Below are 54,452 nucleotides of genomic sequence, written 5' to 3'. Positions count from 1 at the left end.
TTAGCCGCCCTTAAAAGAAATAACTTAGGAACTGGGTAAAAGATCTAAGCGCATGCCTGCGCTCCAGCCGCCATCAACAATAAATTCTGCTCCTGTTGAATAGCTGCTGTCGTCTGAGGCTAAAAACAGCGTGGTGTTGGCGACTTCTATCGGGAGGCCGACACGGGGGAGTGCGTGATTGGCATAAAAGGCATTGTCGTCGGCGGTGGGCGCAGTTTTTCCCTCGGCACCATGCATTGCGGTAAAGACCCCGCCGGGGTGTACAGTGTTGACGCGGATATTATAAGGGCCTAGCTCGAGGGCTGCGGATTTGCTCATGCCCCGCACCGCCCATTTACTCGATACATAAGCGGATAAACCATTCTTTGCTTGAAGGCCGTCGATAGACGAAATATTGATAATAGACCCGCCTCCGGCGCGCTTCATTGGTTCAATCGCCGCCTGAATACCGAGGTATGTACCTAGCTGATTAATTTGGATTACCCGCATATAATCGGCCGCGTTGGAGTCTTTAATTGCGGCGATATGGAGAATTCCAGCATTGTTAACGACAGTTGTTAGTGGGCCGATGGCTTCAGCCGCACGGCTTAGGCGTGCCCAGTCGTCTTCATTAGATACGTCTGCGTGAACATAATGCGCGTTATTGCCAAGCTCCTGAGCGAGTTGCGCACCCGCATCATCAAGAATGTCGGCGATAATGACGCTGGCGCCGTGCTCAATAAAAAGTTTAGCGGTCACTGCGCCCATACCGCGCGCTGCACCGGTAATAATGGCAACTTTGTCAGTGAGTCTTTTCATGATTTTGGTATCTAATTTCAAGTAAACAAGGCGCCCACTTTAGCGGTGGTTCTTTTAGCAAGCCATGCTCCAAGTGGACGATGCGGCGCTAGTGAGAGTAATTTTTTGGGGGTAATTAATGCGTTTGGTCGTAATCGTCGGTTTGTGTCATGTATTAACAGCCTGCCAGGCTCGGGAGCCTGTCCAGAGTGTCGTGCCGCTAGCGCGCAAGCAGATTGTTGAAGAAGGGGCAGTGTTAGCGAAAGAGTCACCGTCGCCACGTGGGAGTGCAGCTGTGCCTATTCCTGTTTTGGATCTGAGTTTGCCGAGAGCAGCTGGAACTGTTATTCAAGATAGTTGGGGCGACGGTGCGCGAAACCGCTATCGCGTTGGGGAGTGGTTTAATGCGGGCGCTAGGCGTGAAGAGGCTCGACTCAAGGTCAAATCTAAGCTGCTGATAAAAGAGGCTGCTGTGTCGGAGTATTCCTTCAGTAGTTTTGCGGACAGTGTTAACGGCGCCGAAGTCGGTTTTGAGTATAAAACCCGTTAAAAGCGTGTGCTACCGAATTTTAAGCAATAAAAAGGTCGCCTAGGCGACCTTTTTATTGCTTCTATTTCGCTTAACGCTTTTCTAGGCTGACAAAATCACGCTGGGCTGGGCCGGTATACAGCTGGCGTGGACGACCTATGCGGTAGCTACCGCTGATCATTTCATTCCAGTGTGCGATCCAGCCTGGGGTGCGGCCCAGTGCAAAGATTACAGTGAACATGCTAGTGGGGATGCCAATTGCCTTGAGAATAATGCCTGAGTAGAAATCGACGTTTGGATAGAGTTTTCTTTCAATGAAGTACTCATCTTCCAGGGCAATTTGCTCTAAGCGTTTAGCAATTTTCAGTAATGGGTTATTTTCTAGGCCAAGTTCAGCCAACACTTCGTCAGCGGCCACTTTCATTACCTTGGCGCGAGGGTCAAAGTTTTTGTAAACGCGGTGACCAAAGCCCATTAGGCGGAATGGGTCGTCTTTGTCTTTGGCTCTTGCCACGAACTCGTCAATGCGCGAGGCATCGCCAATTTCGTTGAGCATATCCAGTACGGCTTCGTTGGCGCCGCCGTGGGAGGGACCCCACAGTGCAGCGATACCTGCAGAAATACAGGCAAAAGGATTGGCACCAGTTGAGCCAGCGAGGCGCACTGTAGAGGTGGATGCGTTTTGCTCGTGGTCGGCATGCAAAAGGAATATTTTATCCATCGCCTTGGCGAGTATGGGGTTTACATTGCTTGGCTCGCAGGGATTGCCGAACATCATGTGCAGGAAGTTTTCTGAATAACTCAGGTGGTTCTGCGGGTACATGAAAGGCTGACCAATGGTGTATTTGTAAGTCATGGCCGCCAAGGTTGGCATTTTAGCAATCAAGCGAATGGCAGAAATTTCGCGGTGCTTCTCATCAGTGATGTCGAGTGAGTCGTGGTAGAACGCAGACAGTGCGCCAACGACGCCACACATGATCGCCATGGGGTGGGCATCGCGACGGAAGCCTTTGAAAAAGGTGCTCATCTGGTCGTTGACCATGGTGTGCATGCGGACTTTATTGAAAAACGCTTCTTTCTGAACGGCATTTGGTAACTCGCCGTACAGCAATAGAAAGCAGGTCTCTAGGTAGTCAGACTGTTCTGCCAGTTGCTCAATGGGGTAACCGCCGTGCAGAAGAATGCCTTTATCACCATCGATATAGGTGATTTTAGACTCGCAGGCTGCGGTAGAGACAAAACCGGGGTCGTAGGTAAAGTAACCATTGCCCGTCAGGGCGCTGACTTCGATGACGTCGGGGCCGATGGTGCCAGAGTGGACTTTAAGGTCCAGTGTTTTACCATCGATACTCAGACTTGCTTTCTTGTCGCTCATTGTGACGGGCTCCTGTAACTTTTAGCTAGCTTGTGGCGTTAGCTTCCTATGTCTAGCATTCTGCATGGTATTGCGTGAATGTAACATTGGAAGGTCCGCTTACGCGGGAGTGACAAATATAGAGAGATGAAATCTTTTGTCAACGGTGAGAACATTTTAACGTGCAATTGTTGTAGATGGAATTGTATTTGTGATTTGAATTGGTGATTTTCGCGACTGGATGCTTGCTTGCTCCTTTTTTTGTGCGCAATTACATCCCGGAAAGACCTCTTATGGCGCCATAATGGTGCGAAATGGTGTCTTAAGCCCTTGATATTGGAGTTTTTTGCTGGGCCTGGCGGGTGTTTGTGAGAGTTTGTAATTGCTCGGGCTTGGCCCTATAATGCGCGGCGTTTCTTGTGGGGTTTATAACTGCCTTGCACATACGGAAACTCAGCCGAATATGAGATTCGGAGATTTATTGATCCACTTCCTTTAAACCGCTTGAGAATTCGAGCCAGAAATTAAAAGTGTGGCAAACCGTGAACGATAAACGACCTGTAAATCTGGATGTCGGGACAATCGCACTGCCGATTACCGCATATACCTCTATCTTGCACCGCGTGAGTGGTGTTTTTCTTGTGGCTGGCGTTGCCCTGCTGTTTTGGTTGCTTGGCACCAGTCTTGACGGTCCTGAGGGCTTTGAACAAGCGAAAGCTTGTTTGGCTTCGTTCTGGGGTAAGTTGAGCCTTTGGATTGTGTTGGTTGGGTTGAGCTATCACTCGGCGGCGGGTGTTAAGCATTTAGTGATGGATGCCGGTATTGGTGAAACGATGGAAGGTGGCGAAACTGGTGCGAAATTAGTGCTGGCTGTCACCGCAGTGTTGGTTGTACTTGCGGGGTTGTGGATATGGTAAATTCAGTAACGAATTTGGGTCGCAACGGTTTAGCCGACTGGTTGGTGCAACGTGTTAGTGGTGTTGTATTGCTGGCTTATATGCTGGTGGTTGGTTTTTACCTGCTTTGCAGTGGCGCTGATTTAAGCTACGAGCAGTGGAGTGGCTATTTTGATAGCACTTTTATGCGTGTGTTTAGTACCGCAGCAGTTTTGTCCATTGTGTCTCATGCATGGATTGGTTTGTGGTCGGTATCGACCGACTATTTAACAGAGCGACTAATGGGTGGGCGAGCGACGGTTTTACGCTTGGCATTTCAGGCAGTGTCGGCTGTTGTGTTGTTCACCTACCTCGTTTGGGGCATCCAGATTCTTTGGAGTTAAGCAATGGCTAATATTCGTACAATTTCTTTTGATGGTGTGATTGTTGGCGGTGGCGGTGCAGGTATGCGCGCGGCACTGCAGTTGGCGCAGTCAGGCTATAAAACAGCAGTAATCTCTAAAGTATTTCCTACGCGTTCACATACTGTGTCTGCTCAGGGTGGCATAACCTGTGCAATTGCCAGCTCTGACCCCCAGGATCAGTGGCAGTGGCATATGTATGACACCGTTAAAGGCTCTGATTACATCGGTGATCAGGAAGCCATTGAATACATGTGTCAGGTTGGTCCAGAAGCAGTTTACGAACTGGATCACATGGGTATGCCGTTCTCGCGTACCGAAGAAGGTCGTATTTATCAGCGTCCATTTGGTGGTCAGTCTAAGAATTTTGGTGAGGGCGGTCAGGCCGCTCGCACCTGTGCTGCTGCCGACCGCACTGGTCACGCGCTGTTGCACACCCTTTATCAGGGTAATCTGAAAAACAATACCGTGTTTTTCAATGAGTGGTACGCCACTGATTTGGTGAAAAACGAAGACGGCGAAGTCGTTGGTGTAATCGCCATTTGTATTGAAACTGGCGAAGTCGTGTACGTTAAGTCGAAAGCGACTGTATTTGCCACGGGTGGTGCTGGTCGTATTTATGCTTCTACTACCAATGCGCACATCAACACCGGCGACGGCGTTGGCATGGCGCTGCGCGCTGGCTTCCCAGTGCAAGATATTGAAATGTGGCAGTTCCACCCCACCGGTATTGCCGGCGCAGGTGTACTTGTTACTGAAGGCTGTCGTGGTGAGGGCGGTTACCTTGTCAATAAAGACGGCGAGCGTTTCATGGAACGCTACGCGCCAAACGCCAAAGATTTAGCCGGCCGCGACGTTGTTGCCCGCTCAATGACCTTGGAAATTCTTGAAGGTCGCGGCTGTGGCCCCAATGGCGATCACGTTTATCTGAAACTGGATCACCTTGGTGAAGAGGTTCTTGAGAGCCGTTTGCCCGGTATTTGCGAATTGTCACGTACATTCGCTCACGCCGATCCAGTAAAAGAGCCGGTTCCAGTTGTGCCGACTTGCCATTACATGATGGGTGGTATTCCCACCAATGTTAACGGTCAGGCATTGACAGTTGATGCAGAAGGCAACGACACCGTCATCCCCGGTTTGTTTGCCTGTGGTGAAGTAGCCTGTGTATCGGTACACGGCGCTAACCGTTTGGGCGGTAATTCACTGCTGGATCTCGTGGTGTTTGGGCGCTCTGCTGGCTTGTTTATCGAGAAGAGTCTGCGTGAAGGCGTTGAAATGCGTGATGCTTCCGAGGCTGATATTGAGCGCGCGATGAGCCGCTTGAATAAGATCAATAATACCACTGGTGGCGAAAGCATTTCCGCACTGCGCACTGAGCTGCAGACCATCATGCAGAATCATTTCGGCGTATTCCGTCGTGGTGACTTTATGCAAGAAGGCATCAAAAAGCTGGCCGAGCTGCGGGTTCGTATCGATAACGCGCACTTGGAAGACAAGAGCAATGCCTACAATACAGCGCGTATTGAGGCACTTGAGCTGCATAACTTGTTTGAAGTGGCTGAAGCAACGGCGATTGCTGCCGAAGCGCGTACTGAAAGCCGTGGTGCTCATGCTCGTGAAGACTTCACTGAGCGCGACGACGAAAACTGGCTGTGCCACTCAGTTTACTTCCCCAGCGAGAAGCGGGTAGGTAAGCGTGCGGTTAACTTCACGCCGAAGACCCGCGAAGCGTTTGCACCAAAAATTCGTACGTACTGATTCAGGGGAAACGAACATGTTGAAAGTCAGTCTCTATCGTTACAATCCTGAAGCCGATCAGGAACCGTACATGCAAGAAGTCGAACTGGATACCGGCGGCAAAGACCTCATGGTATTGGATGTTCTTGAACTGCTAAAAGGCAGCGACCCGTCGCTGGCTTACCGCCGCTCATGCCGTGAAGGCGTGTGTGGTTCAGACGGTATGAATATCAACGGCAAAAACGGTTTGGCCTGCGTTACGCCAATTTCCGAAGCCCTGAAAAATGGCAAAGGCGGCAATAAGCTGGTTTTGCGCCCGCTGCCAGGTCTGCCTGTTATTCGCGACCTGGTTATCGATATGAGTCTTTTCTATAAGCAATATGAAAAGATTAAGCCCTTCTTACTGAATGACACGCCAGCGCCCGCTATTGAGCGTCTGCAGTCACCAGAGGAGCGCGCCAAGCTTGACGGTTTATATGAGTGCATTCTGTGCGCCTGCTGCTCAACCGCTTGCCCGTCATTTTGGTGGAACCCAGATCGTTTTATCGGGCCCAGCGGTTTGCTGCAGGCCTACCGCTTTTTAGCGGACAGCCGTGACACCGCAACAGAAGAGCGCCTGAGTGATCTGGATGATCCATTCAGTGTGTTCCGCTGTCATGGTATTCAGAACTGTGTGAACGTTTGTCCTAAGGGTTTGAATCCAACAAAGGCAATTGGTCACATTCGGAATATGTTGCTAAGCAGAGCATCTTAAGTATTCCCCCCCGGCCTCGGCCGGGTATAAAACTCTGCGAAATGTAAGTCCTCAAGCGCTGTTCACGAACGGCGCTAGAACAATACAACTCGGTGCTTACCGGCACTTTACGAGCTAAAAAGCGTATTAAGAGGGAAGGGACGTTCCCTGTGGTGCGAGTCGGTTCTACGGCGTACACTTAACGCTGTAGGACTTCACAGGATGACAAGGGCCTTATCGGGCAATGATCATTCGGACTGCCACTTCCCTTGCTACTAGGTGGACAGGAATGCAGAAAAATTCGATGGAGCTACTCTGGAAAAGCTCCCATATATCCGGCGGAAATGCGACTTACGTAGAAGAGTTGTATGAAGCCTTCCTCACTGATCCAAACGCTGTTTCTGATGAATGGCGTAGCTATTTTCAACAATTACCCCGTGTTAGTGAAAACACAACTCACGATATCCCTCATTCGCCAGTTCGCGATCATTTTGCGCAATTAGCAAAGACCCCTGTTCGCTACAATGGCGCAGTCAATAACGAAGTTAGTGACCACGAACGCAAGCAGGTTAGGGTTATTCAGTTGGTCAGCGCCTATCGTCAGCGCGGTCATCAGGAAGCCCAATTAGATCCTCTGGGACTCTGGCAGCGGCCCCGAGTCCCAGATCTTGAATTGCAGTATCACCAGTTGAGTGAAGCCGATTTTGATACCGTGTTTCAAACCGGTAGTCTTTACATTGGTAAAGATCAGGCCACGCTGCGAGAAATTTACGACTCCTTGCGGGCAACTTATTGCCGCTCGGTGGGCACGGAATTCATGCATATTGTGGATACCCGTGAACGTACGTGGATCCAGCAGCGTATGGAGAGTGTTCGCTCGCAGCCGCAATACGGGCTCGAGACCCTCACCCATTTGTTGGAGCGGCTGACCGCTGCAGAGGGCTTGGAAAAGTCCTTGGGTTCTAAGTATCCTGGTACTAAACGTTTCGGTTTGGAGGGTGGTGAAAGCTTAATTCCAATGATGGATGCGATGATCCAGCGCGCAGGTGCTTATGGCGCCAAAGAGATCGTCATTGGTATGGCGCACCGTGGCCGCCTTAATCTTTTGGTAAATATTCTCGGTAAGAGCCCGGCGGAATTGTTCGACGAGTTTGAAGGCAAAGTTAAGTACCAAGGCTCCGCGGACGTGAAATATCATCAGGGTTTTTCATCTAATGTGATGACACCGGGTGGCGAAGTGCATTTGGCGCTGGCATTTAACCCCTCCCATCTGGAAATTGTTTCACCGGTAGTAGAGGGCTCTGTACGCGCCCGTCAAGATCGCCGCAACGACCCCATTGGTGACAAAGTGGTGCCGATTGTATTGCACGGTGATGCGGCGTTTGCCGGTCAGGGTGTGGTCATGGAAACCTTCCAAATGTCCCAGACCCGCGCGTATAAAACTGGCGGTACCGTGCATATTGTTATCAACAACCAGGTTGGGTTTACCACCAGCCTACAGGAAGATGCCCGCTCTACAGAATACTGTACCGATGTGGCAAAAATGGTACAGGCGCCAATCTTCCACGTTAATGGGGATGATCCCGAAGCGGTGTTGTTCGTTAGTCAAATGGCTGCCGATTACCGCCAGGAATTTAAAAAAGATGTGGTTGTGGACTTGATTTGCTACCGTCGTCGCGGTCATAACGAAGCGGATGAACCATCCGGTACGCAGCCGCTGATGTACAGTAAAATTAGCAAGCAGAAAACAACTCGTGAGCTGTATGTAAATAAGCTGCTAGACGAAGGCATTATAGATAAGGCCCTCGCGGAAAAAATGGCGGACGATTACCGTCAGGCGCTAGACAATGGCGAACATGTTGCAAAGAGTCTGGTGATGCAGCCCAACTCAGAAATGTTTGTCGATTGGACTCCTTATCTTGGTCACGCCTGGGATGTGGCGGGCGATACATCGATTGATGCAAAAGTGCTGAAAGAAGTTTCTGATGCGGTGAACGCGGTCCCAGAGGGTATTGTGGTACAGCGTCAGGTGGCCAAGATATACGAAGACCGTCGCAAAATGGCCGTTGGTGCAATGGATATTAACTGGGGCTTTGCTGAAGTTCTAGCCTATGGCACCCTGCTTAAGCAGGGGCATAAGGTACGTTTGACAGGCCAAGACGTAGGGCGTGGTACTTTCTCGCATCGCCATGCAGTGCTGCATAGCCAAAATGACGGTGGTCGCTATGTGCCACTGCAGAACATGAGCACCGAGCAACCGAACTTCTCGATTTTTGATTCGCTGCTGTCCGAAGAAGCAGTGCTTGCTTTTGAATATGGTTATTCAACTACTCAGCCAGACTCACTGGTTATTTGGGAGGCGCAGTTTGGTGACTTTGCCAACGGTGCTCAAGTTGTCGTTGACCAATTTATTAGTAGTGGTGAGCTCAAGTGGGGCCGTTTGTGTGGCTTAACCATGTTGCTGCCCCATGGCTACGAAGGTCAGGGTCCTGAACATTCTTCAGCGCGGTTGGAGCGCTTCCTCCAGTTGTGTGCAGAACACAATATTCAGGTTTGCGTGCCGTCTACACCGGCGCAGGTTTTTCATATGTTGCGGCGCCAGGCAATTCGCCCATTGCGACGCCCTTTGGTGGTTATGTCGCCTAAGAGTTTATTGCGGCACAAAGAAGCTGTGTCGACACTGGAAGAATTAACGACTGGTCAATTCCAAAACGTGATTGATGAGACCGATGACATTGATAAGTCTAAGGTCACGCGCATGTTATTGTGCAGCGGTAAGGTGTATTACGATTTGCGTGCCGCGCGCCGGGAGCATGGCAAGGACTCTATTGCGATTGTGCGCTTGGAGCAGGTGTATCCGTTCCCTTACGACGACTTGCGTAATGCGATTGCGCAGTACCCGAACTTGAAAAAGGTCGTTTGGTGCCAAGAAGAGCCCCGTAACCAAGGCGCCTGGTATAACAGCCGCCATCGTATGACACGGGTTATTCGCAGCTTTAAGCCTGAGAAAAACCTCTTGTTGGGCTATGTTGGCCGTGAGCCTTCGGCGTCGCCAGCGGCGGGTTATATGGCTTTGCATTTGGCGCAACAAGAAAAATTCATCACTCAGGCACTTAAACTTTAAACGTGTCTGCACACTTATAGAGACTGTCTCGTACAGCAATATTAATTGACAGGAAAGATAATGAGCATTGAAATTAAAGCGCCAACATTTCCAGAATCCGTTGCCGATGGCTCTATTGCGACATGGCATAAGCAGGTAGGCGAAGCAGTGCTGCGTGATGAGCCTCTGGTCGATATCGAAACCGATAAAGTGGTCTTAGAAGTTGTTGCACCGGCTGACGGTGTGCTGAAAGAAATACTGAAGTCAGAAGGCGAAACCGTGCTGAGCGACGAAATGGTCGCCACCTTTGAAGAGGGTGGGGCCGCGTCTGCGGCGAGCACCCCTGCTGAGGCCGAAGCGGCGCCAGCGGTCAGCGCGCGAAATTTAAAAATCAGTCCGGCTGCACGTAAAATGCTTGAGGAGAAGGGGGTTGATGCCGCAGCTGTAACTGGCACAGGTAAAGGTGGTGTGATTACCAAAGAAGATGTGGTGAACCATAAGCCCGCGGCGTCAGCGCCAAGTGCAGCTGCCGCTGAGCCTTCGGCCCCCGTTGCCGTAGATGTGCCTGCCGGTGAGCGCGTAGAAAAGCGGGTGCCAATGACTCGTTTGCGCAAGCGGATTGCCGAGCGCCTTCTGGAAGCGACCCATACCACCGCGATGTTGACGACCTTTAATGAAGTCAATATGAAGCCGGTTATGGATTTGCGTAGCCAGTACAAAGATTTGTTTGAAAAGTCGCACAATGGCACGCGTTTAGGTTTTATGGGCTTTTTTGTTAAGGCTGCCTGCGAAGCATTGAAACGCTTCCCCGTTGTGAACGCGTCAATCGACGGTGATGATGTTGTCTACCACGGTTTTCAAGACATTGGTGTGGCGGTGTCTACGGAGAAAGGCTTGGTTGTTCCCGTATTGCGCGATGCTGAAAACATGAGTATGGCCAAGATCGAAGAAAAAATTCGTGAATACGGTCTGCGTGCTAAGGACGGCAAACTTAGCATGGAAGACATGACTGGCGGTACGTTCACGATTACTAACGGCGGCGTGTTTGGTTCCTTGCTGTCTACGCCAATTTTGAATCCGCCACAAACCGCAATTTTGGGCATGCATAAAATCCAAGACCGCCCTATGGCGGTGAACGGCGCAGTGGTTATTCTGCCGATGATGCACTTGGCTTTGTCTTATGATCACCGCTTGGTTGATGGTAAAGACGCCGTACAGTTTTTGGTGGCGATCAAAGACCTAATTGAAGATCCGGCTCGGATTTTGCTCGAAGTCTAAAGCCCGCTGCACCGTGGTTGAATCAGTTTAATTGCCGGGAGCGTCGCTATGCGGCCTTTCCGCACAAAAAGGAAATAGGACAACACAATGTCAAAATTTGATGTGGTAGTAATCGGTTCCGGTCCGGCGGGCTATGTGGCCGCGATTCGCGCAGCTCAACTGGGCTTAAAAACCGCGTGTATTGAAAAAAATCTTAATAAAGAAGATAAACTTGCCCTCGGTGGTACTTGTTTAAACGTAGGCTGCATTCCTTCTAAGGCCTTGCTGGATAGCAGTTATAAGTATCATGAGGCCAAAGACGCTCTTGGTGTTCACGGTATTAGCACTGGCGATGTGGCAATTGATGTACCAGCCATGATCAAGCGTAAAGACGGCGTCGTCGCGCAGATGATCGGTGGTATTGGCGGTTTATTTCAGGCTAATGGCGTGACGGCAATTGAAGGCGCCGGAAAAGTATTGGCGGGTAAAAAAGTTGAAGTGACTGCTGCTGATGGTAGCGTTACGGTTTTAGACGCTGACAATATTATCATCGCCGCAGGCTCTGTGCCGGTCGCTATTCCGCCTGCACCGGTCGATCAAAATATTATTGTAGATTCAACCGGCGCGCTAGAATTCCAAGAAGTGCCGGGCAAGTTGGGCGTTATTGGCGCAGGCGTCATCGGCTTAGAGCTGGGGAGTGTTTGGTCCAGACTTGGCAGCGAAGTGGTGCTGCTGGAAGCGCTAGAAGGTTTTTTGCCTGCGGTGGATGGTCAGATTGCGAAAGAGGCAGCCAAGGTTTTCAAAAAGCAAGGCCTCGACGTTCGCTTAGGTGCGCGGGTTACCGGCACTAAAATCGTTAAAAAGCAGGTTGAGGTTAGCTATACATTCAAGGACGAAGAGAAAACTGAAATCTTCGATAAGTTGATTGTTTGCGTTGGTCGGAAGCCTTTAAGCACTGGCTTATTAGCTGCTGATTGCGGTGTTAACTTGGATGAGCGTGGATTTATCTTTGTTAACGATTACTGTGAAACTGATGCTGCTGGTATTTACGCTGTAGGCGATGTTGTTCGCGGACCAATGTTGGCGCATAAAGGCTCGGAAGAGGGCGTTATGGTCGCCGAGCGCATAGCAGGTCACAAAATTGCGATGAATTACGACTGTATTCCTTCCGTTATTTACACCCACCCAGAAATTGCGGGTGTCGGTAAAACTGAAGAACAGCTCAAAGCCGATGGCATTCCCTACAAAGTGGGTACTTTCCCCTTTGTTGCGATTGGCCGTGCGGTAGCCGCAAATGATACGACGGGTATGGTGAAAATGCTCGCCCACGAAGACACCGACCGCATTCTTGGCTGCCATATTATTGGCGCAAGTGCTGCTGACTTGGTGCAACAAGTTGTAATCGCTATGGAATTTGGCTCCTCAGCAGAAGATATTGGTTTGACCGTATTTGGTCATCCAACCCTTTCTGAGGCTGTTCATGAAGCTGCTTTGGCAGTAAATGGGCAGGCTATACACATGCCAAATCGCAAGAAGCGTAAATAGATTTGCGGTAGTGCGCGAAATTCGGGAAAATACGCATCCCGATTTCGCGTTGTTATCGCAATGTGCAGAGGGAGCGGGCCAAGTCACTGACAGGATCTAACTCGCTTAACACTTCCACAGACCGAGATGGTAATTCCAACATGAACCTTCACGAGTACCAAGGCAAGCAGTTGTTTGCCGAATACGGGCTACCTGTTTCTACAGGTTATGCCTGTGATACCCCGGAAGAAGCTGCAGCTGCAGCGGATAAGATTGGCGGTGATAAATGGGTTGTTAAAGCCCAGGTTCACGCCGGTGGCCGAGGCAAAGCTGGCGGCGTTAAGCTGGTTAGCAGCAAAGAAGATATCGCGGCATTTGCTGAAAAGTGGCTAGGCAAAAGCCTGGTAACCTATCAGACCGATGAGCACGGTCAGCCAGTGTCAAAAATCCTGGTTGAATCCTGCACTGATATCGATCAAGAGCTGTACTTAGGTGCCGTTGTAGACCGTTCATCACGTCGTATCGTTTTCATGGCATCTACCGAAGGTGGTGTTGAAATCGAGAAAGTTGCAGAAGAGACGCCAGAGAAGATTCTCAAAGCAATCATTGACCCGATGACTGGCGCACAGCCCTACCAAGGTCGTGAATTGGCTTTCCAGTTGGGTTTAAACCCAACACAGGTTAAGCAGTTTGTTAAGATTTTCTTGGGTTTGGCACAATTATTCCAAGACAAAGATTTGGCCTTGATGGAAATCAACCCACTGGTTATTACTAGCGAAGGCAATCTGCACTGCTTGGATGCCAAGCTGGTTGTTGATGCCAACGCGATGTACCGTCACCCTGAATTGGAGGCAATGCATGATCCTTCACAGGAAGACGAGCGCGAGGCGCGTGCGGCAGAATGGGATCTTAACTATGTTGCCCTTACTGGTAACATTGGTTGCATGGTAAACGGCGCTGGTCTGGCCATGGGTACCATGGACATCGTTTCTCTGCACGGCGGTTTCCCTGCTAACTTCCTTGACGTTGGTGGTGGTGCAACTAAAGAACGCGTTACTGAAGCCTTCAAAATCATCCTCGAAGACACCAATGTTAAAGCGGTATTGGTTAACATCTTCGGTGGTATCGTACGTTGTGACCTGATTGCCGAAGGTATTATTGGTGCAGTCAAGGAAGTGGGCGTAACTGTACCGGTTGTGGTTCGTTTAGAAGGTAACAATGCAGAGCTGGGTTCTAAACTGCTGTCTGATTCTGGCCTTGATATCATCGCGGCAACCAGTCTAACTGACGCGGCTGAGCAAGCTGTTAAAGCAGCAGGGGGCAAATAATGTCTATTCTTATCGACAAAAACACCAAGGTAATCTGTCAAGGTTTCACTGGCGGTCAGGGTACGTTTCACTCTGAGCAAGCAATTGCTTACGGCACGCAGATGGTTGGTGGTGTAACGCCAGGTAAAGGTGGCACTGAGCACCTTGGCCTGCCGGTATTTAACACGGTTAAAGAAGCGGTTGACGCAACTGGCGCAGACGCATCAGTTATTTATGTGCCGGCAGCATTCTGTAAGGATTCTATCCTTGAAGCAGCTACTTCCGGTATCAAGCTGATCGTATGTATCACTGAGCACATCCCAGTAATGGATATGCTTGAGTGTAAAGTTAAGTGTGACGAAATGGGCGTTCGCCTAGTCGGACCTAACTGCCCAGGTGTTATTACCCCAGGCGAATGCAAGATCGGTATTATGCCTGGTCACATTCATTTGCCAGGTAAAGTTGGCATCGTGTCACGTTCAGGTACCCTGACGTATGAAGCGGTTAAGCAGACTACGGACTACGGTTTTGGCCAGTCTACCTGTGTTGGTATCGGTGGTGACCCGATCCCAGGTTCTAACTTTATTGATATTCTTGCTCTGTTCGAAAAAGATCCTAAGACCGAAGCGATTGTGATGATCGGTGAGATTGGCGGTTCTGCTGAAGAAGAAGCGGCTGCTTATATTAAGGCAAACGTAACTAAGCCTGTTGTATCTTACATTGCTGGTGTAACTGCACCTGCTGGTAAGCGGATGGGTCATGCTGGCGCAATCATCTCTGGCGGTAAAGGTACTGCTGATGAGAAATTTGCCGCTCTGCAAGACGCAGGCGTTAAAACAGTTCGCTCATTGGCGGACATTGGCAAGGCATTGAAAGAAGTTACCGGTTGGTAAGTTCCTAAAGCGTTGTTAGAAAAGGCGGCTTCGGCCGCCTTTTTGCGTTCTGGTGATTCACTTTGTGGTGATGCGTATTATTTAAAGAGCGCGCTTGTTTAAAAAAATGAACTGTGATTCACTTGTTTGGTGTAAGGTAGGTTAATGGCATGGCGTATCGGGAAACGGATTTAGTTAGGCAGCGAAAAGTAGCGCAAAAATCCGGTTTATTGCATACCGCTGAAACCCTTGTGCGAGAAGGCGGTTTTGGCGCCTTAACAATTCAGGCGGTAGCCGAAGGAGCTGGGGTCGGGGTCGGTACAGTCTACCGCTATTTTAGCGGTAAGGATGAGCTTGCGACGGAAGTGTTTAAGCGCGCGACGAGCCGAGAAGTCAGTGCCGTTCGGGAGGTGTTGAATGGCAATGGCAGTCCCGCCGCGTGTTTGGCTGCGGCGGCAGAAGTATTTGCGGTGCGCGCCTTTGCTGCACCCAAATTGGCGTGGGCGCTCATTGCTGAGCCGGTAGACCCCGCGGTAGACCTCGCTAGATTACAGTATAGAAAAACCTACACAGCCTTGTTTGAAGCTGTGGTTCAGGCGGGAATAGCAAATGGGGAATTTGCGCCTCAGAGTGCGGGGCTTTCTGCGGCGGCCTTGGTTGGCGCTATGGCGGAAAGCTTATTGGGGCCCCTGGGTAACCGAGCTTGCGATGCGGATACGATAGCCGCGTTGCGATTATTTTGCCTGCGCGCCGTTGGCGCGCAATGTTGACATCTTGGAGGAGTAAGAGATGCCAGTGGTCAACTCTAGTACGGGTGCTGATACCGTGAACCCCGCGGATACTCACGAGGTTTTTAATCAATCACTGGTCTTGGAAAATTACAATCTTTACGGCAGTGATCTCCCTTTGCGGCAAGCCCTCAAGGCCAATGGTAATATCAACGAAGGCCTGCTTAGCGACTACGGCGAGCGCTGCGGTCGCGCAGATGTTATTAACTGGGGTTATGAAGCCAACGACAATAAGCCCCAGCTCGACACCCATGATCGCTTTGGTCATCGGGTGGATTTAGTTCGGTTTCACCCCGCTTATCATCAGTTAATGGATATGGCCTTAAGTGCTGGGATTCACTCTGGCCCGTGGCGGAAGGGCGCCAAACACGCCCACGTTCAGCGCGCGGCGCTAAGTTATATGCAATCGCAAATAGATGCTGGTCACGGCTGCCCTTTAACCATGACCTTCGCTTCGGTCCCGACGCTAAAGTTGACGCCGAGCCTTGCCGATAAGTGGCTGCCTAATATTCTCGAAAACGCCTATCAGCCTGACAATATTCCCTATTTTGAAAAGCGCGCCGTGACCATTGGCATGGGCATGACCGAGAAGCAGGGCGGTTCCGATGTTCAGGCCAATACCACATCGGCAGCGCCACTCAGTGGTCGTGGCAGCGGCGCGCTTTATTCGTTAAATGGCCATAAATGGTTTTTGTCGGCGCCGATGTGTGATGCGTTTTTGATGCTCGCAAAAACAGATGTCGGGCTAAGTTGCTTTTTGGTTCCGCGCTGGCGCGAAGATGGTCAAAAAAATGGGCTGTATTTACAACGACTTAAGAACAAAATGGGCAATGTCGCTAATGCCTCTTCTGAAGTTGAACTGCGTCAGGCACATGGCTGGATGGTTGGCGAAGAGGGCCGGGGCGTTCCCGCGATCATTGAGATGGTCGCGCTAACTCGCTTCGATTGCATGGTCGGCTCTTGCGCTGGTCAGCGTCAGGCGGTGGTGCAGGCCGTACACCACGCGCGCAATCGCCAAGCCTTTGGCGCGCGACTGATTGATCAGCCGTTAATGCAGAATGTATTGGCGGATTTACAGCTTGAGGTCGAGGGCTCATTGGCGCTGACGATGCGCATGGCAAGGGCCTTAGACAATGCTGATGATCCCGCTGAGCAGTTATTAATGCGCTTAGGCACCGCAGTTGGCAAGTTTTGGATTTGTAAACGTACGCCAGGGCACGCTTACGAGGCAATGGAGTGCTTGGGTGGTAATGGCGTCATTGAAAACTGCATTATGCCGCGGCTGTACCGGGAGGCGCCAATTAATGCCATTTGGGAAGGTTCCGGTAATATTCAGGCACTTGACGTACTGCGGGCTATTGCAAAAGCGCCTGTCGTGCTGGAGCAGTGGTTTGCGGAGCTGGCCGGCTCGGCAGGCCTTATCCCAGACTTGGATCGTGCCGTAGAGATGTTGCAGGACGCGTTTAAAAAGTTGCGAGATCCAGCCTGTCAGGCGCGGCAATTAGTCGAACAGCTTGCGTTGACCATGCAAGCATCGCTATTAGTACGCTATGCACCGGCTGCTGTGGCAGATGCCTTTATACGTTCGCGGTTGGCGGGGCGACAGGCCATTTATGGCTGTCTTCCCGATGGCCTTAATCTAGGAGCGATACTCGAACGGGTGCTACCGGAGCAATATTAAGTGGTACTGAACTCTTGAAAATCATCTAGAAGCCCCCATCTTTCAAACACTGTCCGTCTTAAGCGGCGGACATACTTAATTTAGTATTAAAAGGTGGAAATAATGTCAACAGCAGAAAAAGAAACTTTGGGTTTTCAAACTGAAGCCAAGCAAATGCTTCAGTTAATGATTCACTCTATGTATAGCAATAAGGAAATTTTTCTTCGCGAGCTGATTTCTAATGCGTCCGATGCCGCAGACAAGCTACGTTACGAAGCGCTTGCCGATGGCGCGCTCTACGAAAACGACCCCGACTTACGTATCCGTATCACTCTAGACAAAGAAGCGAATACCTTGACCCTGAGCGACAACGGTATTGGTATGTCCCGCGAGGAAGTGATTAATAATTTGGGCACCATCGCCCGTTCCGGTACCGCCGAGTTTTTGAAAAATCTCAGCGGTGATGGCAAGAAGGATTCTCAGTTGATTGGCCAGTTCGGTGTTGGCTTCTACTCGGCCTTTATCGTTGCGGAGCGAGTTGAAGTGCTGACTCGCCGCGCGGGTTTAACTGCTGCAGACGCAGTGCGCTGGGAATCTACCGGTGAAGCTGATTTCTCTATTGAGTCATGTGAAAAAGCTGATCGTGGCACCACCGTAATTCTGCATTTGCGCAAAGAAGATACTGAATTCACCGATGATTGGCGGGTGCGCTCAATTATCAAGAAATATTCAGACCACATCAGTATTCCCGTGCAAATGCTAGAAAATGTCCCTGCCGCTAAAGAAGGCGAAGAGCAGAAAGTGGCCGAGTTTGAAGCCGTAAACAGTGCCACCGCCTTGTGGACGCGTTCGCGTAGTGAAGTTACTGACGATGAGTATCAGGCATTTTACAAGCATGTGAGTCACGACTTTAGTCCGGCCCTCCATTGGAGCCACAATAAAGTAGAAGGTAAGTTGGAATACACCAGCCTACTGTATCTTCCTGGTCAAGCGCCGATGGATCTGTGGAATCGCGACGCGGCGCGGGGTTTGAAACTCTATGTGCAGCGCACCTTTATCATGGACGACGCTGAGCAATTCCTGCCCTTATACCTGCGTTTCGTGAAAGGGGTTATCGACTCTAATGACCTGTCTTTGAATGTATCCCGCGAAATTCTGCAGCAAGACCCAGCTGTTGATGCTATGAAAAGTGCTTTAACGAAGCGCGTGCTAGATATGCTGAGCAAACTTGCGAAAAGTGATGTTGAGAAGTACCAGCAGTTCTGGAAAGCCTTTGGTCAAGTAATGAAAGAAGGTCCCGCAGAAGATTTCAGCAATAAAGAAAAAATCGCCAAATTGCTGCGCTTTGCCACAACCCACGACAATAAAGCTGAGCAAACCCATTCGTTGGAAGACTATGTCGCCCGGATGAAAGAGGGTCAAACTAAGATTTATTACGTAGTTGGCGAAAGTCACAAAACCGCTTCTAGTAGCCCTCATCTGGAAGTATTCCGCAAGAAGGGCATTGAAGTCTTGTTACTGTCTGAGCGAGTAGATGATTGGTTGATGAACCACCTTGCTGAGTTCGACGGCAAAGCTTTCCTTGATGTAGGTCGCGGTGATTTAGACTTGGGTGACCTTGAAGACGAAGCTGAGAAGAAGGCGCACGAGGCATCTGCCGAGGCACATAAGGACTTAGTTGAGCGGGTAAACACTGTACTGACTGATAAGGTCGAAAAAGTTCGGGTGACTAGCCGCTTAACGGAGTCGCCAGCCTGCTTGGTGGTTACTGAAGACGATATGGGCGCGCAAATGCGCAGAATGTTAGAAGCTGCAGGTCAGGCGCTGCCGCCAAGCAAGCCCGTTTTTGAGCTCAATCCTGAGCATCCCCTGGTACTTAAACTTGACAAAGAGGCTGATGAAGACCGCTTTGCCGATCTGGTTGGCATTCTCTTTGACCAAGCGCATTTGGCTGAGGGGGCTCAGCTGGATGACCCGGCGGGCTATGTACATAAGCTCAATAAATTACTGCTAGAATTAAGTGCGTAAACTATGAATTAAGGCGGCGAAAGCCGCCTTTTTTGTATTAGAGGCTATTGCTGCAATGCTAGACTCTCTAATAATAACTAGCGGGTAGAAGTAAACTATGACCACAAAACATAAGGTTGCCGTTATTGGCGGGGGTAGTTTTGGTACTGCGATTGCCAATATTATTGCCGATAATGGCCACGATATCTGCCAGTGGATGCGAACTCCAGAGCGGGTTAAAGAAGTTAATCAGCAACATACTAACGAGGTTTATTTACCCGGCATTTCATTAAATCCAGCGCTGCGTGCCAGTGCCGATTTACGTGAAGCCGTGGCTGGCTGCGATACCGTGTTCTTCTCTATTCCGAGTAAGTCCAGTCGCGAAGTGGCACGGCAGTTGGCCGGCTGTATCGCACCCGGAACGATTTTAATCAGTACCACCAAAGGTATTGAGTTTGAAACTAATAAGTTAATGAGCGAAGTCCTGCTAGAAGAATTACCGCAGGTTAGAGTGGGGATTTTGAGCGGCCCGAATTTGGCAAAGGAGCTCGCGGCGCGAATGATCACCGGAACGGTGGTGGTGAGTAAAGACCCTGGTGTTACCAGTACGATTCAAGACTTGCTGCAGTGTTCCTACTTTCGGGTATACGCCGGCAGTGATATGTATGGTGTCGAGCTGGCTGGTGCCTTGAAAAATGTTTATGCCATCACCGCTGGTATGGCGGCGGCCCTGGGTTGCGGACACAATACAATTAGCATGCTGATAACTCGCAGCTTGGCTGAAATGAGCCGCTACGCGGTTATTAAGGGTGCAGACCCACTTACGTTCTTGGGCCTGGCCGGGGTTGGTGATTTATTTGTTACCTGCACCTCGCCGCTTAGTCGCAACTACCGTGTCGGTTTTGAGCTGGGGCAAGGGCGCGATCTCAACGAAGTGGTAGCTAGTTTGGGGCAAGTCGCGGAAGGCGTAAACACGCTGCGGTTAATGAAAGAGCAATCACAGTTGCTCAATATCTACATGCCTTTGGTACATGGACTCTACGATATTATTTACAATGGCTGCAAGGTTGGTGACGTTATCGGCACCATGATGTGCGCTGAACAAAATCGTGATGTGGAATTTACCCTGCAATAGCAGAGACAGACTATTTCGGGCTTATATTAGGGGCTTATGGAAATTTTGCTAGTACGCCACGGCGCGGCGTCGTGGGACACTCAGACCGATATTGAACGAACTTTGACGGCGGCGGGTAAAACGGAAATCTGCGCTGCAGCGGAGTGGTTGACGGCCAGTCAGTGGCAGCCGGAGGAGCTGTGGGTTAGTCCTTATAAGCGAGCGGTAGAGAGCGCAGAGATATTTAATCGGCAATGGCAGCTGCGGCCGCGTCTAAAATCCTCGCTTACCCCAGAGACGCCCTTGTCAGATTTAGAAACCATGTTGGCGACCTTTAAGGGCGAGCGTTTGATGTTGGTCGCCCATAATCCCCTGTTGAGCAATGCAATAAATCATTGGCACGGTGGGGGAGCACAAAGTTACTGGGGCATGCAAACGGCGAGTATGGCCATGATGCAGGGCGACGTGTTTAGTCAGGCTTGCGCAAGCTTGCAATGGCTACGGCACTACCCCAATTTCGGCCATAATGGGCGCTAAGGCGGATCTATGTCGACAGCGCAAGAGCGGCAGTTTTTTATTGATGGAATGACTATCAGTGCCAAGCAGTGGGGAAGTAGTGGTGTCCCGACTATTGCGCTTCACGGTTGGCTAGATAATGCGGCCAGCTTCGACGCGTTGGCGCAGGGCTTACCTGAGCTCACGTTACTAGCATTGGATTTGCCGGGTCATGGTTTGAGTGACCATAAACCCGCTTCAGGTAGTTACGCTATTTGGGATGATCTGCGTTTTGTTCTGGCTGTTGCGGAGCAGATGGCTTGGCCGAAATTTGTACTGATCGGTCACTCGAGAGGGGCGATAATGGCCAGTCTGCTGGCTGGGGCAATGCCGGAGCGGATTTCACATTTAATCTGTCTTGATGGATTTCTCCCGCCACCTGAAGACCCAGCTAATTTCCCTGTTCAGCTCGGTCGTTATTTACGTGATTTTGCCCAGTTTGGTGGTGGCGATAGAGGCTATATTGCCGTGTCTGATGCGGTAGCGGCGCGGCGCGCTGCAACGCCGATGTCCGATGTGGCGGCTCGCCTTATTGTTGAGCGCGGCAGTTACTGTGGCGAGGACGGGCGGGTGTATTGGCGCAGTGATCGCCGGCTTAAACTGGCCTCGCCAGTGAAACTTGGTTTGGCGCAGTTGCAGGCCAATATGGATGCCATTGTGGTGCCCAGCATGCTTGTCGTTGCCGATCAAGGTTTCGGACGTGTATTAAACACATTGCCGCCGACATTGCTGAGTGGCTTTGAAATTCAGCATATTGAAGGTGGACACCACTGTCATATGGATGAGCAAGCGCGGCAAATAACGCAGTGGATGAAGACATTTGTAGGCTTGGGCCTGACCGGCGGCTAAGTCTGCTAATCGCTGGCCCTGCGCTAAGACGAAAAAAAGCCCCTTCTAGGGGCTTTTTTGCTATCAAACTGCCTACACTTTGTTAGGCAGGCCGGTTAATTAGCGACAGAAATTCAGTGCGGGTTGCGTTGTTGTCTTTAAATACGCCCAGCATGGCACTCGTGCGCATAATTGAATTTTGTTTTTCTACGCCGCGCATCATCATGCACATATGGCGAGCTTCGATAATGACGCCGACACCCTCTGAACCGGTAACATCCATAATAGTCTTGGCTATCTGCGTTGTCAGGCCTTCTTGAATCTGCAACCGACGGGCGTACAAGTCGACAATGCGCGCCACCTTCGAGAGGCCTAGCACTTTGCCGTTAGGAATATAGGCGACATGACATTTGCCAATAAAGGGCAGTAGGTGGTGTTCACACAATGAGTAAAGCTCGATGTCTGAAACCACTACCATTTCATTGCAGTCAGAATCGAATAGGGCGTCGTTAACAACGTCTTTTACACTGCGACGATAGCCTTCGGTCAAAAATTCAAAGGCTTTGGCCGCGCGAGCTGGGGTGTCGAGCAAACCGTCTCGGGTGGGGTCTTCGCCAATCTTTTTTATGATATCTGCAAACGCTTTTTCCACGTTACTTCCTTAGCGCGTTGTCGGGAACGAATAGTAACAAACAGACCCTCAGCTGCCAAATACTGTGGTGTCTTTAGTTATAAATAGGTACAGGATTATTCTGCTTGGGCAGTGTAAAATTGGTTTTTATCTGAAGTGAGTAAGATTGTGACAAGTAACGACGAGATTGGTCGAGAGCTGCATACTCTCCGAGATTATTTGCGCTGGGCGATGAGCGAATTTGGACGTGCTGGCTTATTTTTTGGTCACGGCACCGACAATGCCTTTGACGAGGCGAGAATGCTGGTATTTCACGGACTTCACTTGCCTTTGGGCATGGATCCGGCCTTGCTCGACGCGCGTTTGACACTCGTTGAGCGGCAGAAAGTGCTGGCGCTTATTCAGCGCCGGGTAGAAGAGCGCTTACCTGCTGCTTACCTCACCAACGAGGCCTGGTTTGCAGGTTTGTCGTTTTATGTCGACGAGCGGGTTTTGGTGCCACGCTCACCGATTGCAGAGCTTATTGGCCAAGATTTTGAGCCGTGGCTGTCTGCGCGCCCTCAGCGAATCCTTGACCTGTGTACTGGCAGCGGGTGTATTGGTATCGCCTGTGCTTACCAATTTGACGAGGCGATGGTCGATTTAGTGGATATTTCGCTGGATGCGCTTAATGTCGCCGATATTAATATTGCTCGTCATGAACTGGGGGATCGGGTCAGTGCCGTGCAGTCTGATGTGTTTGACCTGCTTGGCGGTCAAACCTATGACCTCATTGTTAGTAACCCCCCCTATGTTGATGCTCAAGACTTAGCAGCGATGCCCGCTGAGTATCACCGCGAGCCGGCGCTAGGCCTAGCCTCGGGCCCTGATGGTCTGGATATCACCCGGCGTATTCTGCGCGAGGCGGCAAACCATCTCAATGAAGAGGGGATTTTAATTGTTGAGGTGGGCAATAGCTGTGTGGCGCTTGACGACGCGTTCCCAACAGTGCCGTTTATGTGGCTTGAATTTGAGTATGGTGGTCACGGCGTATTTGCCATGAGCCGAGAGCAATTGCTTGAATATGCAGAGAGTTTTGCTTGAAGCTCTGATCTTGGTCGAGCTTTACCGTATAATTCTCCATCAGTAATTTGGCTGGCCGCGAGTAACTGCGCGGTAAGTCGTCAATGAATAGCGTTGGGATAATCAATGTCAGGTAATAGCATCGGTAAATTATTCTCGGTCACCACCTTTGGTGAGAGCCACGGCTTGGCGCTGGGCGCCATTATTGATGGCTGCCCGCCAGGTCTTGAATTGAGTGAAGCCGATTTGCAGCTCGATCTTGATCGTCGCAAACCGGGTACCTCGCGCTATACCACTCAGCGCCGTGAAGGCGACGTGGTAAAGATTTTGTCTGGGGTGTTTGAAGGCAAAACCACCGGTACCTCGATTGGTCTGTTAATCGAAAACACCGATCAGCGCTCCAAAGATTACGGCAAAATCAAAGACCGGTTCCGGCCAATGCATGCTGATTACACCTACCAGCAAAAATACGGCAGCCGTGATTACCGTGGCGGTGGTCGCTCGTCTGCACGTGAGACCGCTATGCGGGTGGCGGCTGGAGCGGTCGCTAAAAAGTATTTGGCCACGCATTGTGGTGTCGAGGTGCGCGGCTATCTATCTCAGCTTGGCCCTATTGCTATTGATCATGTGGATTGGAGTGTCGTTGAAACCAATCCCTTCTTTTGCCCAGATGCCGATAAAGTGCCGCAGATGGAAGAGTATATGCAGAAGCTGCGTAAGGCCGGTGATTCTGTCGGAGCCAAACTCACCGTGGTAGCTAGCGGTATGCCGGTGGGTTTGGGCGAGCCGGTATTCGATAGGCTCGACGCCGATATTGCCCATGCGTTAATGAGTATCAATGCGGTGAAAGGGGTTGAGATTGGCGCTGGTTTTGAGTGTGTGGATGCACTGGGTAGTGAGCATCGCGATGAGCTTACGCCTCAGGGATTTACCTCGAATAACGCAGGTGGCATTTTAGGCGGTATTTCTAGCGGTCAAGATCTGGTGGCGCATTTGGCCTTGAAGCCGACCTCCAGTATTTTGATCCCGGGGCAAACGGTTGATATTGACGGTAATGCCGTTGAGGTCATTACAACTGGCCGTCACGATCCATGCGTCGGCATCCGTGCGGTGCCTATTGCGGAGGCAATGGTCGCTATTGTGTTAATGGATCACTCGCTGCGCAATCGTGGGCAAAATGGTGGCGTGCATTCGGCTACCCCGGTAATTCCCGCAGCCGCATCGTGATGTCGGTATGACTGCTGCGCTGCCGTACTGGCGTTTGTCAGGTTTTTATTTCTTTTATTTTGCTCTTTTAGGTACCTGGGTGCCGTATTGGTCCCTGTACCTAAAGTCCTTGGGCTTTAGCTCAGAAGAAATTGGAATTCTGACATCCTTAGTGATGCTCACCAAAATACTTGCGCCCAGCTTATGGGGTTGGCTGGCTGACAGCTTTGGCTATCGCAGCCGCATTATTCGCGTGGGTGCATTTATGGCAATGGTGGCCTTCTCTGGCGCGTTTTTACGTTCGGACTTTTGGTGGTTAGCCGGTGTCATTATAAGCTACAGCTTTTTCTGGAACGCGGTGCTGGCACAATTTGATGTGCTCACTTTATCTCATCTTGCCGGTCGCTATGGCCGTTACAGCCTCATTCGGGTTTGGGGTTCTATTGGCTTTATTGTTGCCGTTATTGGTATCGGTTGGTGGCTAGATAGCCACCCTATTGGTCAGTTACTTTATCTCATTACCATTTTACTTAGCGGTATATGGGTGGCGAGTTTGTTGGTGGTAGAAAAGCCGGGGGGCTTGCGCCAAGACGCTGAGCGGCAGTCACTTAAAGGCATATTGCGACAACCCGCCGTTATTGCTTTTTTTGCGGTAAGCTTTTTTCTGCAATTATCCCATGGTCCGTACTACACCTTTTTCAGTATCTACCTCGAAGCGCAGAACTATTCACGTAGCTTAATAGGTGGCTTGTGGTCGCTTGGTGTTATTACAGAAGTTCTGCTGTTTTTGTTTATGCATCGATTGCTGGTGCGGTATAGCTTGCGAGGAATTGTGTTGTGGAGTTTGGGTTTGTCCGCGTTGCGCTGGCTGCTTATAGCGTATTTTGTTGAGCACGCCGCAGTTTTAGTGCTGGCGCAATGCTTACACGCGGCCAGTTTTGGCAGTTTTCATGCCGCTGGCATTGAAATTATCCGTCACTGGTTTACCGGCCATCATGGTCAGGGGATGGCTATGTACAGCGGCCTTAGCTTTGGTTTGGGAGGCGCCGCTGGTGCTTTGCTGAGCGGCTGGGGCTGGGATATTGGCGCGCAGCAATGTTTTGTTGCCGCGGCGGCGGCGGCAATTATTGCTTATGTTGTGGCCTGGTTCTGGTTTGACGTAAAAGCGGAGCCGCAAGCGACTTTAGAGTAATAATCTACTGGCTGCCAAGCGAGGGCTTTTGTAGACTTGCAGTGAGTTCTTTAAACAGGTAAAACCATGGCCCAGGAATCCGTCGTTTACGGCTGCATTACTGATATGCTGTTCGCCCGAGATCTCGCTGCATTAGATAATCGGCGAGACAATAATCAGCTGGTTACGGCCTTGCTGCCCGCGGCTGAAGACTGGCCACTCTTGTGCCGAGAAATGTTTTCGGCGCCGCGTCCCGCGATTGATTTTGGCAGCTGCCAAACCGACGTCATTCATTTTGGTAGCTCTTATAAAGCCATTGAACACGAGTGGGATGAGTGGCTGCGGCAATTCGAAAATATGCTTCACAAAATGTACTGGGTTAGCGCTACGGTGCACTTACAAACGGCCTATAACGGCACGCATACTTTTGTATGGCAGGCGGAAGAAGATTTTCACGTGCCGGGGCAGGGGAGGGGTAAATTGCGCTGCGAGTGGGTACGAGAAGATATATCGGGTTAATAAAGGGGTGCTGGCACTCGGAGTTTTTCTTTTAGCAAAAGGTTTAGCGTGGATAACACTGTCATTCAAGATTATGTAAAAACCTTTAAGCGTTACCGCACGCCGGTGTTGGCGGTGTTGGCAACGCTAATGCTCGTGTCCTCTGCCGTGTGGACCTTTGACGTGCCCTGGCAAGATATTGCTAGCTACTTCTTGCTCTGTGTCACTGGTGTTAGCGTTGTCGCGCTGCTCTCGGCGGCGCTGGTTTTTACCGTAAAGCGGTTGCGGAGTTAGCCCTGCAAATTAGCTTACAACGATATCAACATCGAGTTGCTCGGCAATTGCGTCGAGGCTATTCTCCAGTTCGTCAAAATCACAGCCTGCGGGCATTTGTGCGCTAACATGAGCCTCGAATAGGGCGTCACCGCTCATGGCGGCACTGGTGATGTTAGAACTCATTTCTATTACGTTAATCTGTTGCAGTTTAAGGGCGCGGCTAACTTCGCGGACAATGCCCGGACGATCATTACCCAAGATGTGCAATTTACATTGCTTGCCACTCGCGCCGGGTGCGGGGTCGCTGACACCGGGCTGAATGTGGATGGTTAAGCCCTCTATATTTAAGCTGCAAAGCGCATTGCTGAGCTCGTCAACGTCCGTTTCATTAACGGCCACCCGAACGATGCCTGCAAACTGCCCAGCAAGTTGGGTCATACGGCTTTCCAGCCAGTTGCCTTGATGGTCGGCGACAATGTCTGAGAGGCGTTCAACGAGGCCGGGCCGGTCTTGTCCTAAAAAAGTAAAAACCAATGAGCTGTTCACGGCGTACCCTTATTCTTTATTGGAGTGCTGATACTAGAGTATAGTCTGGGCAGATTGCGAGTGTAAGTGGGGATTTGTATGAAGGTGATTGTGGATTTTTGCATCATTCCCCTCGGCGGAGAATTGTCGTTGACCCCCTATATTGCTGAGTGCCAAAAAATCATTGCCGGCTTGGGTCTAGAGCATCATCTGCATGCCTACGGCACTAATATAGAAGGTGAGTGGGAGGTGGTGATGGATTCGGTTAAACGCTGTCATCAGCGTGTGCACGAGATGGGCGCGCCGCGAATATCGACTCAGCTTAAAATTGCGACGCGCAGCGATAGAGACCAAACTATGGTCGAAAAAGTTAATCATGTGCGGGACTATTTAGCGCAGTCTTAAACCCAGCAATAAATGAGAGATCAAGCAATGACAAAAAAAGTATTGCCACAGGCTCGGATATTTTTTGGTTTTTTTATGTTGCTGACGATGCTTGCTGCTGAAGCCGAAACGCTTAGGGAAGCTCCTAGTTGGCCAGGGGTTGTTGATGGCTCGCACCGCAGCGCCGAGCACCGAGCGCGCGATGTTTATCGGCACCCAGTAGCAACCTTGATGTTTTTTGGTGTGCAGCCCTGCGACACAGTCGTTGAGTTATGGCCAGGCGCAGGGGGCTGGTATACCGAGATACTGGCACCGTTGCTGCGGGATTGCGGAAAGCTTTATACCGCTCAGTTTGCTAAAGACAGCGTTGTGGGGTACTACCAAAAATCTCGTCGCACCTTTGAACACAAATTGGCGGCGAATCCTGATGTTTACGACAAACTATCGGTGACCACCTTACAAGCGCCCAAATATCTTGCCATTGCCCCGGCAGGAAGTGTTGATAAGGTATTGACTTTTCGCAATGTCCATAACTGGTTGCAGGCGGGTGTCTCCGAACAGGTATTTGCGGCGGCGTTCACGGCCTTGAAGCCAGGCGGCATTTTCGGTGTTGTTGAACATCGGGCAGATCCTGCCGCAAGCATAGCGGAGATGGTGAAGAGCGGCTACGTTAGCGAACAATTGGTGATTGCTCAGGCTGAGGCGGCTGGCTTTTTATTGTTGGAAAGCAGTGAGGTTAATGCTAACCCAAAAGATGGTCACCACCACCCAGAAGGGGTGTGGACGCTTCCGCCGAGCTTACGCGGAGGCGAAAAGCTGCAAGCAAAGTACCTCGCCATTGGCGAAAGTGATCGAATGACTCTTAAATTTGGTAAACCTGTACATGAATGATAATGATTATGTTGAAATCCCCTGGCAAAAACTCAGTCCCGACGCCTTTCAGGGTATGCTCGAAGAGCTGGTGAGTCGCGAAGGTACTGATTACGGTGAGCAAGAGCTGAGTACCGAGGCGAAAATAAGCCAGTTGCGTCAGGCGCTGACGCAAAAGCGCGCAGCGATTGCTTTTTGCCCTGACAGTGAAAGTTGGACGGTTATCGCCAAGAACTAAAGCTTGAAGTTCCTTGTACTTTGAGCTTGAGAGCGGCAATCGTCGCTGTTACTAATTGATTTGGACAGAGTAATGACAATAGCAGTAGATCACACACTGGATACCTGCGGCCTGTTTTGCCCAGAGCCGGTAATGATGTTGCACAATAAAATCCGTGATATTGCCTCTGGCGACGTACTGGAAATTATTGCTACCGATCCCGCGACGACCCGTGATATCCCGAAATTTTGTAATTTCCTTGGTCACACTTTGCTGGCTAAAGAAGAAAGCGACAAACAATATCGCTATTTTGTTCAAAAGGCCTAAATAGCGAATATAGTGCTGTGTAGGCCTGCTGGTTTAGGATTGCAGTAACTGGCTTAGGGCGCGGGTAGCAACCGCCCCACCCGCCTTAATCTGATTGGCAATATGGTATTGAAAGAAATAGCGGAAGGTAGAGGCGTTCTGCACGGCAAATAGGCAGGCATCGCCGATTAGAATAGGGAAATGCGTGGCCAAATCAATATTCGCCACCATGCCTTCTAAATCGCCATTTTGCTGTAAACGCCAACTGATGATAGGTTGGAGTTCAAATTCCTTATTTTCACCCAGCAGGGCCGCGTGGCTGCCAATAAAGTCAGGGAATTCCTGTATAAACCCGCCGTCGGCTGGCTGAGGGTAATTTACCATGGCGTCGAGCGCAGCTAAGTGGTGTGGAGGCACCTCGCTAAATCGCCGCTCTTTAACGGGGTCGTAATAGCCCTGAGACAGGCCTGATGCGGGATCAACTAAATCAATACAGCGCGCAACACCGTTAAGCCAAGGTAGCAAAGCGACATCTTTGCCATTGGCCAGCCGCGCCCAGCCTAAGATCTTGACCGCGTAGAGTTTGTCGCGGCTAAGCACGTGGTGGGCGTAGAGTAGGCAGAGGCCTTCGTACTCGGGAGAAACCCGGAGGATTTTATGTTGCTCAACGCGCGATGGCCGCTGAGGAAACGGGATAATCTTCGCGGAGGAAGACTTGCAGGGGTTACGTGGAGCCATAACATCATTCCTCACGTAGCGGGCGATATATTGCGCGGCTAAGGTCTGAAGCACGTGGCTAGAGGTGCAGAATCACCCCATTGCTCGCCATGCTCAGTTGCAAAGACGGTGCGCGGATATCCCTTTCTGTTAAAATTACTCCCTGTTTCCTGTTTTGCCAAGTGCTTCAAGATGAGTTTTTACTATTTTGCCTATGGTTCTAATATGAACCCCGCCCGAATGCAGGCGCGGGGTCTGGTGTTTAGCGCTGCCGAAAGCGCTCGCCTGCCAGGTTACCGCCTCGCCTTTAATAAGCGCTCGCACTGCACCCCGGGCGTGGCCTACGCCAATGTCGTGCACAGCAGTTATGGCGCAGTAGAAGGCGTTTTATATGCCCTGGCAAATCCGGATGCGCTCAACATAATGGATGGCTTTGAGGGCACGCCAGTGCGCTATAGTCGTGAGTGTATGACGGTGCAAACGGCGACGGGCGCAAAATCTGCGTGGATTTATGTTGCAAATCCCGCCTATGTTGAAGCGGGCTTGCTGCCGGAAAGCAATTACTTAAACCATTTATTGGCTGGCGCAGCGCATTTGTCTCCCCAATATTTAGTCATGTTGCAGGCTCAGGTCTGCCGCCCAGCCGTTCAGCTTCTTGGTGATAAAGGCCTGCTTTACAATGCGTGAATCCCTTGGCGCTGATGTTGGTCTGGGGAGTGAGCGTATATGCGAGATATTTGCTGCCTGCTTTGCAACAAGTCACAAAACAGTGTTGATCGGCGGGGGGGAAGAGCCGTTTTATCAGCCTGCGACCGAGTCTGATGGCCATCATAAAATTGTCTATCGCGCAGATTATGCCGCCAGCGCGCTTCACGAGGTAGCGCACTGGTGTATCGCAGGGGAGGCGCGGCGACAGCTTCCAGACTATGGTTATTGGTATGAGCCGGATGGGCGTAATAGCGAGACTCAGCGTATTTTTGAGAGCGTTGAAGCGCGGCCGCAGGCTTTGGAATGTGTGTTTAGCCTGGCTGCCGGTCGCCAATTTCGGGTGAGCATCGACAATCTCGGTGGCGATTCGTTCGATCCATTTCCCTTTCAATTGGCTGTTTGGCAGCAGGTGCAATGCTATCTGCGCCGGGGTTTACCTGGGCGCGGGGAGCAATTTCGGTGTGCTCTGGCGCGCGCTAGTGGTTCAGAAACCGATCTGGCGACGATTAATATACCTTTGGAATATACTGCACAAAATATATTAAATTCATTTAGTTAACGATATTTGTTGATATTTATTCTAGGATAAAAGCAATTGAAAATTGTAGTGGATGAAAACATTCCCGGTGCCGCGCAGTGCTTTGCTCAGTTTGGCGACGTAGTCACTCGCAACGGGCGACAGATTTGCCCTGCAGATGTGCAAGATGCCGATGCATTAATCGTGCGCTCAGTTACCAAGGTCAATAGGGCCTTGTTAGCCGGTACGCCAGTGCGGTTTGTTGGCTCGACCACAATCGGCAGCGATCATCTCGATAGCGAGTATTTGCGTGAGCAGAATATCCACTTTTGCACGGCGCCGGGTTCCAACGCTGAGTCAGTGGTAGATTATGTGCTCAGCGTGATCTGCGCCTTTGAGGGATTGCTGGAAACGCTACTGGGGGGCGGGCGAGTTGGTATTGTTGGTTATGGCAATGTAGGTAAGCGGCTAGGGCAGCGCTTGAGTGCTATCGGAATTCCCTGGCTGGCCTACGATCCGCTGCTCGACCCAAAACAACATCCCTGCTTGGCAACCTTAGAGGAAGTGGTGAATAGCGCGCTGCTGAGTTTACATGCGCCCTTAACGGTGTCGGGACCGTTCCCGAGCTTTCATATGCTTGATGCATCGCTGTTAGCCGCTATGCCAGCGAGTAGTGTGCTTTTGAGTGCTGGACGAGGGGAGGTGGTCGCCACCGACGAGTTGCTTAGTTTAATGGACCGCAGGCCGGACATCCGCTTGGCGCTTGATGTTTGGGAGGGAGAGCCGGCGTTTTCGTCGGAATTGGCGGCGCGCTGCGCAATTTCAACCCCACATATTGCTGGATATAGCCTTGATGGCAAAAAAACGGGCTTGCGGATGGTTGCGAGCGAATTGGCCGCCTTTCTTGGGCAATCATTGCATGTCGATGACGGTGAGGCAGCGGCGTCGGCGCCAATTGTGAGCTGTATTGGCGATAACGCGCTCAGCGTGATTCGCGAGGCGGTATTGGCGGTGTATGACGTGTCTAGCGATAGTCAGCGCTTTCGCGAAATCATTCACACACCTGAACGCAGTGAGCAATTCGATTTGTTGCGCAGACATTATCCACCGCGCCGAGAATTAGGCTACTGCCATTTACACGCCGAGAATGCCGCAATGACTAATTTGCTGCGCGCTCTGCAAGGCGGCAAATAAACTCAGCGTCACTGTCTTGTAGTGCCATTAAAGCGCTTTCGATCATGGCATCGCTGATCGGCACCTCTCGGCCATTGTGGTCGATAATCGCGCCGAGGTAGTTATCTTGCTGATCCACATTGCTCTCCTATGCGTGTTAAATTGATGAATACATGGATATATTGGGCCACGATATGCAGCCGATGTACCTAAGTAATTTACGCAATTACCAGCTTTTGGTTCACGACTTTACATTTTTAGAAGGGAATACATGTTTAAGTTAGGCTTAATCGTCAACCCCGTGGCTGGCGCGGGCGGCCCTCTTGGCTTAAAGGGGAGCGATGATTTGCGCAACAGCGATGGTCGGGCGGAAGCGCGTGCCCTGCGTTGTTTGGCGCACCTGGCGGCTCGGGCTAAGGGGCGGCTCACGGTGTTTGGTTACAGTGGCGCTATGTCGGCTCATACCAGTTCGGGTGATCATGATGACAGTGATTTGGCTGGTCTTCATTTTGTCTCAGTAGGGAGGCCGGCTTCTATTGCCGAGACTAGGGCGGATGATACCAAGGCTGCGGCGCAGGCCTTATTGGCCGTTGGGGTGGATTTACTGCTCTTTGTGGGGGGCGATGGCACCGCGCGGGACGTTTTTGCTGCAGTAGGCTCTAATCTGCCTGCTTTAGGGGTACCCGCCGGTGTGAAAATGCATTCTGGCGTTTATGCGGTAAGCCCAGAAAGTGCTGCGGATATCGTATTGGCGCTTCTTGATGGCGGCTTGGTCGATATTGACCTTGCTGAGGTGCGCGATATCGATGAACTTGCCTTCAGGCAGGGACAGGTCCGTTCTAAGTATTACGGTGAATTATTAGTGCCTCGGGTCGGCGGGTTTTTGCAACATGTGAAAGCTGGCGGGCGTGAGGTAGAGGAGCTGGTGGTCGCAGATATAGCCGATGAAGTCATTGCCGAAATGGAGGCGGATACCTTGTATTTGGTTGGGCCGGGCAGTACCACTCAGGGCGTAATGCTCGCCCTTGGCTTGGAAAACACCTTGCTGGGTTTCGATTTAATTAAGGATCAGCAATTATTGGCTAAGGATCTCAATGCCGAGGATATTGCCGCTGCTTTGTCGAATCATCGCGGCCCAGTCAAAGTATTGATTACGGCCATTGGTGGCCAAGGTCATATCTTAGGACGAGGTAATCAACAGTTAATTCCGGAGCTGATCCGCCAAATTGGCAGGGAGAATTTTATGGTGTTGGCGACCAAAACTAAAATAAGTGGCTTGGCTGGCCGGCCATTGCTGGTTGATAGCAATGACTTGGTTTTAGATAAATCCTGGGAGGGCTATATTCGAGTGATTACCGGTTATCGCGACGCAATAATGTATAGGGTGAGTGCATCGGGTGAGTGATTTTAAGGCGTTTGCGATACAAAGTGATTTCGCCCAATGGCCGCAAAAAATACAGGGGGCAGGGGATGCGCTGCGGTTGTTTCACGGTCGCGGCCAACGCTTCGTGGATTTTGAATACTTCAGCGTCGACTACTTTGAGCCAGTGCTCTGGATTGTTGTTTATCGGGAGCCAGAAACTGAATTTTGGACGGCTTTTTGTGCAGCACTTAAGGCTAATTTGGGTGCAGTCTGCGCTGCAGCTATAGTTCAGAGTCGATATCATGACTCTCCGGTAAGCTATTGTTTATGGGGAGATATCCCTAATAATTTCTCGGTAAAAGAAGGGGCGGCGGAATACCTTGTTGATTTGGCGGCAAAACAAAATATTGGTTATTTCATGGATATGCAACCCACACGGCAGTGGTTGGCAGATCGGGCCGACGGCAAGCGAATTTTAAATCTGTTTGCCTACACCTGTGCTTTTTCGGTGGCCGCAGAATTGGCTGGCGCGGCGCGGCTCGTGAATATCGATATGAGCAAGAGCGCGCTGCAAGTGGGCCGCGAAAACCACCGCCGCAACGGCGCGAGATTAACGACCAGTGGTGAGGAGGCCGAGCTCAAATTTTTGGGTCACGATATTCTTAAGTCCTGGGGCCGCCTGCGTAAGCTTGGGCCTTACGATATTGTGATCTGCGATCCACCGTCGTTGCAGAAAGGCAGCTTTGACGCCGTGAAGGATTACCCCAAGTTAGCACGACGCTTTAGGGAGCTGTTGCCCGAGGGCGGTGATATCGTGGCCTGCTTGAATGCGCCGTATTTAGATGAAGCGTTTTTGCGGGAGATAATGGCGGTTCATTGCCCAGAGGCTGAGTTTGTCGCGCGCTTGGCTGGGCGGGAAGATTTTCCTGAATTAAATGCGGATCGTGCCTTAAAAGTGCTGCACTATCGACTCGCGGCCCAAGTATAGGCCACGCAAGTCGATGTGGTAGGCCGCTTCAGGCGGTCTTGGTTTTAAGCTGCTTGCGGTAGCGTGCCAGGAAGTTGCCTAGGCGTTCAATAGCATCAGCTAAGTCCAGCTTGTTGGGCAGGAATACGAGGCGGAAATGATCCGCATCTGGCCAGTTAAAGCCTGAGCCCGGCACCAGTAATATCCGCTCCTGATTCAGCAATTCAAGAATCATCTTTTCATCGTCTTTAATTGGGTATATCTCAGGATCTAGCCTTGGGAACATATAAATTGCGCCCTCGGGTTTGGTGCAGCTAACGCCGGGAATTTCATTGAGCATCTTATGAGCGAGATCGCGCTGCTCCAGCAGGCGGCCGCCCGGCAGAATTAGCTCATTGATGCTCTGGTAGCCTCCCAGCGCAGTTTGAATAGCGTGCTGGGCGGGTACGTTGGCGCACAGGCGCATCGACGATAGGATATTCAAGCCCTCGATATAGTCGGTGGCGCGGTCTTTGGCACCGGACACGATCAACCAACCGCTCCGGAAGCCGGCTAGTCGATACGCCTTAGACAGACCATTGAAGGTCAGGCACAAAATATCGGCTTTGAGGCTGCCAATAGGGATGTGCACCGCCTCATCGTAGAGAATCTTGCTATAGATTTCGTCGGCAAACACCACCAGGTTGTGTTCTTCGGCAATGGCGACGAGCTGCTCAAGTAGCTCACGGCTATATACCGCACCCGTAGGGTTGTTAGGGTTAATGATGACGATGGCTTTGGTGTTCGGCGTAATTTTGCTCAGAATGTCGTCGACCGACGGCTCCCAGTTTTGTTCTTCTTGGCAAAGATAGTGCACCGGTGTTGCCCCGGAAAGGGAGACAACCGCAGTCCACAGCGGGTAATCGGGTGCCGGGATTAGCACTTCGTCGCCCTGATTCAGTAGCGCCTGGGTCGCTAAGCTAATGAGCTCGCTGGCGCCGTTACCGAGGTAGATGTCGCCGACTTCAACGCCGGGGATACCGATTTTCTGGCACTCTTGCATCACCGCTTTGCGGGCGCTGTACAGGCCTTTTGAGTCGCTGTAGCCCTCGCTGTCCGGCAGCATCCGGATAACGTCCTGAATGATTTCATCTGGAGCGTTAAAGCCGAAAGGGGCGGGGTTGCCAATATTGAGCTTGAGAATGCGGTAGCCTTCCTCTTCGAGCTCATTGGCGCGTTCCAATACTGGGCCGCGAATGTCGTAGCACACATTGTTTAATTTTTTCGACTTGCTATAGAGAGCCATGTCCTGCCTTCTTTATCGGCTGTAATGCCAGATTTTATGTCCGTGTTGGCGGTGACACCTCGTGGTGTCGCGCTGGTAGTGCTTAACCTAGAATGCTAAATTTGCTCGAGCGATTAATACTGGTGAAGTATAGAAGCGCCAAAACAGAGTGCATCGATTATACGGTGTTGTAGTGCCCAAGGTGGAGAGCTTTTCGTGGAAAAAATAGTGAAATCTGAGCAAGAGTGGCGGGAACTTCTCTCTAATGAGGAGTTTCAGGTTTGCCGGCAGAAAGGAACTGAGCGCGCGTTTACGGGTGAATATAACGATGAAAAAGCGGCGGGCACCTACAAATGCCGTTGTTGTGGCTTGGCTTTATTTGCTTCAGATACCAAGTACGACTCGGGTTCGGGTTGGCCGAGTTTTTATCAGCCAAGTAAAGAGGATGTTGTGGCAGTTAATAGAGACATTAGTCATGGCATGGTGAGAGAAGAGGTTGTTTGCGCACGTTGCGATGCGCATTTAGGCCATGTTTTCCCTGATGGGCCTGCGCCAACGGGACAGCGCTATTGTATTAACTCGCTGTCGCTGAAATTAGAACCAAAATAAGCTGGCTACTTGTTGTGCAGTTTGGCTGTTAATTGGCCAAAATAGGCGCAAAATTGGGTTTATTTCACTTTAAATGTAAAAGCGACTTGACGTCGGCGCCTAAGGTTTCTAGAATTCGCGCCACTTTCAGACATCAAGTGACTCGGAGTCTGGAAGGGTTTGCGGCGTCCCCTTCGTCTAGTGGCCTAGGACACTGCCCTTTCACGGCAGTAACAGGGGTTCGAGTCCCCTAGGGGACGCCATTATTCAGCTTTGCTGATATGTCGGCACAGCGAAAAAGAGAAGCAGAAATGCTTCTCTTTTTTTTTGGAAAAAATTTGAAATTGGCATGAAAATATCCTTGACGGGGTGAGGTAGGCGCACTAGAATGCGCGCTCTTTCAAGGACAGCAGCATTGTTCTGGAAAGAGCTCGCGGCGTCCCCTTCGTCTAGTGGCCTAGGACACTGCCCTTTCACGGCAGTAACAGGGGTTCGAGTCCCCTAGGGGACGCCAATTAATTTACGTCACAGCGCGTAAATTTGTCAGTTTACAGTTGATCTGTTAATTGACAGCTTGATGAAAACTTTTTATTATGCGGACCGCTTAGGTTTGACGTAAAAAGACTGTTTAATCAAGGCTGTACGGCATGTGTGAAATTGATTTAAACTACGTTTTAAATCTCATGTCGTGATTTGCGGGAATAGCTCAGTTGGTAGAGCGCAACCTTGCCAAGGTTGAGGTCGGGAGTTCGAGCCTCCTTTCCCGCTCCAAATTCTAAAAAGCGAAGCGTCTGCTTCGCTTTTTTTTCGCCCGTGTTTTTTTTTTTGCGCTTAACGTGCGCCATGTATGGCCGCCAGGGAGTTGCCCCGGCGGTGCTTTCTTGTTGCTCAGTGCATGCCAAATTGCTGGGCGCGGATGTTGCGATACGAGGTGTTTGAATCCTCCGCGCTCTGTTCGTAATACAGCTCTTCAATGTTTTGGTAGCGCGCTAACTCATCGTCGCCAAGATAGTGCAGGCAGTCCCCGCCAAAAAACCATAGGAGATCGCGATGCATATGCGGGGTGATGTCTGGGTAGTGGCTAATAATGTGCGTTATAATGTCTTGACCGAGATTGATGTAGTCGTCGCTTTTAGCGAAGTCGGCTTCGAGCTTAGCAAGCTTGTCGAGTAATTCTGTATTGCTTGCTTCGCTGTGTGCTGGGTGGCCGGGGATAATCTTGCTACCGAGCGCGTGCAGCTCGCTGCAGAGTTGCAGGTAGTATTCATTTCGTTTTGTCACGGGGTCTCCAAAGCGGATTATTGCAGATCAGCTCTGCGAGTAGACTTCTGCTGTCTAGTGTATTCCATCGAGCTGGCGTGGCAAAATAGTCGGCTTATCAAATGAAAACCAGATTTAGGAAATCCATTATGGCGATTGCCCTAGAGATTAAGGGATTACGCAAGGTTTATGACAATGGTTTTGAAGCGCTAAAAGGCATTGATTTAGAAGTTAAAGAGGGCGATTTTTACGCCCTATTGGGGCCAAACGGCGCTGGTAAATCGACTACGATTGGTATTGTGTCGTCGCTGGTTAAGAAAACCGTTGGCGAAGTGCGCATTTTTGGGCACTCAATTGATAATGAATTGGCTGCGGCGAAACGTGAAATTGGCTTGGTTCCTCAGGAGTTCAATTTCTCTAATTTTGAATCAGTCTGGGATATCGTGGTGAATCAAGCAGGCTATTACGGTTTAAACCGTAAAGTGGCCGGCGAGCGCGCCGAAAAGTATTTAAAAAAATTGGGTTTGTGGGACAAACGTAAAGTCGCCTCGCGAATGCTGTCCGGCGGGATGAAGCGGCGTTTGATGATCGCTCGAGCCTTAGTGCATGAACCCCGGCTGTTGATTCTCGACGAGCCCACCGCGGGTGTAGATATAGAGTTGCGCCGCTCAATGTGGGAATTTCTCACGGAAATTAATCGCAGCGGCACCACCATTATTTTGACCACCCACTATCTGGAAGAAGCGGAAAGCTTGTGCCGCCATATTGCGATTATTGATGCTGGCGTCATTGTTGAAAACACCACGATGAAAGCGCTGCTTAAACAGTTGCAGAAAGAAACCTTTATCCTTGATGTTCGCGATGGCATTAAGACTGACATCAGTATCCCTGGTTTTGAGACGCGTATGGTCGATGAGCACACCCTTGAGCTGGTGCTGAATAAGGGGACGTCACTCAATGAGGTATTTGTGGCCTTGGACGGCAGTGGTATTGAGGTGAGCAGTATGCGCAATAAGGCGAATCGGCTTGAAGAGTTGTTTGTGGCGTTGTTAAACGCCAAGTAGCCCGCCCACGTATTGATAAGGATGAAATATTAATGACATTAGCAGAGCAGTGGGTCGCGTTTTATACGATCGTCCGCAAAGAGATAAGACGCTTTTTGCGTATTTGGATGCAAACCTTGTTGCCGCCCGCCATCACCATGTCGCTGTACTTTGTGATATTTGGTGCCTTGATCGGCTCCCGTATTGGGCAAATGGGCGGCTTCAGCTACATGGAATTTGTGGTGCCGGGCTTGATCATGATGTCGGTAATTACCAATGCTTACTCCAATGTAGTGTCATCGTTTTTTGGCGCAAAATTTCAACATTTTGTCGAAGAAATTTTGGTGTCGCCAATGTCGAATAACACCATACTCTGGGGCTTTGTTCTTGGCGGGGTGACACGCGGTTTGCTGGTCGGCATTATTGTTACAGCTTTGTCGCTGTTCTTCACCACATTGCATATCCAGCACATTGGGGTAACGATTGCGATTGTGTTGATGACCTCAATCATGTTTTCACTGGCGGGCTTTATTAATGCGGTTTTCGCCAACAACTTTGATGACGTCTCTATTGTGCCGGTCTTTGTTTTGACGCCGTTAACCTATTTGGGCGGTGTATTTTACTCCATCGATTTACTCCCTGAGTTTTGGGCTGGGGTGTCGCGCTTGAATCCTATGCTCTATATCGTCAATGCCTTCCGCTACGGCGTGCTGGGCGTGTCTGATGTGAATGTCACCACGGCCTTTATCATGGTTGGGGTGTTTACTTTAGCGGCTTATGCATATTGTATGCATCTTCTGCGTACGGGCACTCGCCTGCGTCAATGAATTGTCTCTGGGGTAGTGGTTTAGTAAAAAAGACGGATGAAACATGAGTGAACAGCTAAGTCATGGGCCACTGGGCGAGCAGGTAGCTTATCCCGGTCAATACGACCCGAGCTGCCTGCATCCAATTGCTAGGCAGGCGGGGCGTGACGGTTTGGGTCTTGGTGACGTTTTGCCCTTTGGTGGCATGGATATTTGGAATGCCTATGAATTGTCCTGCTTAAATGAACAGGGCAAGCCCTTGGTTGCCTGTGCCGAGTTTCGAGTGCCAGCCCAGTCGCCCAATATCATCGAGTCGAAATCGTTTAAGCTTTACCTTAACTCGTTTAATCAAACTCGCTTAAGTGGTCCAGATACCATGGCCACCATGGCCGAAATGCTACGCCACGATTTGAGCCTAGCGGCCGGGGCCGAGGTCCAGGTGGCGATCTATTGTCCCGAAGATTGGCCCGCCAATTACAGTATTGCGTTACCACGCGGCGAGTGTATTGACGGCTTAGATATTTGTCCGGATAGCTATCAACCGAGTCCCAGCTTATTGTCTGCGAATACTGGCGATGTGGTTGAGGAAACTCTGTATAGCCATTTGCTGCGTTCTCGCTGTCCGGTGACTTCTCAGCCTGATTGGGCAAGTATTGAAATTAACTATCGTGGGCCGCGTATAAATCAAGAGGGTTTGTTAGCGTATTTGGTGTCTTTTCGTGAACATGACGATTTTCATGAGCAATGTGTTGAACAGATTTTCAGTGATATTAGTCGCTACTGCGCACCGCTGCGGTTAACGGTGTACGCTCGCTACCTGCGGCGTGGTGGCTTGGATATTAATCCTTGGCGAAGCAATGATGATTTGGCGAGCCCGGAGAATCGCCGAGGTGCTCGACAATGACGATGAAGGATGCTTAAGCACCTGCCCGCCAGTCAGAGATGACAGCAGACAGCTTTTTTAAATAACTATTGAAATTGGTGGACTTGCTGATAAACGCATCTGCACCGAGGGCAATGCATTCGCTTCGCTCGCGATAGGACACTGTTTGCATCACGATATAGATGTGATCGTAGCGCTTATCTTCGCGGATGAACTGCAGAGCCGATTTCCCATTCATTCGTCGCATGCTGATGTCTAGAAATATGACATCGGGGAGTTCGCTATTTTTTTTGTGGTCGAGTTCATTGAGAAGTATTTCACCGTCGTCAATTTCACGCAGCTGCAGCTGGGTACCCAAACGGCTGAGGGTTTCTTTGAAAATGATTCTGTCGGCCTTGGAGTCATCAACTATCCAAAGATTCGGGCTTCGGGTTTCAGTCATGCAGGTTTTCCCATTCGAAGTGGGTACTTCACCTAGGGTAGTGATGACAGCATTCTGGAGCTGTAGGGGATTTCCCGTATGTGGTCGGCACGTTGCGGGTCGATAGTATTATGCTGATGGTAGGTAGTTGAACGGATTCCCTGGGACGGGGCTTGGCAGCATAATTGTCTAAATATTTAATGCGCTAAGGAGTACTACATGCTTATTGCAAGTTACTTGCTAGGCTATGACGAGGACGGAAGCGTACGCCATATCGCGGTTGATAATATCCTGCCAGACGTAAAGCAGAGTTTTGATTACACCCTTTATCCGCGCGAATCGGCAAAAGGTCAGGAAATTCTTGATTTGGTTTTGTTGTTTGCCGAGGCTGACGAACACCGTAAAACCATCTGCTTACCTAACCTCCCGTTTCCCGTAGTGAGTCACTTGCTATCAGGCCAGCCTTTGCAAATAATTGACTTTGCTTATGGACGGGTCGTGCGTTTGGCCTTCGACGCGCCCTTGTCTCAGCAGCGTTGTGCCTGATGAGTTTTTGGCGAAAAAGTAAATCCAGCGCCCTCGAAGCGAAATGCTATTCCATGCATGGCCCTCAGTCAACGATTAGCTTGTGTCCGATCAGTCAGCGCCTGAGCTATTCTGCTAATTTTTCTGCGCAGACTCCCGAGACAATTGCTGGACGAATTCAGGCGGATTACCGCTTTTCACCCGACGCGGATACCCTAAATTATTTTATTAGCTTGTCAGAGCGTCTGGCTAAAGCTAACGAAGCGAAAGTGAAAGCGGGTAAGCTGTAAATTTCCACTGCGTTCGCCACCATCCTTGTTTATCATGTTCCCCTAGATTTTAATTTGTTGGGGTTCCCGTGTCAGATATAAATAATCGCCAAGCGTTTGTCACCATGCTGGGTCTGCAAGATCGTATGAATTCCAAGGTTCACGCAGAGTGGCGAAGCCAAGGTTTTGCTTGGTATCGCGCCGCGTGGATCGAGTGCGCTGAATTAATGGATCACTACGGTTACAAATGGTGGAAAAAGCAACAGCCTGATATTCAACAGGTACAGTTAGAAATCGTTGATATCTGGCACTTCGGCTTGAGCGCGATGTTCAGAGTGGGTGCAGATGTTGATGAGCTAGCCGATGAAATTGTCGTCGAACTGGGTAATTACCGCGCTTCTGGTAAAGATGTTTTGGCAGCAACGGAGTCGCTCGCAACTTACTGCCTAACTGAAAAAGCCTTTTCGGTGAGTTTGTTCTGGGACCTGATGGCCGCTGCTGAGCTGAACTTTGATCAGCTCTATAAGCAGTACGTGGGTAAAAACGTGCTTAATTTTTTCCGCCAAGATCACGGCTATAAAGACGGTAGTTACATCAAAATCTGGCAAGGTGAAGAGGACAATGTCCATCTTGTGGAAATACTGGCTACAGCCGATATGGCATCGCCGCAATTTGCTGACGATGTCTACCAGAGCCTAGCTGCTCGCTACCCCGTGGTCTAAGGATGTCTGTGGAAAAGGTATCTACTTCAGCGCTCGCTAAACTTGGTGAATTACCGGTTCAACAGCTGTTTTCAGTGCTTAAAGATTACGGCTGGATTCGTAAAGCGGACGAGGGCTGGTTCTTAACCGCCAAAGGTGAGTTTGAGGGCGGTAGCTATGTTAACAGCAAGCGTTACGGCCGCTATATTGTCTGGCCGTCAACGCTCTTAGATCACCCGCTTTTTCAAGCAATAGAAAGCAATAAACTCCTGTCTGCCGCTGCCTTGGGGCGAGCTGAGGGGTTTAGCGGTCGAGAGGTCAACCGGATGTTAGTTGAGCTTGGCTGGCTAAAGCCCAGTCACCGGGGTTGGGAGTTGACCGAGCAGGGCGCCAAGGAGGGGGGGCAAGTCTTTGAAAACCAGCAAAGCAGTTTGAGTTATGTGCTATGGCCCGAAGATATTCCGCTGCGAGCGGGCTTTAAGCGGATCTTGGCGCGTTGCAAGCTTGATGCCCCAAGTGACGGAGACTTATTTGCTGCGACGAGCCTAGAGTTGCGCAGTATCGATGGTAAGGCGTGTAAAAGCCAGGCTCACTGGGCAATTGCGCAGTGGCTGTACTTGGCTGGCCTGCGTTACGCCATGTACCGTGCATTGCCAGTGGCAGAGTTGTTAACCAGTGATTTTTACCTGCCAGAAAGTGGCGTGTATATCGAGTATTGGGGGGCAGATGATCACTCTGATATCATTTCTGCCCGCATGCGTCGGGCTGAACTGTGTAAAAAAATAGGTTTTGCAGTGCTCGACGTGCACCCCGAGGACATAGCAAATTTAGACGACTATTTGAGTCGTCACCTGCAAAGTCTTGGGGTCGATTTTTACTAAGATTAGCCCTTGGCTAAACTAGCGACTTAGCTCCTGCTTAATGGCTTCGGCTAGGGCGAGATCTTTGGCGCTTAAACCGCCAGCATCGTGGGTGGTTAGAGCAATACTGACTTTTTTGTAAACATTGCTCCACTCTGGGTGGTGGTCAATTTTTTCGGCGCGCATGGCTACCCGAGTCATAAAGGCAAAGGCGCTGATGAAATTATCAAACTCCAAGTCGGTGCACAATTTGCCGTCGCGCAACTCCCAACCCTTTAATGCTGCTAATGCGTCGCTGACTTCTTGCTCGGTAAGTTTAACGGTCATATCATGCCCTTTTTGTAAGAAATACACCACATTCCATATGGTGAGTGTACGGGAACTGGTCAAACAGGGCGAAGTCCTTTACCGCGTGTGATTTTGTTAATATTTCCAAATCTCGGTGTAGGGTCTCGGGGTTGCAGGAGATATAAACGATATGGGGGAAACGAGCAATAAACGCTCGGCTCGCTTCATCTAAGCCAGCCCTCGGCGGATCGACGAACACGGTATCGATTGCGTAGCTATCCAAATCGACATCGGCCAAGCGGCGAAAGCTACGCTCCTTATTTAGGGCCGAGGTTAGCTCCTCACTCGACATACGCAGCACTACCGCGTTCTCCACTGCGTTCATGGCGAAGTTCTCGTGGGCGGCCTTTACCGAGGTTTTGGAAATCTCGGTGGCGAGTACCCGGCGAAAATGACTGGCCAGCGGGATTGTAAAATTACCGTTGCCACAATACAGCTCGAGTAAATCTGTGTGGGGGTTGTGGCCACAGCGGGCTTTGGCCCAGCTCACCATTTTGGCATTGACTTGGCCATTAGGCTGAGTAAATCCGCCCTCGTATTGGTGGTAGGCGTAGTGCTGGCCATCGACAGGCAGCTGCTCGAGTACGTAGTCTCTCCCTAATACCAACTTCTGCTTTTTACTGCGGCCAATAATTTGAATATTGAATTTAGCTGCAACAGTTTGCGCGGCGGCTTGCCACTCGTCGTCTAAGCGGCGGTGGTAAATTAAAGTGACCAGCGTATCGCCGCTTAGCGTACTCAGAAAATCAATTTGGTATAGCCGCTTACTCAGTGCTAGCTGCTCGCCTAAGGCCTGCCGCAGCGGCTCCATAAGCTCACATATCGCGCGCGAGGCCGTGGGGAAGTGCTTGATGCGCACTGGCACTCTCGGCTCGGCTGGATCAAACATGGCGTAAAAGAAGCTGTCACCTTCGTGCCAAATGCGGAACTCAGCGCGCAGGCGGTAATGCTCGGCGGGCGATGGGTAAACTTTTGGTTTTGGCAGTTGGAGGTCGGCGAAGCGTGCGCTTACAGCGTCGACTTTGTCAGTGAGTAATTGTGGGTATTTTTCAGGGTCTAGTGGTCTAAAACTCATATTGATTCCGTGGCTGTAGCGGTAAGCCGCTTGCGGTTACGCTGTTGCCATATTGATTGGGCACTCGCGAGGCATTCTGTTTGACTCAACTCGGGATTGCGTAATTGCAAAGCGATGGCGATAGTGCCTTGAATGGCGAGGCGACCATATTCGGTAACGTCATCATCACGCCACGCGTTTAATAGATCGCTTAGGGCTAAAGTCTCGAGCTTTTCTTGGCGGCCCTCCAGCATGCGCGGCCATTCCGATTCTGCTAACACACCATTGTGAACAGTTTTTACTCGGCAAGTTGCCTCGGGCTTGCGCTCGGCTTCACCCGCTTCGCCTTTAAAGACAACGGCGTGAGCTTGCGCTAATAAAGCGGCGGCTTGTTGGTGGTTGTCAGCGTAGGCTGGGTGAAAAATGCTTTGTATTGAGTAATCCGCAGCCAGTGGATTAAGCAGCCGAGATAAGGTGTGTACTGGCGAGCGCAGGCCAAACTGCGCGCGCAGATCGATCATGCGTTGCAGGGGCAAGGAGAAGTGCCCGAGGGGCAAGTAAGCAAAGTTGCGGCTGTCTAGCTTCAGGCTGACATCCGGCCAGTCCAGAGCGCAGGGCTCGCCCAGGGCGTTTAGCACCTGCTCGCTATAAACTCGGTCGGCAGTGTGGCCTGCTGCGCCGTGCATGAATACCCGCAAACCACTGTCGGCCAGCGCGAGTGCGGCAAGGAGATACCAGGGCTGTTGGCGCCGCTTGCCGGCGTAGCTTGCCCAGTCTAAATCTGCCGCAATTACGGGTGCATTGAGGGTCTCGCGAATTGCGCGCACAAACCCGGCCAGCTCCTCGCAACTTTCTTCTTTGACCCGCAGCAGCATAAGAAAGGCGCCTAGCTGCACGTCTTCAACCTCGCCTCGCATAATCATGCCCATTGCGGCGTAGGCTTCGTCGGCACTGAGCGAGCGCGATCCAGTCTTGCCTTTGCCGAGAATGCGAACATATTGCGCAAATGGGTGTTCCATCATAGTGTTTTTAACTCGGATTAATTTACAGGCAGTTGTCAGGGCGGGGCAGCCCGGCAATTTTACTGAGTAACTTTGCCGGGCTGCCGGGAAAGTGCTTAAGAAAATACAGGCTGTTACCCTTGTCGTCGCCGAGCGTTAGCTTGGCGTATTTTATCAGTGGCCGCATCGCGGGGGACAGGCCAAATTGCTGATAATAGTGCTGTACGAGCTGGATTAATTGCCAGTGGCTATCGCTAAGCTTAATGCCGGCTTCCGCGGCGAGCTCCTCGGCGACGGCGGGGGACCAATCTTTGAGGTCTTTGAGAAAGCCATCCGGGTCGGTGGCGATGCTGCAGCCATTTACGATTATCGCCGCCATCTTACCAGCTCAAGCAGTGACGGTGCTGCGCGCAGAGCGCGACAAAGCCCGGGTAGTCGACCAGCGTTATCGCCGCAATTGGGCTTATTCCGCGACGATCAACGTCGTCGCTCAATGCCGAAATACGAATATTGCGGTGCTCAAGCGTAATTCGTGTTGCGGCAAGCACGACGGCGTCTTCGATAAGGATAAGGGCATCACCGTCGCTCATACTGAAACGGCATCGGTTTAGGCTGCTCGGGCTGCTTAATATATGTAGGCTCACCTAAAAACTCTGTATTCGATCGGCGCCGCGCATTAAGTCAGCGAGTTCTGTGGCGGAGAGGGCTTTAGCGTGGGGTGCCAAGTTTGTGGCTGATATGTTTCTGCTCGTGCAGTCGTCACTAAGGTAATAGATATTCTCAATTTCGTACAGCGGCAGAGCATTGATTACACCGATATGCGGCTTTTTTTCGGTATTGCCTTTATCTTGCGTATTGAGTAATTGATAAATCGCATCTTGAGCAAAAACAAGGCTGACGTGTTGATCGAATGCGGCGCTGGCCAAAGCCATATCCAATGCTTCTCGGGCAATGCTGTGACCGTAGGGTGCTCGTGTAAACAAATACAAAAATGTCACTGGGCATTACCGCCAAAGCGAATGACGCGGTCAGCATTTTGGCATGCGTCTACCCACTGACCTAAGCCGCCAATGCTAAAGCCATCAGCCAAGTTGTGGCCGTCAAGTTCGTAGCGGGCAGCTTCTTTCGCGTCCACAATGCCGCGGCGCAGCGCACTGGAAATACAGACAACTAAATCTAAATCAAAGGTTTTCTGCAAGTTTGTCCACTGCTTCGGTACCGCAATTTCATCTTGAGGAGGCGTCGTAAAGCGATTGGCGCAATGCACACCATCGTTAAAGAAAAATACCCGATAAATTTGATGACCACTATCGAGGGCTGCTTGGCAAAAACGTAGGGCAGTTAAGCTGGATTGGTCGGTACAGGGTTGGCCGCTGACGAGTAAAGCGAAACTGAGGCTCATGAGAGCCTCAGTTGAGTTGCAGGTGCACTTAGGGGGTGATTAATCATCGCTACCAAAAATGCCAAGCAAATGCAGTAAGTGTACAAACAGATTGTAAATATCCAGATAGAGGGCGACGGTCGCACGAATATAATTTGTTTCGCCGCCATGGATGATTCTGCTGGTATCAAACAAAATCAAACCAGACATAATAAATACGGCTGCGGCTGAAATTGCCAACGATGCCGCGGGTACCTGGAAAAATAGGTTCGCAATGCTGGCAACGACCATGACCAGCAAGCCGATCATCAAAAAACCGCCGAGAAAAGAGAAGTCCTTACGGGTAGTTAATACATAGGCTGAAAGGCCAAAGAACACCAGGGCGGTGCCGCCAAGAGCCTGCATTACTAGCTCGCCGCCATTGGGTAGCGAGAGGTACATTTTTAGCATTGGTCCGAGGGCTGCACCCAATAGGCCAGTGAATACAAATATGGCAATAATGCCTTTACTTGAATCTGCGGTTTTGTGGACTACAAACAGCATGACAAAGCCGAGTATGGACAAAATTAGTCCAGTGCCGTGGCCGATGTTGAGGGCCATTGCCAGGCCAGCGCAGAGTGCGCTAGTGACAAGGGTCATGCCTAGCAGCATATAAGTATTGCGCAGCACCTTGTTGGTTTCGAGAACGGGCTGGGCGTGCGCGCCTGTCTGAAAGACCGATTTGTCTTGCATGGATGACTCCGTAGTAAAAGAAGGGTTAAAGCTTTGGCAATCATACTTCGTGGGGTGTTACGACTGCAAGCCTATACATGCTAAGGTTAACTTAGCTTAATCCAGTTAGTTTCAATTGCCCTTGCTTGGGGCGATCGCAAGATCAAGAATTTCGCCGTAAGTCCCGGTGTGATCGAGAAGAGCAGCCGTCATGGCTGAAGATTGGGCAAGTTTTGAGTAAACGTCTTTCAGCGGGATGTCGATAAAGGCGGGGAGCCTATTCGTAATAGAGTCGATACCTAGGTCATGAAAGTCGCCTATTAAAACCTCGGCGGTTGCTAGAGTGCCATTGTCGTTTTGTGATTTTAATGAGTTTATTTCGACCGCGCGGCACAGTAATTCATAGGCTACCGTTTTTCCGCGTGTATTTAATATGGGTTGGCGGGCTATTAGCGGTGTGCTGATGTCACTGATTAAAGCCTCATGCGTGTCAATGCGTAGCTAGGCGCGACTATTTATGGCGCTGTCGCACGCCGAGGGATTACACCTGCAATCTTGCGATTAGAGTTTAGTACTTAATGTAGGCGCGGCGACGGAGTGGGATTAATGGTGCAGTCTTAGCGGTTTGGGTATCAGAATATAGCGTGGGATTGTACGTAGGGAGAATCTAGAATCTGGCTCGGTGATAAAAGTGGCGGAGGGGCAGGGATTTGAACCCTGGGTTGGGATGAACCAACGCCGGTTTTCAAGACCGGTGCAATCGACCACTCTGCCACCCCTCCGCAGCAGTTGCGAATTATACAGAGCTTGTTAGACGAAACAAGCAGTATCGAGAAAAAGACTTATAAATCAGTTTGATGTACTAGGATTTGCTTAAATTTTAGGCAATAAAAAGCCCGGCATGGGGCCGGGCTAGGGTTTTAGGTGCTTTGCTTAATTGCGCGGATCGTTTGCTGCTCGAGGTGCAGCGGGGCGATTTGGGTTAGGCTGGGCAATTATGCTTGGATCGAGTTGCGGCGCTTGTGGCTGAGCGGTAACAATTTCCAGCGTTTTAACTGGCTTTGGTGCCACCCGAGGATCATTGCAGGCACGGCCGACTGGCCGAGGCTTGTCGATAGTTGGCTCCCTTGCCGGCGTTTTTTCTGCTGGCTTGCTGACAGGTTTCGAAACTCTTTCTGCAGTCGGTTTAATCGGTGTCGGTGCAGACGCCTCAGTTGCTGTTGGAGTGGCGGGGGGTTCTGTGGCAGCTTCCGCAGCAACTTCAGGTGCCGCAATCTTGGTCGCGACTTCTGCGCTGGCTATAGGGGTCTCGGTTTCTGTCGCTGTTTCCGTGGCGACGTCAGCTTCAGGGCTTGCAATCTCGGTTGCTGCGGCTGGCACTGGTCCTGATTCAGCTGCGGCTGTTACCGGTTCGGCGGTTGGCGCTTCTAGGACAGGTGCTGCGATTGGCGCCGGAGTATCGTCATTGCTGGGCGCTGCCTGGCTTGCTTCGGGTACAAAGCGCGCGGTGGTTGTTGGTGTGATCGGCGTGAATTCATTTTCTTCAGCCGTGGGTTTTTTTGCCGCTGGAGCGGTATTTGCTAGCTTGGCTTCCGCCGTTACGGTTGCTGCTTTATCTGTGGTCGCGGCACCAGTGGTGTCTGTCGCCTTGTTGTTTGCTTGGTGGTTTGTAGCGACTGCAGTGTCATCGTTGGGTGCAGGGGTGCGGCGACGCTCTTGCTGATTGCGCGGTCTGCGGTTGCCTGGGCGGCGCTTGGGTCGCGCTTGGCCTTCGTTTCCGGGGTTTGCTGGTGATTCAGCGGCTTCGATTGGCGCTTCTGCCTTCGCTGCTTGGGCCTCAGCGCGGTTGCTGCGGTTATCAGTTACGCGGTTGTCGTCGCGCGCTTGACGCTGGTCGGGGTTGCGGCGATTGCGACCGCCGCGATTGTTGCGATTTCCCTGGCGAGGATTGCTATTGCGGTTACCTTCGTTGCGGCGTTTTGGTGCTGGCGCTGGTTCGGGTTCTGGCTCCGGCTCGGCGGTTTTAAATAATCCGCTAAAGCTCTTGCCCAGCTTGCTGAAAAAACCTTCGCCGGTTACGGCAGGTGCCGCAGGGGCTTTGGCTGCGACAGCTTCGGTGGCAGCAGGCGCTGGTGCCTTGGGGGCGAGGGTGCGAACGACGGCGGCGGGGGGTGCAGGCGTCGAAACAACTTCGTCAGAAATCTCTTTTTCGGCTTCGAGGTCGGCTACTATTTTGTAGCTGATTTCCTGTTCGTCGCCGAGGTCGCTTTCGCGGAGGCGCACCACTTCAAAGTGGGGGGTGTCAAGTGCCGGGGTCGGGATAACCATGACTCGGACGCCGCTGCGCTGCTCGATATCGTATATCGCGGTGCGTTTTTCGTTAAGCAGGTACGATGCAACGTTCACTGGCACAATGGCGCGAATTTCAGCGCTTTTCTCTTTGTTTGCTTCCTCTTCGACGAGGCGAAGAATGGATAATGCGAGAGAGTTGGTGTCGCGAATAGTACCTTGACCGCTACAGCGTGGGCAGACTTTGGCGCTGGTTTCACCCAGTGACGGACGCAGGCGCTGGCGAGACATTTCTAATAAGCCAAAGCGGGAGATGCGCCCGATTTGAATACGAGCGCGGTCTGGCTTCATCGCATCGCGAACGCGATTTTCGACTTCGCGTTGGTTTTTAGCCGCTAGCATGTCGATAAAATCGACAACAATTAAGCCGCCGATATCGCGCAGCCGCAGCTGGCGGGCAATTTCGTCGGCTGCTTCTAAGTTGGTTTGCAGGGCGGTTTCTTCAATGTCGCCGCCTTTGGTGGCGCGCGCCGAGTTTATATCGATAGAAACCAGTGCTTCGGTGGGGTCAATAACAATTGAGCCGCCAGAGGGCAGTTGCACTTCACGCTGGAAAGCCGATTCGATCTGGCTTTCAATTTGATAGCGGTTGAAGAGGGGAACCTGATCCTTATAGAGACGAATTTTGCTCTTAAAGTGCGGCATGACCTGTTCAACGAAATGCATGGCTTCGTTGTAGGATTCTTCGGAGTCGATTAAAACTTGGTCGATATCGTCGCGAAGGTAGTCGCGAATAGCGCGGATAATGACGTTGCTTTCTTGCAGGATCAGGATCGGTGCCTTGCGCTCCTCAGATGCTTGCTTGATTGCTGACCAGAGGTGCAGCAAATAATCTAAGTCCCACTGCAGCTCTTCGGAGCTGCGGCCAACCCCGGCGGTGCGGACAATCACGCCCATCGCATCGGGGATGTTGATTGAGTTTAAGGCGTCGCGTAATTCAGTGCGTTCATCGCCCTCAATGCGGCGAGAGATGCCGCCGGCTCGTGGGTTGTTGGGCATTAAGACCATATAGCGGCCCGCGAGGCTTATAAAGGTCGTGAGGGCCGCGCCTTTATTGCCGCGCTCTTCCTTTTCTACCTGAACAATGACCTGAGTGCCTTCTTTGACAAGATCTTTGATTTTGGCGCGACCGCCGCTGCCATCGGCAGGGTTGCGGTAGAAGTATTCTTTAGAGATTTCTTTGAGGGGTAGAAAACCGTGGCGCTCAGCACCAAAATCGACAAAGGCGGCTTCAAGGCTTGGTTCTACGCGGGTTATGGTCCCCTTGTAGACGTTGGCTTTCTTTTGTACGCGGGTGCGATTTTCAATATCCAGGTCAAACAAGCGTTGGCCATCGACGAGGGCAACGCGCAACTCTTCTGGTTGAGTTGCGTTAATAAGCATTCTTTTCATGAGCTAAAAATCCCAAAAGCCGGGATTTGTCGGGCCGCTCATGCGATTGAGCATCTTTAAGCGTTCTGATGTAGGCTATATTAGCTGGTGAGGCTGCTGATTTATTGCTGCGTGCACCTTGTACATCAGTGGGGCCGCGTTGCCTGGCCGTTATACTCCAGTTCGCTTAATCTGGCCTTGAGGCCTTCTGCGCTGGGCGTCTTTCATCTATTACTGTTGGGCGCAATTTGCGGCGCCAGTATTGGTAACGTTCTTTACGTCGCTTTCTCAGAGTTCTATCGCACTTGCGGTGCTAACAAATATCGGCAGCACTATTATTTAATGTACCGACACTACGGTAGAATGCCCGCCGGTACACTGCTATTCACTTATGTAAATTAAGGCTATGCGAATGTGTCGCAATCTTTGCCTCAGTATTAGCCGGCGGTCTTCCCTCTCATCACAGCCCTGCTGTGGTGGGAACCGGACCCGGTTGCTACCGGGCGACTATACCAGTAATCAATAACTAACTCAATGAGTTACAGGAGTGTACGTGGAATCCGAAAAAGTCATCAATTCCGTGGTTCGTTTGGTGGCGGTCGAGGCTGACTATGTTGGTCAGCGTATCGACAATTTCTTAATGAGAGAGTTAAAAGGTGTTCCTAAGTCTCGGATTTATAACCTTTTAAGGCGAGGTGAGGTGCGGGTAAATAAGTCTCGCGCGAAGCCGGATTACAAATTGCAGGCTGGTGACGTTGTTAGGGTACCGCCGGTGCGGGTGGCGGTGCGTGAAGAGTCCGCCGTTCCGTTGGGATTAGATGCAGGCTTGCGCTCGGCGATCCTGTATGAAGATGCCGGTTTGCTGGTCATTAATAAACCGTCGGGCTTGGCTGTGCATGGTGGCAGCGGAATATCCTTGGGTTTGATTGAGGCGCTGCGGCAAATGTATCCCGAGCAGCGCCACCTGGAATTGGTGCATCGTCTTGATCGGGATACGTCGGGCTGCGTAATGGTTGCCAAAAAGCGCGGTGTGCTCAAGCAGCTTCATGAGCTATTAAAAGCCCGTAAAGGTGTTGATAAGCGGTATTTGGCGCTGGTTGGCGGTAAGTGGCCAGCTCGCAAGCAGCAGGTGAATGCGCCGCTGCAGAAAAATGTACTGTCGTCGGGGGAGCGCGTGGTGCGGGTTGAACTTGAGGGTAAAAAATCGGTAACCGAATATACCCTGCTGCGCCGAGTTGCTGGCGCTAGTTTAATTGAGGCGCGCCCTGTTACTGGGCGAACTCATCAGATTCGGGTGCACTGCCAATACGCGGGCTATCCGATTCTTGGTGACGATAAATACGGCGATGATGAGGCGGACGCGAACTTCCGCAAGCTGGGTTTGAAACGCTTGTTTTTACATGCTCATTCTTTGGCGTTTAATTTAGATGGTAAGCGCATCTCGGTGGTGGCGCCGCTGCCTCCAGAGTTAGAAAAAGTATTGGAAAATGCAGGTAGTGACTAGTAATGCTTATAATTTTTGATTGGGATGGCACCATATTAGACTCCAGCGATAAGATTGTGGCCTGCATGCAAGCTGGCGCGCGGGAGTTTGGCGTAGAAGAGTGCGCCGCCGAAGATATTCGCAATATTATCGGCTTGGAGCTGAGTATTGCTATTGCTACGTTATACCCGGAGTTGAGTGCGGATGAGGTTGAGGCGTTGCGGGCGGCCTATGTTCGCAGCTTTATTTTGGCAGATCGGCAGCCCTGCCAGATGTTTGCCGGCGTTGAAGAGAGCTTGCGGGCTTTAAAGGCGGCGGGCCATGATTTGTGTGTTGCAACGGGTAAGAGTCGTCGCGGCCTAGATCGGGTTTTTGCTGATTTACCGATAAGCTCGCTGTTTAGTGCGAGTCGCTGTGCTGACGAAACTGCGTCAAAGCCCGATCCGCTAATGCTTGCGCAGTTGTGTGCAGAGCGAGGTTACGAACCGGCATCGGCGCTGATGGTGGGTGATACCGAGTACGACTTAGAGATGGCGAGCCGTATTGCTATGCCAAGCGTGGGTGTTTCTTACGGCGTGCATAGCGTTGCGCGACTGCAGCGTTGGCAGCCTTTGGCCGTTATTGATTACTTCTCTGGCTTGCTGCCTATTGTGGGTGAGTTGGCTCGCTGAGTGTTTATAGTAGGGGGTAGTCTTCTTCTTTTAAGAAGTCGATAAGTCGGATCAGCGGTAGGCCTATTAGGGTATTTGGGTCGTCGCTGTGGATGTGACGAAATAGGTTAATGCCGAGTCCCTCTGCTTTAAAGCTGCCAGCGCAGTCGAGGGCGGGTTCTCTCGCGGTGTAACGCTCAATTTCTAGGGAGTTGAGGGTGCGGAATGCCACCGTTACCGTTTCTACGCTAATGTGCTGCTTGCCGGTTTGGCTGTTTAGCAAGCAAATTCCGGTGTGAAAGAGTACTTCGCGTCCTGAGCATTTGCTGAGCTGGTTTTGAGCGCGAGCGCTGGTGCCGGGCTTGCCGAGAATTTGTCCATCTAGCTCCGCGCATTGGTCGCTGGCGATGATGAGTGCGCAGGGAAATGATTCAGCTGCGCTAAGTGCTTTGCTGATGCTTAGTCGTCTCGCCAGCGCGGTCGCTGGCTCGTTGGGTAGTGGTGACTCGTCGATATTGGTGGCGTGGCAGTGGGGGTGCAGTCCGATTTTTTCCAGCAGTATACGTCGATAGCTGGAGCCCGATGCCAAGATCAGGGGGAGTGGCTTTGGTGTGGCTGGCGGCATTTATGGTGCTTCTTTATTTCGGGGTATGATTGCTAATCATAAGCTTTTGCGGTGGCCAGTCGCCAGTCTTGATGCGGAAGCCCTTGATCGCCCTTGTTATTAGGCTCGTTGCAGGTGTTTTTGCTTTGACAACAGGGGGGGAAGTCCCTATTATTGCGCGCCTATGCAAAGACAGCCCCTACCTAAGTTCGTTGATGCTCGGAAATTTGTTGCTGGTGGCATGGAAATTCACGCCTCGCAACAGGTTGCTGATCTCAGCCGGTTTGCTGCCGGACTCGCTAATACTAGCGGTTCGGTAGACGTAGACTTGCGCTTTTTTCGAAGTGAGCAGGGGTTTAAGTGTATAGCCGGTACTGCTGTCAGTCAGGTTGATGTTCTGTGTCAACGCTGCATGGAAGCAATGCCTATATGCATTGAGGCTGAATTTAATTTAGCCATTGTGTGGACAGACGAGCAAGCCAAAGCACTGCCGAAATCACTGGATCCTTTGATTTTAGGCGAAGATGAAGATTTGGTTTTAGCGGATTTGCTGCAGGATGAGCTGATCATTAATACTCCTTTTGTTAGCTATCATGATGACGCTGTTTGTAAAGTGTTTGAACTGGAATCAGAGCCTGAGCCAGTTAAAGTGATAAGTGACACAGAGGAAGGCGATACGCCGTTTGCTATTTTGGGGCAGTTAAAACCCCGCGATTAATCTCTATTATGAGGAATTTTTAGGCCATGGCTGTTCAAAAAAGTAAAGTGACACGTTCACGTCGGGGTCAGCGTCGTTCGCATGACGCATTGACTGGTCCAACTTTGTCTGTGGATCAGACCAGCGGTG

General features: G+C 51.0%; 61 protein-coding genes and 4 tRNA genes. 45 read left to right on the top strand and 20 right to left on the bottom strand.

The window, feature by feature from the left end:
- Positions 1–24: 24 nt before the first annotated feature.
- A complete protein-coding gene (locus ABYP33_RS03780; RefSeq protein ID WP_373088581.1) occupies positions 25–798 on the bottom strand; it encodes a glucose 1-dehydrogenase in 774 nt (257 codons plus the stop codon).
- A 118-nt stretch (positions 799–916) separates the two neighbouring features.
- On the opposite strand from ABYP33_RS03780, the gene ABYP33_RS03775 reads away from it, so the two are divergent.
- The gene (locus ABYP33_RS03775; protein WP_373088579.1) at positions 917–1,327 is read left to right on the top strand and encodes a hypothetical protein; all 411 of its coding nucleotides are present in this window, start codon (positions 917–919) and stop codon (positions 1,325–1,327) included.
- Between the two features lie 70 nt (positions 1,328–1,397).
- Here ABYP33_RS03775 and gltA read toward each other — a convergent pair whose 3' ends face one another.
- Entirely contained in the window at positions 1,398–2,681 is a 1,284-nt protein-coding gene (gene gltA, locus ABYP33_RS03770; RefSeq protein WP_373088577.1) for a citrate synthase, read from the bottom strand.
- A 521-nt stretch (positions 2,682–3,202) separates the two neighbouring features.
- Between gltA and sdhC the strand changes: the two genes are divergently transcribed.
- From sdhC to ABYP33_RS03695, 15 genes are all read left to right on the top strand, one after another.
- The gene (gene sdhC, locus ABYP33_RS03765; protein ID WP_373088575.1) at positions 3,203–3,577 is read left to right on the top strand and encodes a succinate dehydrogenase, cytochrome b556 subunit; all 375 of its coding nucleotides are present in this window, start codon (positions 3,203–3,205) and stop codon (positions 3,575–3,577) included.
- Positions 3,571–3,939, top strand: coding sequence for a succinate dehydrogenase, hydrophobic membrane anchor protein (gene sdhD, locus ABYP33_RS03760; RefSeq protein ID WP_373088573.1), 369 nt, complete (start codon positions 3,571–3,573; stop codon positions 3,937–3,939). The genes sdhC and sdhD overlap by 7 nt, the downstream gene beginning before the upstream one ends.
- Before the next feature lie 3 nt (positions 3,940–3,942).
- On the top strand, positions 3,943–5,715 hold the full coding sequence (gene sdhA, locus ABYP33_RS03755) for a succinate dehydrogenase flavoprotein subunit (RefSeq protein WP_373088571.1): 1,773 nt from the start codon (positions 3,943–3,945) through the stop codon (positions 5,713–5,715).
- A gap of 16 nt (positions 5,716–5,731) precedes the next feature.
- Positions 5,732–6,448, top strand: a complete 717-nt coding sequence (locus ABYP33_RS03750) for a succinate dehydrogenase iron-sulfur subunit (RefSeq protein WP_373088569.1) — start codon at positions 5,732–5,734, stop codon at positions 6,446–6,448.
- A 268-nt stretch (positions 6,449–6,716) separates the two neighbouring features.
- A complete protein-coding gene (locus tag ABYP33_RS03745) occupies positions 6,717–9,551 on the top strand; it encodes a 2-oxoglutarate dehydrogenase E1 component (protein WP_373088567.1) in 2,835 nt (944 codons plus the stop codon).
- Between the two features lie 60 nt (positions 9,552–9,611).
- Positions 9,612–10,808 carry a 2-oxoglutarate dehydrogenase complex dihydrolipoyllysine-residue succinyltransferase gene (odhB, locus tag ABYP33_RS03740; RefSeq protein WP_373088565.1) on the top strand — a complete coding sequence of 399 codons (1,197 nt, stop codon included), beginning with the start codon at positions 9,612–9,614 and terminating at the stop codon, positions 10,806–10,808.
- 87 nt (positions 10,809–10,895) lie between these two features.
- On the top strand, positions 10,896–12,332 hold the full coding sequence (gene lpdA / locus ABYP33_RS03735) for a dihydrolipoyl dehydrogenase (protein WP_373088563.1): 1,437 nt from the start codon (positions 10,896–10,898) through the stop codon (positions 12,330–12,332).
- Between the two features lie 140 nt (positions 12,333–12,472).
- On the top strand, positions 12,473–13,639 hold the full coding sequence (gene sucC, locus ABYP33_RS03730) for an ADP-forming succinate--CoA ligase subunit beta (protein ID WP_373088561.1): 1,167 nt from the start codon (positions 12,473–12,475) through the stop codon (positions 13,637–13,639).
- Complete coding sequence (gene sucD / locus ABYP33_RS03725; protein WP_373088559.1) at positions 13,639–14,511, top strand: succinate--CoA ligase subunit alpha; 873 nt, start codon at positions 13,639–13,641, stop codon at positions 14,509–14,511. Before sucC ends, sucD begins: the two co-directional genes overlap by 1 nt.
- Positions 14,512–14,660: 149 nt before the next feature.
- A complete protein-coding gene (locus tag ABYP33_RS03720) occupies positions 14,661–15,260 on the top strand; it encodes a TetR/AcrR family transcriptional regulator (RefSeq protein WP_373088557.1) in 600 nt (199 codons plus the stop codon).
- 19 nt (positions 15,261–15,279) lie between these two features.
- The gene (locus ABYP33_RS03715; protein ID WP_373088555.1) at positions 15,280–16,959 is read left to right on the top strand and encodes an acyl-CoA dehydrogenase family protein; all 1,680 of its coding nucleotides are present in this window, start codon (positions 15,280–15,282) and stop codon (positions 16,957–16,959) included.
- Between the two features lie 102 nt (positions 16,960–17,061).
- The gene (gene htpG, locus ABYP33_RS03710; RefSeq protein WP_373088552.1) at positions 17,062–18,966 is read left to right on the top strand and encodes a molecular chaperone HtpG; all 1,905 of its coding nucleotides are present in this window, start codon (positions 17,062–17,064) and stop codon (positions 18,964–18,966) included.
- A gap of 97 nt (positions 18,967–19,063) precedes the next feature.
- A complete protein-coding gene (locus tag ABYP33_RS03705) occupies positions 19,064–20,080 on the top strand; it encodes an NAD(P)H-dependent glycerol-3-phosphate dehydrogenase (protein WP_373088550.1) in 1,017 nt (338 codons plus the stop codon).
- A 36-nt stretch (positions 20,081–20,116) separates the two neighbouring features.
- Positions 20,117–20,596, top strand: coding sequence for a histidine phosphatase family protein (locus tag ABYP33_RS03700; RefSeq protein WP_373088548.1), 480 nt, complete (start codon positions 20,117–20,119; stop codon positions 20,594–20,596).
- Between the two features lie 9 nt (positions 20,597–20,605).
- The gene (locus ABYP33_RS03695) at positions 20,606–21,463 is read left to right on the top strand and encodes an alpha/beta fold hydrolase (RefSeq protein ID WP_373088546.1); all 858 of its coding nucleotides are present in this window, start codon (positions 20,606–20,608) and stop codon (positions 21,461–21,463) included.
- Positions 21,464–21,545: 82 nt separating this feature from the next.
- Here ABYP33_RS03695 and folE read toward each other — a convergent pair whose 3' ends face one another.
- The gene (folE, locus tag ABYP33_RS03690) at positions 21,546–22,094 is read right to left on the bottom strand and encodes a GTP cyclohydrolase I FolE (RefSeq protein WP_373088544.1); all 549 of its coding nucleotides are present in this window, start codon (positions 22,092–22,094) and stop codon (positions 21,546–21,548) included.
- Between the two features lie 147 nt (positions 22,095–22,241).
- On the opposite strand from folE, the gene prmB reads away from it, so the two are divergent.
- From prmB to ABYP33_RS03665, 5 genes are all read left to right on the top strand, one after another.
- Positions 22,242–23,156, top strand: a complete 915-nt coding sequence (prmB, locus tag ABYP33_RS03685; protein ID WP_373088542.1) for a 50S ribosomal protein L3 N(5)-glutamine methyltransferase — start codon at positions 22,242–22,244, stop codon at positions 23,154–23,156.
- A 105-nt stretch (positions 23,157–23,261) separates the two neighbouring features.
- Complete coding sequence (aroC, locus tag ABYP33_RS03680; protein ID WP_373088540.1) at positions 23,262–24,362, top strand: chorismate synthase; 1,101 nt, start codon at positions 23,262–23,264, stop codon at positions 24,360–24,362.
- A 7-nt stretch (positions 24,363–24,369) separates the two neighbouring features.
- Positions 24,370–25,533 (top strand): MFS transporter, encoded by a 1,164-nt coding sequence (locus ABYP33_RS03675; RefSeq protein WP_373088538.1) that lies wholly within the window; start codon positions 24,370–24,372, stop codon positions 25,531–25,533.
- 66 nt (positions 25,534–25,599) lie between these two features.
- Entirely contained in the window at positions 25,600–26,031 is a 432-nt protein-coding gene (locus tag ABYP33_RS03670) for a hypothetical protein (protein WP_373088536.1), read from the top strand.
- 48 nt (positions 26,032–26,079) lie between these two features.
- The gene (locus ABYP33_RS03665; protein ID WP_373088534.1) at positions 26,080–26,304 is read left to right on the top strand and encodes a hypothetical protein; all 225 of its coding nucleotides are present in this window, start codon (positions 26,080–26,082) and stop codon (positions 26,302–26,304) included.
- 9 nt (positions 26,305–26,313) lie between these two features.
- Here ABYP33_RS03665 and ABYP33_RS03660 read toward each other — a convergent pair whose 3' ends face one another.
- Positions 26,314–26,832 carry a glycine cleavage system protein R gene (locus ABYP33_RS03660; RefSeq protein ID WP_373088531.1) on the bottom strand — a complete coding sequence of 173 codons (519 nt, stop codon included), beginning with the start codon at positions 26,830–26,832 and terminating at the stop codon, positions 26,314–26,316.
- 78 nt (positions 26,833–26,910) lie between these two features.
- On the opposite strand from ABYP33_RS03660, the gene ABYP33_RS03655 reads away from it, so the two are divergent.
- The 4 genes from ABYP33_RS03655 to tusA all read left to right on the top strand — a co-directional run bounded on the left by ABYP33_RS03655 (position 26,911) and on the right by tusA (position 28,609).
- The gene (locus ABYP33_RS03655; RefSeq protein WP_062383677.1) at positions 26,911–27,216 is read left to right on the top strand and encodes an MTH1187 family thiamine-binding protein; all 306 of its coding nucleotides are present in this window, start codon (positions 26,911–26,913) and stop codon (positions 27,214–27,216) included.
- A gap of 27 nt (positions 27,217–27,243) precedes the next feature.
- Positions 27,244–28,086, top strand: coding sequence for a class I SAM-dependent methyltransferase (locus tag ABYP33_RS03650; RefSeq protein WP_373088529.1), 843 nt, complete (start codon positions 27,244–27,246; stop codon positions 28,084–28,086).
- Positions 28,079–28,303 (top strand): YheU family protein, encoded by a 225-nt coding sequence (locus tag ABYP33_RS03645; RefSeq protein ID WP_373088527.1) that lies wholly within the window; start codon positions 28,079–28,081, stop codon positions 28,301–28,303. Before ABYP33_RS03650 ends, ABYP33_RS03645 begins: the two co-directional genes overlap by 8 nt.
- Before the next feature lie 72 nt (positions 28,304–28,375).
- Positions 28,376–28,609, top strand: a complete 234-nt coding sequence (gene tusA / locus ABYP33_RS03640) for a sulfurtransferase TusA (RefSeq protein ID WP_008249979.1) — start codon at positions 28,376–28,378, stop codon at positions 28,607–28,609.
- Between the two features lie 33 nt (positions 28,610–28,642).
- Here the strand turns inward: tusA and ABYP33_RS03635 are convergent, their stop codons facing one another.
- Positions 28,643–29,326: a hypothetical protein gene (locus tag ABYP33_RS03635; protein ID WP_373088524.1), complete on the bottom strand. Its 684-nt coding sequence runs from the start codon at positions 29,324–29,326 to the stop codon at positions 28,643–28,645.
- Between the two features lie 171 nt (positions 29,327–29,497).
- Between ABYP33_RS03635 and ABYP33_RS03630 the strand changes: the two genes are divergently transcribed.
- The 3 genes from ABYP33_RS03630 to ABYP33_RS03620 are packed head-to-tail and all read left to right on the top strand — an operon-like array spanning position 29,498 to position 31,724.
- Positions 29,498–29,992, top strand: a complete 495-nt coding sequence (locus ABYP33_RS03630; RefSeq protein WP_373088522.1) for a gamma-glutamylcyclotransferase family protein — start codon at positions 29,498–29,500, stop codon at positions 29,990–29,992.
- The gene (locus ABYP33_RS03625) at positions 29,985–30,572 is read left to right on the top strand and encodes an elongation factor P hydroxylase (RefSeq protein WP_373088520.1); all 588 of its coding nucleotides are present in this window, start codon (positions 29,985–29,987) and stop codon (positions 30,570–30,572) included. Before ABYP33_RS03630 ends, ABYP33_RS03625 begins: the two co-directional genes overlap by 8 nt.
- A gap of 36 nt (positions 30,573–30,608) precedes the next feature.
- The gene (locus ABYP33_RS03620; RefSeq protein ID WP_373088517.1) at positions 30,609–31,724 is read left to right on the top strand and encodes a 4-phosphoerythronate dehydrogenase; all 1,116 of its coding nucleotides are present in this window, start codon (positions 30,609–30,611) and stop codon (positions 31,722–31,724) included.
- Here ABYP33_RS03620 and ABYP33_RS03615 read toward each other — a convergent pair.
- Entirely contained in the window at positions 31,690–31,842 is a 153-nt protein-coding gene (locus tag ABYP33_RS03615) for a PA1571 family protein (protein WP_156474856.1), read from the bottom strand. The genes ABYP33_RS03620 and ABYP33_RS03615 overlap by 35 nt on opposite strands.
- Positions 31,843–31,974: 132 nt before the next feature.
- Between ABYP33_RS03615 and ABYP33_RS03610 the strand changes: the two genes are divergently transcribed.
- Together ABYP33_RS03610 and ABYP33_RS03605 are read left to right on the top strand one after the other, a co-directional pair.
- Positions 31,975–33,108, top strand: coding sequence for an ATP-NAD kinase family protein (locus ABYP33_RS03610; protein WP_373088515.1), 1,134 nt, complete (start codon positions 31,975–31,977; stop codon positions 33,106–33,108).
- Positions 33,101–34,054 carry a class I SAM-dependent methyltransferase gene (locus tag ABYP33_RS03605; RefSeq protein WP_373088513.1) on the top strand — a complete coding sequence of 318 codons (954 nt, stop codon included), beginning with the start codon at positions 33,101–33,103 and terminating at the stop codon, positions 34,052–34,054. Before ABYP33_RS03610 ends, ABYP33_RS03605 begins: the two co-directional genes overlap by 8 nt.
- 28 nt (positions 34,055–34,082) lie before the next feature.
- On the opposite strand, the gene ABYP33_RS03600 is transcribed toward ABYP33_RS03605, so the two are convergent.
- The gene (locus tag ABYP33_RS03600; RefSeq protein ID WP_373088511.1) at positions 34,083–35,318 is read right to left on the bottom strand and encodes a pyridoxal phosphate-dependent aminotransferase; all 1,236 of its coding nucleotides are present in this window, start codon (positions 35,316–35,318) and stop codon (positions 34,083–34,085) included.
- 195 nt (positions 35,319–35,513) lie between these two features.
- On the opposite strand from ABYP33_RS03600, the gene msrB reads away from it, so the two are divergent.
- From msrB to ABYP33_RS03580, 4 genes are all read left to right on the top strand, one after another.
- Positions 35,514–35,906, top strand: a complete 393-nt coding sequence (gene msrB / locus ABYP33_RS03595) for a peptide-methionine (R)-S-oxide reductase MsrB (RefSeq protein ID WP_373088509.1) — start codon at positions 35,514–35,516, stop codon at positions 35,904–35,906.
- A 166-nt stretch (positions 35,907–36,072) separates the two neighbouring features.
- A tRNA-Glu gene (locus ABYP33_RS03590) sits at positions 36,073–36,148 on the top strand.
- Positions 36,149–36,323: 175 nt separating this feature from the next.
- Positions 36,324–36,399, top strand: a tRNA-Glu gene (locus ABYP33_RS03585).
- 181 nt (positions 36,400–36,580) lie between these two features.
- Positions 36,581–36,656 (top strand) — tRNA-Gly (locus ABYP33_RS03580).
- A 117-nt stretch (positions 36,657–36,773) separates the two neighbouring features.
- Here the strand turns inward: ABYP33_RS03580 and ABYP33_RS03575 are convergent.
- Complete coding sequence (locus tag ABYP33_RS03575) at positions 36,774–37,166, bottom strand: PA2817 family protein (protein WP_373088507.1); 393 nt, start codon at positions 37,164–37,166, stop codon at positions 36,774–36,776.
- Positions 37,167–37,294: 128 nt separating this feature from the next.
- Between ABYP33_RS03575 and ABYP33_RS03570 the strand changes: the two genes are divergently transcribed.
- The 3 genes from ABYP33_RS03570 to queF are packed head-to-tail and all read left to right on the top strand — an operon-like array spanning position 37,295 to position 39,898.
- On the top strand, positions 37,295–38,209 hold the full coding sequence (locus ABYP33_RS03570) for an ABC transporter ATP-binding protein (RefSeq protein WP_373088505.1): 915 nt from the start codon (positions 37,295–37,297) through the stop codon (positions 38,207–38,209).
- A 32-nt stretch (positions 38,210–38,241) separates the two neighbouring features.
- A complete protein-coding gene (locus ABYP33_RS03565; RefSeq protein WP_008250000.1) occupies positions 38,242–39,015 on the top strand; it encodes an ABC transporter permease in 774 nt (257 codons plus the stop codon).
- A gap of 43 nt (positions 39,016–39,058) precedes the next feature.
- Positions 39,059–39,898: an NADPH-dependent 7-cyano-7-deazaguanine reductase QueF gene (gene queF, locus ABYP33_RS03560; protein ID WP_373088501.1), complete on the top strand. Its 840-nt coding sequence runs from the start codon at positions 39,059–39,061 to the stop codon at positions 39,896–39,898.
- A gap of 13 nt (positions 39,899–39,911) precedes the next feature.
- Here queF and ABYP33_RS03555 read toward each other — a convergent pair whose 3' ends face one another.
- A complete protein-coding gene (locus ABYP33_RS03555; protein ID WP_373088498.1) occupies positions 39,912–40,319 on the bottom strand; it encodes a response regulator in 408 nt (135 codons plus the stop codon).
- A gap of 198 nt (positions 40,320–40,517) precedes the next feature.
- On the opposite strand from ABYP33_RS03555, the gene ABYP33_RS03550 reads away from it, so the two are divergent.
- From ABYP33_RS03550 to ABYP33_RS03535, 4 genes are all read left to right on the top strand, one after another.
- Positions 40,518–40,844: a hypothetical protein gene (locus tag ABYP33_RS03550; RefSeq protein ID WP_373088496.1), complete on the top strand. Its 327-nt coding sequence runs from the start codon at positions 40,518–40,520 to the stop codon at positions 40,842–40,844.
- On the top strand, positions 40,844–41,113 hold the full coding sequence (locus ABYP33_RS03545; RefSeq protein WP_373088494.1) for a hypothetical protein: 270 nt from the start codon (positions 40,844–40,846) through the stop codon (positions 41,111–41,113). Before ABYP33_RS03550 ends, ABYP33_RS03545 begins: the two co-directional genes overlap by 1 nt.
- 68 nt (positions 41,114–41,181) lie before the next feature.
- Complete coding sequence (locus tag ABYP33_RS03540) at positions 41,182–41,814, top strand: dUTP diphosphatase (RefSeq protein ID WP_373088491.1); 633 nt, start codon at positions 41,182–41,184, stop codon at positions 41,812–41,814.
- 2 nt (positions 41,815–41,816) lie between these two features.
- The gene (locus ABYP33_RS03535; protein WP_373088489.1) at positions 41,817–42,674 is read left to right on the top strand and encodes a hypothetical protein; all 858 of its coding nucleotides are present in this window, start codon (positions 41,817–41,819) and stop codon (positions 42,672–42,674) included.
- An 18-nt stretch (positions 42,675–42,692) separates the two neighbouring features.
- On the opposite strand, the gene ABYP33_RS03530 is transcribed toward ABYP33_RS03535, so the two are convergent.
- The 10 genes from ABYP33_RS03530 to rne form a co-directional block, all read right to left on the bottom strand.
- Positions 42,693–42,980, bottom strand: coding sequence for a 4a-hydroxytetrahydrobiopterin dehydratase (locus ABYP33_RS03530; protein WP_373088487.1), 288 nt, complete (start codon positions 42,978–42,980; stop codon positions 42,693–42,695).
- Between the two features lies 1 nt (position 42,981).
- Complete coding sequence (gene trmA, locus ABYP33_RS03525) at positions 42,982–44,076, bottom strand: tRNA (uridine(54)-C5)-methyltransferase TrmA (RefSeq protein WP_373088485.1); 1,095 nt, start codon at positions 44,074–44,076, stop codon at positions 42,982–42,984.
- Positions 44,073–45,077, bottom strand: coding sequence for a glycosyl transferase family protein (locus tag ABYP33_RS03520; RefSeq protein ID WP_373088483.1), 1,005 nt, complete (start codon positions 45,075–45,077; stop codon positions 44,073–44,075). The genes trmA and ABYP33_RS03520 overlap by 4 nt, the downstream gene beginning before the upstream one ends.
- A 22-nt stretch (positions 45,078–45,099) precedes the next feature.
- Positions 45,100–45,435 (bottom strand): TusE/DsrC/DsvC family sulfur relay protein, encoded by a 336-nt coding sequence (locus ABYP33_RS03515; protein WP_373088481.1) that lies wholly within the window; start codon positions 45,433–45,435, stop codon positions 45,100–45,102.
- 1 nt (position 45,436) lies between these two features.
- Positions 45,437–45,700, bottom strand: coding sequence for a sulfurtransferase complex subunit TusB (gene tusB, locus ABYP33_RS03510; protein WP_373088479.1), 264 nt, complete (start codon positions 45,698–45,700; stop codon positions 45,437–45,439).
- Positions 45,701–46,054, bottom strand: coding sequence for a sulfurtransferase complex subunit TusC (gene tusC / locus ABYP33_RS03505; RefSeq protein ID WP_373088477.1), 354 nt, complete (start codon positions 46,052–46,054; stop codon positions 45,701–45,703).
- The gene (gene tusD, locus ABYP33_RS03500; protein WP_008250015.1) at positions 46,051–46,458 is read right to left on the bottom strand and encodes a sulfurtransferase complex subunit TusD; all 408 of its coding nucleotides are present in this window, start codon (positions 46,456–46,458) and stop codon (positions 46,051–46,053) included. Before tusD ends, tusC begins: the two co-directional genes overlap by 4 nt.
- 39 nt (positions 46,459–46,497) lie before the next feature.
- A complete protein-coding gene (locus ABYP33_RS03495) occupies positions 46,498–47,169 on the bottom strand; it encodes a Bax inhibitor-1/YccA family protein (protein WP_373088473.1) in 672 nt (223 codons plus the stop codon).
- Between the two features lie 671 nt (positions 47,170–47,840).
- Positions 47,841–47,930: transfer RNA gene (locus ABYP33_RS03490), tRNA-Ser, on the bottom strand.
- Positions 47,931–48,081: 151 nt separating this feature from the next.
- Entirely contained in the window at positions 48,082–50,889 is a 2,808-nt protein-coding gene (gene rne / locus ABYP33_RS03485) for a ribonuclease E (RefSeq protein WP_373088470.1), read from the bottom strand.
- A 532-nt stretch (positions 50,890–51,421) separates the two neighbouring features.
- Here rne and rluC point away from each other — a divergent pair.
- Positions 51,422–52,372: a 23S rRNA pseudouridine(955/2504/2580) synthase RluC gene (rluC, locus tag ABYP33_RS03480; RefSeq protein WP_373088467.1), complete on the top strand. Its 951-nt coding sequence runs from the start codon at positions 51,422–51,424 to the stop codon at positions 52,370–52,372.
- A gap of 2 nt (positions 52,373–52,374) precedes the next feature.
- Complete coding sequence (locus ABYP33_RS03475) at positions 52,375–53,022, top strand: HAD-IA family hydrolase (RefSeq protein WP_373088464.1); 648 nt, start codon at positions 52,375–52,377, stop codon at positions 53,020–53,022.
- A gap of 4 nt (positions 53,023–53,026) precedes the next feature.
- Here ABYP33_RS03475 and ABYP33_RS03470 read toward each other — a convergent pair whose 3' ends face one another.
- Complete coding sequence (locus ABYP33_RS03470) at positions 53,027–53,626, bottom strand: nucleoside triphosphate pyrophosphatase (protein WP_373088462.1); 600 nt, start codon at positions 53,624–53,626, stop codon at positions 53,027–53,029.
- A 163-nt stretch (positions 53,627–53,789) separates the two neighbouring features.
- On the opposite strand from ABYP33_RS03470, the gene ABYP33_RS03465 reads away from it, so the two are divergent.
- Positions 53,790–54,323: a YceD family protein gene (locus tag ABYP33_RS03465; RefSeq protein WP_373088459.1), complete on the top strand. Its 534-nt coding sequence runs from the start codon at positions 53,790–53,792 to the stop codon at positions 54,321–54,323.
- 26 nt (positions 54,324–54,349) lie between these two features.
- On the top strand, positions 54,350–54,452 hold a 103-nt coding region (gene rpmF, locus ABYP33_RS03460; protein WP_373083222.1), incomplete at its 3' end, for a 50S ribosomal protein L32.

The sequence above is a fragment of the Zhongshania sp. genome, from assembly GCF_041584495.1.
In the GTDB taxonomy this organism is placed as follows: Bacteria; Pseudomonadota; Gammaproteobacteria; order Pseudomonadales; family Spongiibacteraceae; genus Spongiibacter.
Note: the sequence above shows the minus strand (reverse complement) of the source record. Positions and strands in the feature narration are given on the sequence as shown.

What these genes read in the sequence shown, in the direction of transcription:
- ABYP33_RS03780 (WP_373088581.1), bottom strand. Translation starts at nt 798, where the DNA reads ATGAAAAGACTCACTGACAAAGTTGCCATTATTACCGGTGCAGCGCGC.
- ABYP33_RS03775 (WP_373088579.1), top strand. Translation starts at nt 917, where the DNA reads ATGCGTTTGGTCGTAATCGTCGGTTTGTGTCATGTATTAACAGCCTGC.
- gltA (WP_373088577.1), bottom strand. Translation starts at nt 2,681, where the DNA reads ATGAGCGACAAGAAAGCAAGTCTGAGTATCGATGGTAAAACACTGGAC.
- sdhD (WP_373088573.1), top strand. Translation starts at nt 3,571, where the DNA reads ATGGTAAATTCAGTAACGAATTTGGGTCGCAACGGTTTAGCCGACTGG.
- sdhA (WP_373088571.1), top strand. Translation starts at nt 3,943, where the DNA reads ATGGCTAATATTCGTACAATTTCTTTTGATGGTGTGATTGTTGGCGGT.
- ABYP33_RS03750 (WP_373088569.1), top strand. Translation starts at nt 5,732, where the DNA reads ATGTTGAAAGTCAGTCTCTATCGTTACAATCCTGAAGCCGATCAGGAA.
- ABYP33_RS03745 (WP_373088567.1), top strand. Translation starts at nt 6,717, where the DNA reads ATGCAGAAAAATTCGATGGAGCTACTCTGGAAAAGCTCCCATATATCC.
- odhB (WP_373088565.1), top strand. Translation starts at nt 9,612, where the DNA reads ATGAGCATTGAAATTAAAGCGCCAACATTTCCAGAATCCGTTGCCGAT.
- lpdA (WP_373088563.1), top strand. Translation starts at nt 10,896, where the DNA reads ATGTCAAAATTTGATGTGGTAGTAATCGGTTCCGGTCCGGCGGGCTAT.
- sucC (WP_373088561.1), top strand. Translation starts at nt 12,473, where the DNA reads ATGAACCTTCACGAGTACCAAGGCAAGCAGTTGTTTGCCGAATACGGG.
- sucD (WP_373088559.1), top strand. Translation starts at nt 13,639, where the DNA reads ATGTCTATTCTTATCGACAAAAACACCAAGGTAATCTGTCAAGGTTTC.
- ABYP33_RS03720 (WP_373088557.1), top strand. Translation starts at nt 14,661, where the DNA reads ATGGCGTATCGGGAAACGGATTTAGTTAGGCAGCGAAAAGTAGCGCAA.
- ABYP33_RS03715 (WP_373088555.1), top strand. Translation starts at nt 15,280, where the DNA reads ATGCCAGTGGTCAACTCTAGTACGGGTGCTGATACCGTGAACCCCGCG.
- htpG (WP_373088552.1), top strand. Translation starts at nt 17,062, where the DNA reads ATGTCAACAGCAGAAAAAGAAACTTTGGGTTTTCAAACTGAAGCCAAG.
- ABYP33_RS03705 (WP_373088550.1), top strand. Translation starts at nt 19,064, where the DNA reads ATGACCACAAAACATAAGGTTGCCGTTATTGGCGGGGGTAGTTTTGGT.
- ABYP33_RS03700 (WP_373088548.1), top strand. Translation starts at nt 20,117, where the DNA reads ATGGAAATTTTGCTAGTACGCCACGGCGCGGCGTCGTGGGACACTCAG.
- ABYP33_RS03695 (WP_373088546.1), top strand. Translation starts at nt 20,606, where the DNA reads ATGTCGACAGCGCAAGAGCGGCAGTTTTTTATTGATGGAATGACTATC.
- aroC (WP_373088540.1), top strand. Translation starts at nt 23,262, where the DNA reads ATGTCAGGTAATAGCATCGGTAAATTATTCTCGGTCACCACCTTTGGT.
- ABYP33_RS03675 (WP_373088538.1), top strand. Translation starts at nt 24,370, where the DNA reads ATGACTGCTGCGCTGCCGTACTGGCGTTTGTCAGGTTTTTATTTCTTT.
- ABYP33_RS03670 (WP_373088536.1), top strand. Translation starts at nt 25,600, where the DNA reads ATGGCCCAGGAATCCGTCGTTTACGGCTGCATTACTGATATGCTGTTC.
- ABYP33_RS03655 (WP_062383677.1), top strand. Translation starts at nt 26,911, where the DNA reads ATGAAGGTGATTGTGGATTTTTGCATCATTCCCCTCGGCGGAGAATTG.
- ABYP33_RS03650 (WP_373088529.1), top strand. Translation starts at nt 27,244, where the DNA reads ATGACAAAAAAAGTATTGCCACAGGCTCGGATATTTTTTGGTTTTTTT.
- ABYP33_RS03645 (WP_373088527.1), top strand. Translation starts at nt 28,079, where the DNA reads ATGAATGATAATGATTATGTTGAAATCCCCTGGCAAAAACTCAGTCCC.
- tusA (WP_008249979.1), top strand. Translation starts at nt 28,376, where the DNA reads ATGACAATAGCAGTAGATCACACACTGGATACCTGCGGCCTGTTTTGC.
- ABYP33_RS03635 (WP_373088524.1), bottom strand. Translation starts at nt 29,326, where the DNA reads ATGGCTCCACGTAACCCCTGCAAGTCTTCCTCCGCGAAGATTATCCCG.
- ABYP33_RS03630 (WP_373088522.1), top strand. Translation starts at nt 29,498, where the DNA reads ATGAGTTTTTACTATTTTGCCTATGGTTCTAATATGAACCCCGCCCGA.
- ABYP33_RS03625 (WP_373088520.1), top strand. Translation starts at nt 29,985, where the DNA reads ATGCGTGAATCCCTTGGCGCTGATGTTGGTCTGGGGAGTGAGCGTATA.
- ABYP33_RS03610 (WP_373088515.1), top strand. Translation starts at nt 31,975, where the DNA reads ATGTTTAAGTTAGGCTTAATCGTCAACCCCGTGGCTGGCGCGGGCGGC.
- ABYP33_RS03600 (WP_373088511.1), bottom strand. Translation starts at nt 35,318, where the DNA reads ATGGCTCTCTATAGCAAGTCGAAAAAATTAAACAATGTGTGCTACGAC.
- ABYP33_RS03570 (WP_373088505.1), top strand. Translation starts at nt 37,295, where the DNA reads ATGGCGATTGCCCTAGAGATTAAGGGATTACGCAAGGTTTATGACAAT.
- ABYP33_RS03565 (WP_008250000.1), top strand. Translation starts at nt 38,242, where the DNA reads ATGACATTAGCAGAGCAGTGGGTCGCGTTTTATACGATCGTCCGCAAA.
- queF (WP_373088501.1), top strand. Translation starts at nt 39,059, where the DNA reads ATGAGTGAACAGCTAAGTCATGGGCCACTGGGCGAGCAGGTAGCTTAT.
- ABYP33_RS03555 (WP_373088498.1), bottom strand. Translation starts at nt 40,319, where the DNA reads ATGACTGAAACCCGAAGCCCGAATCTTTGGATAGTTGATGACTCCAAG.
- ABYP33_RS03550 (WP_373088496.1), top strand. Translation starts at nt 40,518, where the DNA reads ATGCTTATTGCAAGTTACTTGCTAGGCTATGACGAGGACGGAAGCGTA.
- ABYP33_RS03545 (WP_373088494.1), top strand. Translation starts at nt 40,844, where the DNA reads ATGAGTTTTTGGCGAAAAAGTAAATCCAGCGCCCTCGAAGCGAAATGC.
- ABYP33_RS03535 (WP_373088489.1), top strand. Translation starts at nt 41,817, where the DNA reads ATGTCTGTGGAAAAGGTATCTACTTCAGCGCTCGCTAAACTTGGTGAA.
- ABYP33_RS03530 (WP_373088487.1), bottom strand. Translation starts at nt 42,980, where the DNA reads ATGACCGTTAAACTTACCGAGCAAGAAGTCAGCGACGCATTAGCAGCA.
- trmA (WP_373088485.1), bottom strand. Translation starts at nt 44,076, where the DNA reads ATGAGTTTTAGACCACTAGACCCTGAAAAATACCCACAATTACTCACT.
- ABYP33_RS03520 (WP_373088483.1), bottom strand. Translation starts at nt 45,077, where the DNA reads ATGATGGAACACCCATTTGCGCAATATGTTCGCATTCTCGGCAAAGGC.
- ABYP33_RS03515 (WP_373088481.1), bottom strand. Translation starts at nt 45,435, where the DNA reads ATGGCGGCGATAATCGTAAATGGCTGCAGCATCGCCACCGACCCGGAT.
- tusD (WP_008250015.1), bottom strand. Translation starts at nt 46,458, where the DNA reads ATGAGCCTCAGTTTCGCTTTACTCGTCAGCGGCCAACCCTGTACCGAC.
- ABYP33_RS03495 (WP_373088473.1), bottom strand. Translation starts at nt 47,169, where the DNA reads ATGCAAGACAAATCGGTCTTTCAGACAGGCGCGCACGCCCAGCCCGTT.
- rne (WP_373088470.1), bottom strand. Translation starts at nt 50,889, where the DNA reads ATGAAAAGAATGCTTATTAACGCAACTCAACCAGAAGAGTTGCGCGTT.
- ABYP33_RS03475 (WP_373088464.1), top strand. Translation starts at nt 52,375, where the DNA reads ATGCTTATAATTTTTGATTGGGATGGCACCATATTAGACTCCAGCGAT.
- ABYP33_RS03470 (WP_373088462.1), bottom strand. Translation starts at nt 53,626, where the DNA reads ATGCCGCCAGCCACACCAAAGCCACTCCCCCTGATCTTGGCATCGGGC.
- ABYP33_RS03465 (WP_373088459.1), top strand. Translation starts at nt 53,790, where the DNA reads ATGCAAAGACAGCCCCTACCTAAGTTCGTTGATGCTCGGAAATTTGTT.